Below are 56,910 nucleotides of genomic sequence, written 5' to 3' on the forward strand. Positions count from 1 at the left end.
GCCGGGTCGATGACCTGGAAGGAGTTTTCCTCCACCTGCCTCATCGTGAAATAGGCCGAAGCAGCGAAGCGCCCTCTCGGGCCTTCGCTTAATGTGTGAGCGAGATTAGATGCCCAGCTTGGCCTTCAGCACATCGTTGACGGCCTGAGGGTTGGCCTTGCCGCCGGTCGATTTCATGACTTGACCCACGAACCAGCCGAGCATCGTCGGCTTTGCCTGCACTTGGGCGACCTTGTCGGGATTTCCCGCAATGATCGCGTCGACCGCGGCCTCGATGGCTCCCGTGTCGGTGACCTGCCGCAGGCCGCGCCGCTCGACGATCTCACGCGGGGCATGGCCACGGTCCTCGCCGGCCATCAGGAGCAAGATGTCCTTGGCGATCTTGCCCGAGATCGTGCCGTCGGCAATCACGTCGACGAGTTCGGCGACCTGAGCGGCCGTGATGGCCGAAGCCGCCACGGAGGTTCCAGCCGCATTGGCCGAGGCTGCGACATCGCCGGTGATCCAATTCGCCACGAGCTTCGGGTCGCGGCCCTGCGGCTCATGCGCGACAGCCTGCTCATAATAATCGGCGAGTTCCCGCTCGGCCACTAAGACGCTGGCGTCGTAGGGCGACAAGCCATGCTGCTGCATGAAGCGCGCCTTCTTGGCATCCGGCAATTCCGGCAGATCGGCCGCAAGCGCCGCTACGAAAGCGTCGTCGAATTCAAGCGGCAGCAGATCGGGGTCGGGAAAATAGCGGTAGTCATGCGCTTCTTCTTTCGATCGCATCGAGCGGGTCTCGCCCTTGGCGGGATCGAACAGCCGCGTTTCCTGGTCGATGCTGCCGCCATCTTCTAGAATTGCGACCTGGCGCCGGGCTTCTGTATCGACAGCCTGCCCGATGAACCGGATCGAATTGACGTTTTTGATCTCGCAACGCGTGCCCAGCGGGTCGCCCGGACGGCGCACCGAGACATTGACGTCGGCACGCAGGCTGCCCTTCTCCATGTCACCATCGCAGGTGCCGAGATAGCGCAGGATGGTGCGGAGCTTCGTCACATAGGCTTTCGCCTCGTCGGCCGACCGCATGTCGGGCTTCGACACGATCTCCATGAGAGCGACGCCGGAACGATTGAGGTCGACGAAGCTCGCGGTGGGAGACTGATCGTGCAGCGATTTGCCGGCATCCTGCTCGAGATGCAGGCGTTCGATGCCGACATGGAACTGCTCGGTCGGGGTCAGATCGACCACGACCTCGCCCTCGCCGACGATCGGGCTCTTGAACTGCGAAATCTGATAGCCCTGCGGCAGGTCAGGATAAAAGTAGTTTTTGCGGTCGAAGCTCGACCGCTTGTTGATCTGCGCTTTGAGGCCGAGCCCGGTACGAACCGCCTGCGCGACGCAAGCCTGGTTGATAACCGGCAGCATGCCCGGCATCGCGGCATCGACGAGCGACACATGGGTGTTGGGCTCGGCCCCGAAGGCGGTCGAGGCGCCGGAAAACAGCTTGGAATTCGAGGTGACCTGGGCATGGATTTCCATGCCGACCACGATCTCCCAGTCGCCGGTCGCGCCGCGCAGCAGCTTGTCGGAAACGGACGTTGCCATGGGGCTCTCCTTATTTGGTCGGCTTGGTCGAGTGCGCCATATGCTGCTCCTCGAACGCGATGGTCCATTCGATCACGGTCCGCCAAACCGCTTCGGCGAGATCGGGCGGGCAGGTCTTGGCTTCGGCATGGGCGCGCACACGCGCCACGACCGCCTCGACGCGATCCGGCAACCGAGCCGGGATCTCGTGCTGTTCTTTGACGTCAATCACCTCGCGAACGATACGGACGCGCTCGGCGAAAAGATCGACGAGGGCGACATCGATCGCGTCGATACGCTCACGCAGCGGCGCCAGGATGGTTGTTTCGGCGCCCGGAATCACGCCGCCCACCACGCATCCGGCAGATGCACCTTCGGGGCGGCCTGCTCGATGACCTCGGCGAGGGAAAATAAAGTTTCCTCGTCGAAGGGGCGGCCGATCAACTGCAGGCCGAGCGGCAAGCCATCGGCGGATGATCCACCCGGCACCGCAATGCCGGGCAGGCCCGCCATATTGACCGTCACGGTGAACACGTCGTTCAGATACATCTCGACCGGATCGCCGCTGCCCTTTTCACCGACCGCGAAAGCGGCCGAGGGAGTCGCCGGGGTCAGCAGCGCGTCGACACCAGCGGCATAAACGGTCTCGAAGTCGCGCTTGATCAAGGTGCGGATCTTTTGCGCCTTGACATAATAAGCGTCGTAATAGCCGGCCGAGAGCACATAGGTCCCGATCATGATGCGGCGGCGGACTTCCTTGCCGAAACCGGCCGCGCGAGTCTGGCCGTACATGTCGCCGATATCGCGGCCAGGCACGCGGAGCCCATAGCGCACCCCGTCATAGCGCGCGAGATTGGACGATGCTTCGGCCGGCGCCACGATATAATAGGCCGGGAGCGCATATTTCGTATGCGGCAGCGACACGTCAACGATCGTGGCGCCCGCGTCGCGAAGCCATGCGATCCCCTGGTGCCAGAGCGCCTCGATCTCGGCCGGCATCCCGTCGATGCGGTATTCCTTTGGAATGCCGATCGTCTTGCCCTTGACCGACGAACCGACCGACGTCTCGTAATTCGGGACCGGAACATCGACCGAGGTCGCGTCCTTCGGGTCGTAGCCGGCCATCGACCGCATCAGAATCGCTGTATCGCGCACGTTGCGGGCGATCGGACCCGCCTGATCGAGCGAGGACGCGAACGCGACCACGCCGTAGCGCGAGCAACGGCCGTAGGTAGGCTTGATCCCGACCGTCCCCGTGAAAGCGGCCGGCTGCCGGATGGAGCCGCCCGTATCGGTCGCGGTTGCGCCGAGGCAGAGGCGCGCCGCAACCGCTGCCGCCGACCCGCCGGAGGAGCCACCCGGCACCAAGGCAGCGTTTTGGCCGGGCTTGCGCCAGGGCGAGGTCACCGGACCGAAATGGGAGGTCTCGTTCGACGATCCCATGGCGAATTCGTCGAGGTTGAGCTTGCCCAACATGACGGCACCGTCGCGCCACAACTGCGACGAGACCGTCGATTCGTAGGGCGGGACAAAGTCGCGCAGGATGCGGCTGCCGGCAGTCGTGGTGACGCCTTTGGTGCAGTAAAGATCCTTGATGCCGAGCGGGATGCCTTCGAGCGGACCACCCTCTCCGCGCGCCAAAGTCGCGTCCGATTTCGCCGCCATCTTGCGCGCGATCTCGGGCGTTTCAGTCACGAAGCCGTTGAGGCTGCGGGCCGCCTCGATGGCGCCGATATAAGCGTCGGTCAATTCAACGGCCGACAGCGACTTCGACACAAGAGCATCGCGCGCTTCGGCAAGCGTCAGCCGGGTAGGATCGGTCATATAGGTCGTCCATCGAAACGCTGCGGAATAATCGTCGGGATCGACCATCCGAGCCGGAAATAAAGATGCGTCGATGATCGATCGAGCATGGCGCGGCAGAAGGGCGGCTGCGGCGCTACTCGATCACCTTCGGCACGACGAAATAATGATCCTCGCTGACGGGAGCATTGGACAAAACCGCATCGACGATCTCGCCGTCGGTCACGACATCCGGGCGCCCGCGCATTTGCATCGGCATAACGGAGGTCATCGGTTCCACACCCTCCACGTCGACGGCATCGAGTTCGGCGACGAAGTTGAGGATCGCGTTAAGCTCGCCTTGCAGGTGCACGGCCTCGTCCTCGGGCAAGGCGATCCTGGCCAGGGTAGCGATGCGACGCACGGTGAGCAGATCGACCGACATGATCATCCTTCTTGGGCCAAAACGACTGCGATGGGGTCGTCTCGCGCCACGACCTCGACCGAACGGCCGGGTAACGGGGAACATGCGCGACGCGCATGTCAACGGAAACCGGCTATATCATCGCCATGTCGAGCGGAGCAATGGCGGAGACGAATCGCATCCGCGCCGAAGAGGATCATCATCATGGCGTCAGCCATTATTACGGTCGAGGACCTGCCAGCGTGCCTCGGCTTCAACCAGCGCGTGATCGGCATCGACCTCGGGACAACGACGATCGGACTCGCCCTGTCTGACGTCGAACGCAGCATCGCGACGCCGCTGGAAACGATTCGCCGCACCAAATTTACCAAGGATGTCGAGCGGCTCGCTGCGATCATCGCTCAATATGGCGTGGCCGCGATCGTGATCGGCTTGCCGCTCAATATGGATGGATCGGAAGGCCCGCGGGTTCAGTCCACGCGGAGTTTCGTGCGCCAGATCAACCCGATGATTCCGCTTCCGGTCTGCTTCTGGGACGAGCGGCTCTCGACAGCGGCCGTGACCCGAAGCCTGATCGACCAGGACGTGTCGCGCGCGAAACGTTGCGAGGTCGTCGATAAGATGGCGGCCGCCTACATCCTACAAGGCGTTCTCGATCGGCTGCGGCATCTCGCTCGGGCCGAGACTGCGCTCAAACGCGATTGAGCGACGGGGTCTTTGCAACCCGCACGAATGCGTTTAGATCAACAACCGCCGGTTGCAAATGTCGACGACTAGGCGCTGCGATGAGAGAGCTGCATGCCTTCGTCATCTCCTGCCTCTCGAACGCGTGTCGCGGTGTCTTACGACCCCGTTCAATCGGGCTTGCCGATGTCCGACTATCCTCGTGTGGTCGCCGAAACCTTGTTCGATCGCTGTTCCGACTTGATCGACCTTGCCGAGAAAGCCGATCTCAAAGTCATGGCGTGTCTGCTTCACATGGCGCGCGTGGAGGCCGAGTTGCTCCGTCACAAAGCCAAGGCGGCCGAGCGTCTCGTGGCCTGCACCAGCAACGCCACGCAGCACGTCATCGCATGAGCGTTACGCCGGGCTGACGAGCGACACGAGATTAGCGCCCTGTCGCTGGATCGTCCCTTCGATTTCGAGCTCCATGAGAACGGATTGCACCTGCCGGACCGGCAGCCCCGAGACACGCGCGACATCGTCAATCGACAGGGGAACACTGCCGAGAAGATCGAGCACGACGCTTTTGAGGTTCGGCGCGGACGTTGGGAGCCGTGCGGATCTCTCGTCGTCAGCCTCGGCGTTCAATAGCGTTTGAGACGTCTTTGGCGCCTGCCCGATCGATAGCGGCCATGCCGGTGCGGGGTCGTCAGCAGTGTGCACGTCTGGCGACAGCTCCAATCCGTCGAGTTCGTCCCACAGTGGATCGTTGTCGAAGCCCCAACGCCCCGTCTCGTTCATGCCAGGAGCGGATTGGCCAGCGACGGTCATGCCGACCAGCCCTTCGAGCACGTCCTCGGCGCTGGTGCAGAAGGTCGCGCCGTCCTTCAGAAGCGCATTCGGGCCCTCGGCGCGCGGGTCGAGCGGCGAGCCCGGCACCGCGAAGATTTCCCGCCCCTGCTCGTTAGCAAAGCGGGCGGTGATCAGCGAGCCGGACCGTCGCGCGGCTTCAACGACGATCAATCCCAAAGCCATGCCCGACACGATGCGGTTGCGGCGCGGAAAGTCGCGGGCGCGCGGTTCCCAGGTCAGCGGCATCTCGGACACGACGGCCCCATGCTCGGCGATGCGATCGACGGTGCCTGCATGTTCGCTCGGGTAGATGCGGGCATGTCCGCCCGCCAGGACCGCAACCGTCCCGGTCTCGAGGCTGGCCAGATGCGCCTTGATGTCGATGCCGCGTGCGAGACCCGAAACGACCACGTAGCCGGCCTCGCCGAGACCGCGCGCCAACCGTTCTGTCATGACGAGGCCCGTCGCCGACGCGTTCCGGGAGCCGACCATCGCGACCATCGGGCGCTGCAGGCTGGCGAGGTTGCCTTTGACCGCCAGCATCGGCGGCGCGGTGTCGATAGCGCGCAACGAAGCGGGATAGCTCGGCTCGCAGAGCGCCAGGAAATGAACGCCGGCACGGCGCGCGGCTTCCATTTCGGTCTCGATGTCACGGACGGGCGCGATTTTGACCGAGCGGCCCCCGAGGCCCGGCAGCGCTTCCAGCGCCTTGCCGGCCGTGCCGAACCTTGCCATCAGGCCGAGAAACGTGCGCGGGCCGATATTCTCGCTGCGGATCAGGCGCAGCCAATCGAACCGATCCTGATCCGATAGGATCTGGAGGTCGGGTGTCACGCCGTCTTGCCGATCTTGCCTTCTTGTCCAGCCACGAGCCGCGCAATGTTGGCGCGGTGCATGATCCAGAGCAGAATCGCGATCATGAGGAACACGCTCGCGGCCCGTTCCTGCCCCCAGATCCAGAGCGCCAGAGGCGCGATTGCGCTGGCCACGAGAGCCGATGCGGATGAGTAGCGCGTCGTCACGGCCACCAGCAGCCAGCAAGCGACGAAGACGAGGCCCACCGGCCAGAAGACCCCGAACAGACAGCCCAGGAAGGTCGCAACGCCCTTGCCTCCGCGAAAGCCGAGCCAGACCGGGAAGACGTGACCGAGAAATGCGCCGCAGGCTGCGGCAAGGCTCGCATCGAGGCTCCCCGTGGCGTAGCGCAGGATCAGCACCGCGACGGTTCCCTTCAGAGCGTCCAGCAGCAGCGTCGCAGCCGCCAGATCCTTGCGCCCCGTCCGCAGCACATTGGTGGCGCCGATATTGCCCGACCCGATGGTACGGATGTCCGAGGTACCGGCAAGCCGCGTGAGCAGCAGGCCGAACGGGATCGCGCCAAGCAGGTAGCCGACCACGAGAGCGATCAGCAGCGTCAACGGAGCGGCGTCAAGCGACGGCATCGTGGCTCCGCACATCGGCGGAATGAACGATCCGCCCGGCCAGCACGGTGGTCTTGACGCGACCTTCCATCCGAGCGTCCTCGAAGGGGGTGTTGCGGCACCGCGAGTGCAGCTTGTCGCGATCGACCACGTAAGGTTCCTCGGGATCGAACCGGATGAGGTCGGCCGGTGCGCCGACCGCGAGACGACCCTGCGGCAAGCCAAGCAGCTTGGCGGGGCCGATGGTCATGCGGGCCAGCAGATCGGGCAGATCGATCGCCTCGGCATGGACGAGCCGAAGCCCGGCCGACAGCAGCGTCTCGAGCCCGATCGCACCCGGCTCCGCTTCGGCGAAAGGCAACCGCTTGGTCTCGACATCCTGCGGATTGTGATCGGACACCACCACATCGATCAGCCCGGACGCCACAGCTTCGACGAGCGCCAACCGTTCGTCCTCGCTTCGCAGCGGAGGCGACAAGCGCAGGAACGTGCGATATCCGCCGATGTCGTTTTCGTTCAGGGTGAGGTGGTTGATGGTCGTGCCGCAGGTCACGCGGAGACCATCCTGTTTCGCGGCCGCGATGATGTCGAGCGATTGCCGACAACTCACGATGGCGGCGTGATATCGCCCGCCGGTCAGCGCGACGAGGCGAATGTCGCGCGCCAGCACGATGCTTTCGGCTTCTTGCGGTATGCCGGGTAAGCCGAGACGACTGGCGAACTCGCCTTCGTTCATGACACCACCAGCCGCGAGATCGATGTCCTCGCAATGGTGCATGATCAGGGCATCGAAATCGCGCGCATAGGTCAGGGCGCGCCGCATCAAGCGGGCGCTCGCGATCGAGCGTGCCCCATCCGAAAACGCGATGGCACCGGCGGCCTTGAGGAGCCCGATCTCGGCAAGTTCAGATCCGTCTCGTCCGCGCGTGAGTGCCGCGACCGGTAAGACGCGCACCCGACCCGTATCGCGGGCTCGGCGTTGCAGAAAATCCACGACGGCCGGATCGTCGACGGCCGGATGCGTTTCCGACGTGGCAATGATGGTCGTCACACCACCGGATGCCGCTGCCGCCGTCGCGCTCGCGATGGTCTCGCGGTGCTCCGCACCCGGTTCGCCGACAAAGGCGCGGCAATCGATCAAACCCGGCGACACGACGTCGCCGTTACAGTCGACCACGACGCAATCCGTCGGCAAGTCGCTGCCCGTCACGGCCCCGATCGCGACGATAGCGCCATCGCGAACCAGCACCCCGCCGCGCATCTCGCGCCGCGACTCGGGATCGATCAGCCGGCCATTGATGAATGCTAGCGGTCGCTCGGCGGCATGAGGTTGCGTCACGCGGCGCCTCCCGGCAGATGCTGAGCCAGGGCTTCAAGCACCGCCATGCGAACCGCGACCCCCATCTCGACCTGCTCGCGGATCAGCGATTGAGGTCCGTCGGCCACCAGCGTGTCGATCTCGACACCGCGATTCATCGGACCCGGATGCAGCACGAGAGCATCGGGCTTGGCCCATTTCAGCCGTTCTTCGGTCAGGCCAAAGAAGCGGAAATATTCGCGGGCCGAAGGCACGAAGCCGCCATTCATCCGCTCACGCTGCAGGCGCAGCATCATCACGACATCGGCGCCGTCGAGGGCGCGATCCATATCGGGGACGACCTCGACGCCCATCCGTTCGATGCCGACCGGCATCAGGGTCGAGGGACCGGAGACGCGCAAGCGAGCCCCGAGAGCCGCGAGCAGAAGGATGTTGGAGCGAGCGACTCGCGAATGCAGGATGTCGCCGCAGATCGTCACGATCAGTCCGGCGATGCGGCCTTTGTTGCGACGGATCGTTAGTGCGTCGAGCAGCGCCTGCGTCGGATGTTCATGCGCGCCGTCCCCGGCATTGACGACCGAGCAATCGACCTTGCGGGCGAGCAGATGGACGGCGCCGGCTTGGTGATGACGCACCACGATGATGTCGGGCCGCATCGCATTCAGCGTGATTGCCGTATCGATCAGCGTTTCGCCCTTCTTGATCGAGGAGGCCGCCACCGCCATGTTCATGACATCGGCACCAAGCCGCTTGCCCGCGATTTCGAACGACGATTGCGTCCGGGTGGACGCCTCGAAGAACAAGTTGATCTGGGTGCGTCCGCGAAGTGTGCTGCGCTTCTTTTCAACCTGCCGGGACACATCGACGGCGCGGTCGGCAAGGTCCAGCAGCGCTTCCAGCGCCAAGGGCGAAAGCCCCTGGATGCCGAGAAGATGGCGATGCGGAAAAACTGGGGCTGGGGCTGCGTCCGTCATTGAAGGCTTGTCTAAAGAGGGACGATGACGGCCGCAAGGATTCTGGTCGAGGCGCGTGTCGTGAAACACGGGTTCGGTCATTTGACTTGCACCCGACCTGCCCCCATCTTCCGCCGCGCTCGCTCGTTATTTCGTTCTCGGGCTATCGCTTTCCGTTACAGCGTCTCCGCCAGGGGACAAAAGGACCGGTCCTCTAATGAACCTCGTCATCGTCGAGTCGCCGGCGAAAGCGAAGACCATCAACGAATATCTTGGCCGCGACTATCAGGTTCTGGCCTCGTTCGGCCACGTCCGCGATCTTCCGGCCAAGGATGGTTCCGTCGATCCGGAGCAGGATTTCGCGATGCTGTGGGAGGTCGACGGCAAAGCCTCAAAACGTCTCTCCGACATCGCTCGTGCCACGAAGGATGCCGACAAGGTCATCCTCGCGACCGATCCGGATCGCGAGGGCGAGGCCATCTCCTGGCACGTTCTGGAGGTGCTCAAAGCCAAGAAGCTGCTGAAGGGCAAGACGGTCGAGCGCGTTACCTTCAATGCCATTACGAAGAACGCGGTGCGGGACGCGATGGCGCATCCGCGTGAGATCGACCAAGCGTTGGTCGATGCCTATCTGGCGCGGCGGGCGCTCGATTATCTCGTCGGCTTCAATCTCTCGCCGGTCCTGTGGCGCAAGCTCCCCGGGGCCCGCTCGGCGGGCCGCGTGCAATCGGTGTCGCTGCGGCTGGTCTGCGACCGTGAGAGCGAGATCGAGCGCTTCGTCACGCGCGAATATTGGTCGCTGGTGGCGCATCTCCGCACCGCGCAAAACGTCGCTTTCGAGGCCCGTCTGACGGGCGCCGACGGCAAAAAGATCACGCGGCTCGATATCGGCACCGGGGCCGAAGCCGCTGCCTTCAAGGCTGCGCTCGACACGGCGGACTTCAAGGTCTCGTCGGTGGAGGCGAAACCCGCCAAGCGGCACCCCTTCCCGCCGTTCCGCACCTCGACGCTGCAACAGGATGCCTCGCGCAAGCTCGGGTTCTCTCCGGCTCGCGCGATGCAGATCGCGCAGAAGCTGTACGAGGGCGTCGCGATCGATGGGGAGACCGCCGGTCTCATCACCTATATGCGGACGGACGGCATCGACATGGCGCCGGAGGCGATCGCCAGCGCCCGGAAGGTCATCGGCGACCTGCATGGCGCGCGCTATGTGCCTGCCGCGCCGCGCAAATATACGGTCAAGGCAAAGAACGCACAGGAAGCCCACGAGGCGATCCGCCCGACCGACATGAGCCGCCTGCCGCGCGATGTCGCGCGCTACCTCGAACCCGAACAGGCGCGCCTCTACGAACTGATCTGGAAGCGCACCATCGCGAGCCAGATGGAATCTGCCGAACTCGAACGCACTACGGTCGATATCGCGGCCGTGGCGGCCGGACGCACGATCGAATTGCGAGCGACCGGTCAGGTCGTCAAGTTCGACGGCTTTCTGGCGCTCTACCAGGAGAATGACGAGGACGACGGTGAGGATGCGGGACGGCTTCCGGCCATGCAGACCGGCGAGACGCTTGCCAAAGACCAGATCATCTCGACCCAGCATTTCACCGAGCCGCCGCCGCGGTTCACGGAAGAAGCTTTGATCAAACGCATGGAAGAGCTCGGCATTGGCCGTCCGTCGACCTATGCGTCAACGCTCGCGGTGCTGAAGGACCGCGAATATGTCCGGCTCGACAAGAAGCGGTTGATTCCCGAGGACAAGGGGCGACTTGTCACGGCGTTTCTCGAATCCTTCTTCAATCGCTGGGTCGATTACGAATTCACGGCCAATCTCGAGGAACAGCTCGACAGAGTGTCGAGCTCGGACATCGAATTCAAGCAGGTGCTGCGCGACTTCTGGCAGGACTTCAACGCCGCGATCGGCGAGACGAAAGACCTGCGGACTACGCAGGTGCTCGACAATCTCAACGAATTGCTCGGCCCCATGGTATTTCCGGCCAAGCCGGATGGTAGCGACCCCCGCGCCTGCCCGCATTGTGGCACGGGACAATTGTCGTTGAAGCTCGGCAAGTTCGGCTCGTTCATCGGTTGCTCCAACTACCCCGAGTGCAAGTTTACCCGCACGTTGACGCAGACGGGCGGCGAGGCGGCCGGTGCCCCGGGCGACAAGCCCGGTCAGCGTCTGCTCGGCACCGATCCGCAAACCGGGCTCGAGGTGACGATGCGCGACGGGCGATTCGGCCCCTATCTGCAACTCGGCGACGGTGAAAAGCCGAAACGATCGTCGCTACCCAAGGGCGTCGGCCCGGCCGACGTCGATCTCGACAAGGCGCTCATGTTGCTGTCCTTGCCGCGCGAGATCGCCAAACACCCAACGAGCGGAGAACCGATCCTGGCCGGGATCGGCCGCTTCGGTCCCTATGTCCAGCATGGCAAAACCTACGCGAATCTCGGCCAGGACGACGACGTTCTCGAGATCGGCGGCAACCGCGCCATCGATCTGATCGTCGCCAAAGAGAGCGGTGTCGGGGGCGGGCGATTTGGACGGGCCGCGCCCGCCGGACGTGTGCTTGGCGACCATCCCAGTGGTGGCCCGGTGACGGCGCGAGCCGGTCGGTATGGTCCTTACGTTAATTGGGGCAAGGTCAACGCGACGCTGCCGAAAGACATGACCGAGGCGAGCGTGACGCTCGAAGATGCGTTGCGCTTCATCGAAGAAAAGGGTGGCGCTGCTCCGGCAAAGGCCAAGACGGCCCGGAAGCCCGCTGCGAAGCCGAAATCCGCAAGCGCCAAGACTGCAGCGAAAAAACCCGCGACCGGGGCGGCTGCGCCGAAGACCGCCACGGCCGCCAAGGCAGCTGCGGCCAAACCGAAAGCCACCGCGGCCAAAAAACCCGCCGCGAAGGCTCCGGCCCGTAAAACGGCCTGACACGAGGCTGAGGCGACATCACGCGGGTCGCGTTTTGCGTCTGCTCCATTCCGTGGGACAGTCGCAATGCCCGGTCGCGTTGCTATCTCTGGCTGCAGGACGACCATGTGGCCTCATGCCAAAGCAGAAGATCGTGACCGAACAAGCGCCGCCCGGACCCACCAAGGACGACATTCTCGCCTTCATCAAACGCGAAAAAGTCGCTGCCGCTTCGGCGGGCCGCAGCGCACCCTTGGCGATCGGCAAGCGTGAGATCGCCCGCGCATTCGGGATCAAGGGCGACGCGGCGCGAATCGAATTGAAGCAACTCTTGAAAGAGATGGAGCAGGACGGCGTCGTCGAGCGTCGCCATGCCCGCTTCGAACGAGCCGGAGCACTGCCCACAGTGCTCGCAGTCGACATCGTGGGCCGCGACAGCGACGGCGATCTGGTGGCCAAACCCGTCGATTGGGACAGCGCAACCCACGGGGTTGCGCCTCGCATTCTGTTGCATGTTCCGCGCAAGTCCCGCCCCGGCCTGCCGGCGCCAGGGGTCGGGGATCGGGCTCTGGTCCGCATCGAGACAACGACTGAGGCCCCATCGAAGACCCCCGTTGTGATCGGTCGCATCATCAAACTGCTGGCCAAGGCGCGGTCGCGCATCATCGGCGTGTTTCGAGATCGCGCGGATGTCGGCCTGCGGGTTTTGCCGACCGACAAGAAGAATTCCCAAACCGAATATGTGGTGCCTGCCGAATTCCGCGCCGACGCTGAGGACGGCGACCTCGTGTCGGTCGAGCTTCTCGGGCGCGGCAATAGCTTCGGGCTGCCGATCGTCAAAGTCGTCGAGCGGCTCGGCTCGATCAACAGCGAGAAGGCCATCAGCCTGATCGCGATCCAGACCCATCACATCCCGAACGTGTTCCGCCCCGCCGCGCTGACCGAAGCCGAGGCGGTGCGTCCGCCAACGCTGGCGGGGCGCGAGGATTGGCGCGACCTGCCGCTCGTCACCATCGATCCGCCCGACGCGAAAGATCACGACGACGCGGTCTATGCGGTGCCGGATGACGCCCCCGACAATGAAGGCGGTCAGATCGTCACCGTCGCGATCGCGGATGTCGCCTCGGTGGTCCACCCCGGTTCGGCACTCGACCGGGAAGCGCTCGATCGCGGCAATTCGGTTTATTTCCCGGACCGTGTCGTGCCGATGCTTCCCGAACGGATTTCCAGCGATCTCGGCTCGCTCAGGCCGCTCGAAGATCGGCCGGCGCTTGCGGTCAGGATGGTGCTTGGTCCCGACGGGCGGAAGATCCGGCATACGTTTCATCGCGTGATGATGCGGTCGCACGCCAAGCTCAACTATGCTCAGGCGCAAGCCGCGATCGATGGTCGTCTGGACGACATCACGACCCCGATCCTCGACACGATCCTGCGTCCGCTCTGGGCGGCTTATGCGACCGCCAAACGCGCACGGGACGATCGGTCTCCGCTCGATCTCGATCTGCCCGAACGCAAGATCGTGCTGAAGCCGGACGGCACGGTGGACCGCGTCATGGTTCCGGAACGGCTCGATGCCCATAAGCTGATCGAGGAGTTCATGATCCTCGCCAATGTCGCGGCTGCCGAAACGCTCGAAGCCAAGCGGCAGGTACTGATCTACCGGGTGCATGACGAACCATCGATTGAGAAGCTGAATGCGCTAGCGGAGTTTCTCGGCTCGATCGGCATCAAGCTCGCGAAGGGCCAGGTTTTACGGCCGATCCAGTTCAACGGGATTCTTGGGCGTGTGAAGGGCAGCGATAACGAACATCTCGTCAATGAGGTCGTGCTCCGCTCGCAGGCGCAGGCCGAATATTCGGCTGAAAATTATGGACACTTTGGCCTCAACCTGCGGCGTTACGCTCATTTCACCTCGCCGATCCGCCGCTACGCCGACCTGATCGTCCATCGCGCCCTCATCAAAGCGCTCGACCTCGGGGCGGACGGGTTGCCGGAGATGGGCCTCGGCGAATTGGCCGAGATCGCAACCAAGATTTCGGCGGCCGAGCGACGGGCGATGGCGGCCGAGCGCGAGACGATCGATCGACTGATCGCCACCTATTTGGCCGATCGGATCGGTGCGACCTTCGCGGGCCGGATTTCAGGCGTGACCCGCGCTGGGCTTTTCATCAAGCTGAGCGAAACGGGCGCGGACGGCTTCGTGCCGGCGAGCCAACTCGGCGACGAATATTTTCGCTTCGACGAGGCGATGCGGAGCATGGTCGGCACGCAGACCGGCACGACATATCGGCTTGGCGACATCGTCGAGGTCAAGTTGGTCGAAGCCGCGCCACTGGCCGGAGCGCTCCGGTTCGAGATCGTCAGCGAAGGCCGTCGCCGCAAATTATTGGGTAAAAGCAAACATCCCTCGGGAATGACGATCAAGAGTGGTCGGCTCGAGGCGAAGAAACGCGCCAAAGCCGCTCAGCGCAATCTCGGCAAGGGCCGTTCGTGATGACGATACTGAACCTTCGCGACGAGACCCGCGACACCATGACGTCGCTGAAACGCGGCGTCGTCGGTCGCTGCCCGCGTTGCGGCAAAGGCCACATCTTCCGCGCCTATCTCAAGGTGCAAGACCAGTGCGAGGTTTGCGGCGAGGACCTGCATCACCATCGAGCCGACGATGCACCACCCTACATCACCATCCTGATCGTCGCTCACATCATGGGGTTCATCATGCTGGTCGTGCTGACGGCCTATGAGGACATCCCGTTCTGGATCCAGATGACGCTTTGGCCCGGGCTCGTGCTGGCCTTGTGTTTGACACTGCTGCCTCGCATCAAGGGAGCGTTGATCGGTCTGCAATGGGCCCAGCGCATGCATGGATTTGGCGGAGAAACGGATCCGATCGGATGAGTCGCCCGTCCGATCGCCACGACCGCCGATGACCGAACTCGCACAACCGAACATCGGACAGCCGCCGCTGTCGCGAACCGCGACGCTTGTGGCCGCCATCGCGACCATTACGCTCGTGGGTATCGGCCTTTCGCTCTCTGTCGCCCTTCTTGCGATCCGCATGGAGGAGGCCGGATATTCGTCGGCCGCGATTGGACTCAGCACCTCGGTGTCGGGGCTCGCCAATGTGATCGGCGCTCCAGTCGTGCCGCGCCTCGCACGCATGTTCGGCGTGCAGGGCTTGCTCTATATCGCCATCGGCGTCGGTGCCATCACGCTGCTGACCTTTTCGGCAACGCCGATCGGCCTGTGGATCGCCCTGCGTTTCGTCTTCGGCGCGGCGCTGGCGATCCTCTTCGTGATGAGCGAATTCTGGATCGTGTCGGCTTCACCCGCGCAGAGACGGGGCCTGATCACCGGCATCTACGCCACCTGTCTGGCGCTAGGCTTTGCGGCCGGTCCCGCCATTCTGGGCCTGACCGGAACCTCCGGCAGCCTGCCGTTTTGGACCGGCGCCGCCCTGATGCTCCTCGGTTTGGTCCCGGTCGCGGTCGCTGGGCGATCTACGCCTGCGGTCGAAAAATCCGCGAAGCTCTCGCTTCTCGTTCTCATCCGCACCGTGCCGCTGGCGACGGCAGCCGCTTTCGTGTTCGGGGTGTTTGAGACCGCGTCCATGAGCCTGTTTCCGGTCTATGCCTTGCGGCTTGATCTCTCGGCTGGTGTCGGGGCAGCCTTGATCAGTTGCGCGGCGCTCGGCAACGTCGTGTTCCAGATCCCGCTGGGGCTGGCTGGCGATCGCCTATCGCGCAGGGTCGTCCTGCTGTTTTGCGGTCTCAGTGGCGTTCTCGGCGCGCTCGGCATGATGCTGGTCGGCTCAAACGTTGTCGGGCTCTGTCTCGTGGTGTTCCTATGGGGCGGGCTCACGGCCGGTCTTTACACCGTCGGCCTTGCCTTGATCGGCGATCGATTCAAAGGCGCCGAACTGGCCGCAGCCAGCGGCGCTGTCGTGATGCTCTACTCGGTGGGCCTCGTGGTGGGGCCTCCGGTGCTCGGACAGTTGATGGATTGGCGCCTCAGTGGTCTGCCGCTCGGCTTGTTGACGCTCTTCGCGCTCTACGTGGTGCTGGCATCGTACAAGCTTCTCAAAACGCGCTGGAGTGGCCGCGAGACTTGACTTTGAGCCGTTCAGATTTATGGTCCGGCCACATAACGGCGCGGGTATGTCATCCGCGCCGGTTTGCGTATTATCGGGTTTGGCCGCGTCACGCCGCCCAGTTGCATTCGGGATAGAGTCATGGCTAAGGCCGCAACCATCAAGATCAAGCTTCTCTCGACCGCCGACACCGGCTTTTTCTACGTGACTGAAAAGAACGCACGGACCAAGACCGATAAGTTTTCGTTCAAGAAGTATGACCCGGTCGCTCGCAAGCACGTCGAATTCAAAGAAACGAAAATCAAGTAAGTCACACAGGCCCGCTCTGCGGGTCGATAACGATCGACGGCCCCGCAAAGTCGGGGTCGCAGGCTCTTCAAGCCGATCGACTTCATACGAATCCGTCGCGACTGGCTAAGGCTTATGTCGCGAAGCACGCTGGGTTCGCTTGGCGTAAGCGCTCGCATTCATCCGTCCGACGCTTAAAGGCTGCGCGCTGCCAATCCCGCTTTGAGGCGAAGCGCCACCGATTTTCAGGTCTGCGCGTCGAGATCATGAAGAAGGAGGCCGGCCGGAAGTGACGACGAGGAGGCCACTCCTGTCACTTCCGAACCGGCCAACCCCACGGACCCAGGAGATGCGGCGGACCTGAGCACCCCGTAGGGTATTTGAAGACGATTTCCATCGTCTTGTATCTCGTGCGGCGGGGCAAACGGTCGGCAAGCGATCGACGCTCCCGTCCCAGTTCCCGCTCGAAAATAACCTGTGCCTCGAGATTTGCAATCAGAGTCCGACGCTAAGGTCAAACTCATCGATCATTTGAGTTAATGCTGAGGCAATGCGCCTCCAGGCTCCCTTCGGCTGAAAGCCTTTGCGCCACGCCCGTTACGCCGCATGCGCCGACACCATATTGCGGCCGCCGCGCTTCGACCGGTAGAGCGCCAAGTCGGCCCGCTTGAACAACGTCCCGGGATCCGAATCACCACCACGATCGGCGATACCGATCGACACCGTGATCGACAGCGTTCGGGTCCCCCGTTCGACAGGAAAAGCCGAATGGCCGACCGCGCTTCTGACCCGTTCGGCGACGAGTTCGGCAATTTCGATATTGGTCTCAGGGAGAACGATGATGAACTCCTCACCGCCAAGGCGACACATGACATCGCCCGCTCGGATCACCTTCTTGACGCGCGACGCGAAGCCCCGCAGCACCTCGTCGCCGACATCATGTCCGAACGTGTCATTGACGCTCTTGAAGTGATCGAGGTCGACGATCATCATCGAGAGAGGCTTGCCTCGACTGGCCGCATTAGTCATCAGCGCTTTCAGGTGACTTTCGAGATAGCGCCGATTGTTGAGACCGGTGAGCGAATCCACCACGGCCATTTCGATCGAAGTTCTCAATTGCTCGCGCAAGCTGTCGGAATATCGTTTCCGTCGAACCTGCGTCGCGACCCGCGTGAGCAGTTCGGTACGGTCGATCGGGCGATTGACATAATCATTCACGCCGATATCCAGCCCGCGCAGGATCCGGGCCTTGTCGTCATGGCCCGCGATGAGCAGGATCGGCAGCTGACGGGTTCGTTCGAGAGAGCGCAATTGGCCGCAAAGGCGGAGCGCATCATAATCCTGCAGCCCAAGACTGACGATCACCAGGTCATAATCATCTCTGACCGTGCGAAGCAGCGCGTCTTCAGGCCGACGTTCGATCGTAAGATAATGAGCGCTCGCGAGCGTGATCGCGAGTCGCTCGACCGAGTCGAGCTTGTCATCAACGAGCAGCACGCGTCCGCCAAGCCCGATGTCATCGGCCACGTTCGGCAGCGCGCCGGCAACCCCAAGAACCGCGACGGCACTCGCCCGGCTGCGTAATTCGTCGAGCACCACCTTCAGCCGTGTCAGCGAGCGCACGCGGGCCAGGAGTGCGACCTCATCGATCGGCTTGGTGAGGAAATCATCAGCCCCGGCCTCAAGACCTTTGATCCGGTCGGCGGCCTCGTCGAGCGCCGTGACCATCATCACAGGAATATGAGCCGTTGCCGGATTGGCTTTGAGCCGTCGACAGGTTTCAAAGCCGTCCATGTCGGGCATCATGACGTCGAGCAGCACGAGATCGCAGTGATCGTGCTCGCAAAGGCGCAGTGCTTCTGCGCCGCTGGTTGCGGTCAGGACGTCGAAGTATTCCGCCGAGAGGCGAGCCTCGAGCAGTTTAACGTTCGGGAGAAGATCGTCGACGACAAGAATACGCGCGGTCATCGGACAGCCTTCACCGATCCTCGAGATAATTGCGGACAGTTTCGAGGAACTTGACCACCGAAATCGGCTTGGACAGATAGGCCTCGCAGCCGCCCTGGCGGATCTTCTCCTCGTCCCCCTTCATGGCAAAAGCCGTGATGGCGATGACGGGAATCGACCGTAACTCGTCATCATCCTTGAGCCATTGGGTCACCTGCAGGCCAGAGACCTCGGGGAGCTGAATGTCCATCAGAATGAGATCAGGCTTGTGTTTCCGCGCAAGGCCAACGGCCTCCACGCCATTCCGGGTCTGAACAGTGTTGTAGCCGTTCGCCTCGAGGAGGTCACTGAACAGCTTCATGTTCAGCTCGTTGTCTTCTACGATCAGAACTGTCTTTGCCATCACGCCCAAGCCTTTGTTTCCCCGGATTGGACAAGGGCGGGCCCCTCTCTCAAACCGTGTCGATCGTTCTCGACAAGCCTGAGCTTCACTCAGTCGGCGCAACGATCATGATGTCTTCGCGACGCGAATTCATCGACATCGACGCTGCCTTGAGGCGCTTCCAACCACACGAATAGGTTAGATTGAAGACATTGACGAAAGGAAAATCCAAGTGACGAAAAGACCGGATATGCGGCCGTTCGCGACCCGATCGACATCCGGTCCCGCCGCCCTCCGGCTCGATGCCGAGGCTCTGGCTGCCACCACTTTAACGTTCCTGGCAGCGGATCCGGACCGGCTCGGCGATTTTTTAGCCACCAGCGGCATTACGGTCGATAGCATCCGCGATGCGGCGGGCCAGCCCGGATTCGCGACCGAGATCCTCACCTTTCTGGCCAGCCGTGACGATCTCATCGTCGAACTCGCGGCTCAGGAGCGCTGGCGGCCAGAGGATCTTGGCGCCGCCCTCGTCAAGCTCGAGGGTGATCGCGGGTGGGATGGCGCCTGACAAGACCGTTCAATTCTTGCACGGTGTGTCGGGCATCAATTTCAGATCCGTCAAATCGCCGGCCAGAACGAAATCGCCGTAATCGAGGCGAAGCGCCCGCGAGATGCCGTTCTCGTAGAGATCGAACGACAGGACGTAGTCGGGGGCAGAATCCGTCTTCGACGCATCAAAGTAGCTGATCGCCACCGGCCACCGGTGGACCGTCTTCAAGGCGTCGATCTGCGCTGCCTTCTCGGCTGGCGGGACATCGGTTTGGGTGCCGATCACCGTCAACGTATTGAAAACCTTCTTGCCGGTATCGGACCCATCGAACACCGCCGCCGTGAGGATCTTGCCGCCCGCCTTGGCGGTCGCCACGACTTTCTTGAGATGCTCGGTCGGAAATAAAACTCCAGACGCAAGGTCGATCTTCTCGGGTTTCGGCTGCTGCAACGCGACCGAGACATCGCCATCGGCAGATTTATGCGCTGTTCCGTTGATGTCGCCTGGACCGGACGAATCGCCCTTGGTCGCGACCCGGAACCGATAGTCGTGAGAATCCCCGCCCTCGAAGCTGGCGGTCTGCATCTCCGAAACCCGCGACTCGCCTTCCTGCGGCTGTAACGCCGTCATTTGGCGAAGCGTCATCGCATAACCATCGCAGGCGGAGCCGGTGAAGTCGTAGGACAACAGCCCGTCGACCGCCTCCGGTGCCTTCGCGCCAGACGCCTTCAACAAGCTGAGCTTGTACACCGCATGATGAGCCGCGAGCGGCATGATGGATTGAACCTCGGCGGCGGAGGCCGGACCACTCGCGACCGCTTGAACGAAGGCGCCCAAAGCGAGAATGCGCGCCGCATGGCCGAAAGCGGAAGGATGTCTCACCGGGTTACTCCAGAACTGCGGGGTCGGAACACAAGTTTAGCGTTGCAAAAAAGGCGGATATGCAGCGAAAAGGGTCGGACGATGGCGGGTGAAGCACGTTATCAGCCTCGCCGACGTCCGATTTCATTTCAGAGGGCCACATGAGCGTCATCGACCAGAAACTCGCAAGCCTCGGCATCGTCTTGCCGGTTCCCGTCGCGCCCATCGCCAATTATGTGCCTTTCGTTCTGATCGGCCGTTCGCTGTACATTTCGGGTCAACTTGCGATCGGGCAAGATGGCAAATTGTCGGACGCCCATAAGGGCAAGCTCGGCGGAACGGTTGATAAGCTCGCCGGTCAGGCTGCGGCTCGGCTCTGCGTCATCAATTTGCTGGCTCAAGCGAAGGCGGCCCTCGGGAATCTCGACCGTATCGCGCGCGTCGTTCGTCTCGGTGGCTTCATCAATGTCGAGCCCGACTATATCGACGTTCCCTTCGTGATGAACGGCGCCTCCGACCTCGCAGTCGAAATTTTCGGCGACAAGGGTCGCCACGCACGCTCGACCGTGGGGGTCGCGTCGCTTCCGCTCGGCTGCGCCGTCGAGGTCGAGGCGCTGTTCGACATCGACGCGTGACAGCTCAACCGACCAGCTCCTCTGCGCCTGACTGGTTGACCGCACGGCCGATCGCTCATCGAGGCCTGCATGACATCGCGGTTGGGATCGTCGAAAATTCCCCCTCGGCCGCCGATGCCGCGGTCGAGGCCGGATATGCGATCGAGTGCGATGTTCAATTGACCCTCGATGAGGATGCGGTCGTGTTCCACGATTTCGACCTCGACCGGCTGACGTCGGAAACCGGGACCATCGCGTCGCGCACGTCCAAAGACGTACAGTCGATCGCGTATCGAACGGGCAGCGACACCATCATGTCGCTCTCCACCCTCCTGGCTAGGTTAGCTGGGCGCACGCCGCTGATCTGCGAGATCAAGAGCCGCTTTGACGGCGACGTTCGCCTCGCTGATCGTGTCATGTCCCTCGTGCGGCGTTACAACGGCCCCGTCGCGATCAAGAGCTTCGACCCGGCCGTCATCGCGCATCTTCGCGGTCAGTCCCCTGCCCCGCTCGGGATTGTGGCGGAGGCGCGCTACGATGATCCGGAATGGAGCGGACTTTCGGACGGCCTCAAACTCGAACTCGAACAGATGCTTCACTTCGGCGAGACCCGGCCGGACTTTCTCTCCTATCGCGTGGGCGATCTGCCGCATGCGGTGCCCTATCTCTGTCGAACGGCGCTCGGTATGCCGGTCATGACCTGGACGGTTCGCAGGCCGGACCAGCATCTTCTGTCCCGCCTCTGGGCGGATCAGATCGTGTTCGAGGGCTTTCGGCCCTGACGACCGGCCATAGCGGCGCCTCAGACACGACAAATGTTCCTGGTGTGAGGTTGTCATGATCGATCCCTCTGGCGAAGACGTTGCCGACCTCAGCGTCCGCGTCGTTTCGACGATTGCGGCGGTCGCGGCAGAGACGTGGGATCGCTGCGCCAATCCGGTCTCGCTCGAGCCATCCGACCCCTCGGAGCCCCGCGGCGAACGGCATAACCCCTTCTTGTCGCATGCGTTCCTGTCGGCCCTCGAAGAAGCGGGCTGTACGGGGCCTCGCGCCGGATGGCAGCCCGTTCATGTCGTGGTCGAAACGGCGAATGGCGACGTCGTCGGGGTGGCGCCCACCTACATCAAATCGCATTCGCAAGGCGAATATGTATTCGACCAGGGCTGGGCCGATGCCTATGAACGCGCCGGTGGCCATTACTACCCGAAAATCCAGGTCGCGGTTCCGTTCACGCCTGTCACCGGCCGTCGTCTGCTGGTGGCTGAGGGCCCGTTTGGCGACGCCGCCGCGACCGCTCTCTGTGCGGGGCTCGATGCGCTTCGCACGCAGGTGAAGGCGTCCTCGATCCACCTCACGTTTCTGACCAAACCCGAGTGGGACATGCTGGGCGAGCGCGATTACCTCCAGCGCACGGATCAGCAATTTCACTTTATTAACGACGGCTATGCCGACTTCGAGACGTTTCTCGCGGCGCTGGCATCGCGCAAGCGCAAAATGATCCGTCGCGAGCGGAAGGATGCGTTGGCGAATGGCATCACGATCGAACACGTGACCGGCCGCGACCTGACCGAAGCGCATTGGGACGCCTTTTATCGGTTCTACATGGATACCGGTGCGCGCAAGTGGGGCAGGCCCTATCTCAATCGCAAGTTCTTCTCGCTGATCGGCCAATCGATGCCGGAACGCGTGCTGCTGGTCCTCGCCAAACGCGAGAACCGCTATATCGCGGGCGCCATCAATTTTATCGGCGACGACGCGCTGTATGGGCGAAATTGGGGTGCGGTCGAGGAGCATCCCTTTCTGCATTTCGAAGTCTGTTACTATCAGGCGATCGATTTTGCCTTGTCGCGCGGGTTGGCTCGCGTCGAAGCGGGCGCACAGGGCGAGCACAAACTGGCACGCGGCTATCGCGCGGTGCCAACCTATTCGGCTCACCACATCGCCGATCGTCGTCTGGCGCAAGCGGTCTCAGATTATCTCGAACGCGAGCGCGCTTACGCGGCGGATGCGCTCGAAGCCTACGCCGAACATGCGCCGTTTCGACGGCCGGAGCCGGAGCAGGAGTAACCGTCGACACAGTGGTCGTGCCTTCGACAGGATGAGCGCCGTCGGAACCGATTGCTTAAACTTTTATAGATGTGTCTCGACCATGGTTCCGGTGGTCCCGATCGGGGGCCAAGCGCTTCGCTTGATACCGGGTGATCGATGTTTCTTCCCGCGCGCCGCCTCCTTGGTTCGGCTTCTCTCTCGCTGATCGCCCTCGCGGCGCTATCGACCTTCCTGCTCTCCGGCGCGGTTGCGCCCGCCTATGCGGCCGAGCCGCTGTCGTTCACGGTTCCGGCAGAAGATGGCTACGGCATCGGCGACTGTATGCACGCGGGTAGCGAATGCGGGCGGGTTATGGCGAATTCCTGGTGCGAGGCGCACGGCCACGCGAAGGCCGTCGCCTACGGGTCGGCCGAGGACGTGACCGGCAGTGTCCCCACGTCCGACCGCATCGTTCAGGTTGCGGCCGGAGATGTCGTCATTCGCTGCGGCGACTGACCTCAGCGCCGATCGGGGTTTAGCGCCGATCAGGATTTAACGAAGTCGCCGCATTTCGGAACGTCGCCTGATGCGCCCCAAGGTTGGACCGGGACGGCCGAGGTCGAGTTCTTCGGAGATCCTTCGACCAGCTTGTCCGAATAGGCCATGTAGACGAGCGTGTTGCGCTTGGCATCGCAGCCCCGCACGATCTGCATCTTCTTAAAAAACAGCGAGCGCTTTTCGGTGAAGGCGACGTCGCCCTGGTGGCTCTGCTGCGTGAACTTGATCGGCCCGATCTGGCGGCAGGCGAGCGACACGTCAGAGGTCTCCTCGGCCACCCCGAACGCGCCTGAGAGGCCGCCACGTTCCGGAACCGTGAAGAAACAGGCGACGCCCTGCACTTCGGGATCGTCGACCGCATAGGTGGCGAGCTTGTCGTTTGGCGTCATCATGTGGAACACGGTTGACTTGCGGAAGATGAGGTCCGGGTCGTCGGCGAGAGCGGGCCCGCAAAGTGCCGCGAAAATCGGAGCCACAGCGAGGATGCATGCGACTGGGCGGCTGAAAATGAACATAGGTCTTCATCCCGAAACGGTGGCGGCCAAACGGGAGCCCAAGATCAGGACCCACCCGTTGCGCTTCAGGTAGGAAATCCCGGGCCATTGATCCACCCCTGAGATGGCCACGACCGCAGACCATCATTACGACATCAAATCCACTATCGTCCCGGCCTGGTTCCGCGGGTCGATCCCGGGTGTCGAATGCGCCATCGGCGCCGCTTCGGAGTTGATGTTGCTTCTAGACAATAAACGCACGCCCCACGCGCCAGTGTTCCGCATCAGGCCGCGCCGCTCGACGACAGTCATCGCGTCGCTCTTGCTGATCGCGCTTGCGGTCTCGTCCGAGTCGCTTGGGGCGTCGGCACAAGACCTCGATTGCAACCGCCTTCAGGCCGCCATCAACGCAAGCCGGCAAAATGCCGACGACGCCGGGCGTGGCACCTTCGACAGGGCGGCGCAACGGCAACGTTACGAGATCGAGCGCACCCGCAATTATGCGGCCTCGATCGGGTGCGACAACCAGCAGCGCGGGTTCTTCGACGATGGCCCGCCTCCGCAATGCGACGCCATCAATGCTCAGATCGAGCGCATGCAGGGCAATCTGTCACGCATCACGCAGAGCGGGCGTGACGCTCACCCCTCCGACGAGGAAGACGGTCAACGGGCCGCTCTCGTGGCGCGCTACAACGCCTCGTGCTCGACAAGCGGCAACCCGGCCGATCTCGCCCAGCAGCATGACTCGGGGTTCTACGGCAACGAGGGCCACAACCCCGCAGATCTGCAATCGACCTCGGTGAATCCTGATGATCTCTCGGGTCTTCCGCTCGGAGGCGACAGCTCCGAGGTCACGCAGCAGAGAAGTGCCGGCAAGGCGATCTGCGTCCGAACCTGCGATGGCGGCTTTTTCCCGCTGACCGCAAGCGCCTCGCAGGACCAACTCAGCAGCCTCGATGAACTTTGCAAGGCGTCCTGCCCTAATGCCGAGGCCAAGCTCTATACGACCGGTTCAAGCGACAATCTCGCATCGGCCACGGGACTCGACGGAACGCCTTACACGTCGCTTCCCTCCGCTTTCAAATTCGAGAAGACTTTCGATCCCACCTGCAGTTGCAAGCCGCCCAAGCAAAGCTGGGTGGAGGCGCTGGCTAATGCGGAACGGCTTCTCGGCAATGACCATCACGGTGACGTGACGGTGACGCCGCAGATGTCCGATCAGATGTCAAAAGCGGCCCCTGCCCCGCAACCCAAAGGCAAGGCGGCACGCAAGCAGAAACGCGAGGCGGCCGCCACGACCGACGATACGAAAGTCGTCATCGAGGGCCAGCGCGCCTCGCAAGCTCCGACGGCCACCAACGCCTCCGCCGGCATTGCAGCGAGCCCGACGCAAGCCGCCAAGGTGTTCAAGGAAGGCGACGGCGCGACCCGGACCGAGAAGGGGCCCGACGGCGTTATGCGGAATGTGCGGATAATCTCGCCGTAGCGCGGGCCCGGCCGATCAGCGGCAGCAGGGCCGCTAGTTCGGGGCCGGTCTCTCGCCCGGTCAGCGCAAGACGGAGCGGATGAAACAAGGCTTTGCCCTTGCGTCCGCTGCTGGCTTTGAGCGCGGTCGTCCACGCCGGCCATGTGGTGTTATCCCACGGTTCCGCCGGGAGCGCGTCCCGCGCTTGCGCCAGAAAGACGGCGTCCTCGATGACCGGCTCGATCGAACCGGTCGCGACCGACCACCAGAGGTCGACATCGTCGAAGCGCTCGAGATTGCCGCGGACGGTGTCCCAAAAGGCTTCGGAGACATCGCCCGTGATCCCGCGATCGGCCAAACGCAACGCGACATCAGCGATCGGCATGGCATGCAGGGTCTTGGCCGACAGAGCCCAGAGTTCGGCCTCGTCGAACCGGGCTGGCGCGCGTGATAAATGCGCGAGATCGACCAGATCCTGCAACTGCTCGAGGCTCTGGACGGGCTGCACTGACGTCGCCGAGCCCGTCAACACCGCCATGCTGGCAATCGCGAGTGCTTCGACGCCGGCTTCGCGCAGGCCGGTGAGCGACAGAGCGCCGGACCGTTTCGACAAACCTTCGCCTTGCTGGTTCATCAGAAGGTTGTGGTGGCCGAACGCCGGAACATCGCCGCCAAGTGCCCGGAAGACCTGGATCTGCACGGCCGTATTGGTGACGTGATCCTCGCCTCGAATCACATGCGTAATCCCGAGGTCGATATCATCGACGACTGAGGGCAAGGTATACAGATAGGTACCGTCTTCACGCATCAGCACAGGGTCGGACAAGGACGCGCTATCGATGTGGCTCTCACCGCGCACGAGGTCGGTCCAGGTTTCGGTACCGGGCTCGAGCAGGAAGCGCCAGTGCGGCGTGCGGCCCTCGGCTTCCAGCGCCTGTCGATCGGCTTCGGTCAGGTTGAGGGCTGCCCGATCGTAAACGGGCGGCAAACCCCTTGCCTGCATCCGCTTGCGCCGTCGATCGAGTTCGTCGGCCGTCTCATAGCAGGGATAGAGCCGGCCGAGGGCCTTGAGCTTCTCGGACGCAGCAACATAGAGGGCCACCCGGTCCGATTGCCGGACTTTCAGCGATGGAAGGGCGCCCAGCCACGCAAGATCGACCTCGATCGAATCGGCATATTCGGCGCGCGACCGCTCGACGTCCGTATCGTCGAAGCGGAGGATGAACTGCCCCCCTGCCGCTTTGGCAAAGAGATAGTTCAACATCGCGGTCCGGGCATTGCCTATATGGATGCGTCCCGTCGGGGACGGTGCGAAGCGGACGATAGGAGGCGTGGAGGAATGGCTCATCGGATCTTCTTGCCGCAAGCCACCATCAGGCGCAACGCGACCGTTCAGCGATCAAACGCCTGAGCATCGTCCTCAAAGCTACGGCATCTCGACGATGATGCCGTCCCGCAAAGTGACGCGCCGATCCATACGGTTAGCGAGATCCATATTGTGGGTCGCGATCAAGGCCGCGAGGCCGGTCGCCTTGACCAGACCGGTCAGGGTCGAAAACACGTGCTCGGCGGTTTTCGGATCGAGGTTGCCGGTCGGCTCGTCGGCTAGCAGGATGCCCGGCGCATTGGCGACCGCCCGCGCGATGGCGACACGCTGCTGCTCGCCGCCAGAGAGTTCCGCAGGTCGATGCGTCAGGCGTTCTGCAAGCCCGAGATAAGCCAGGAGTTCGGTCGAGCGCGCCACCGCCTTCGACCGGGCCAAGCCTCGAATGAGTTGCGGCAGCATGACGTTTTCAAGCGCGCTGAACTCGGCCAGGAGATGATGAGCCTGATAGACAAAGCCGATCCGGGTGCGGCGTAAGGCGGTGCGGGCCGAATCGGCCATGAAAGCGGTCCGGTCGTCGCCGACAAAAACCTCGCCACCATCCGGCTTTTCGAGCAGTCCGGCCACATGCAACAGCGTCGATTTGCCAGCGCCCGAGGGAGCCACGAGCGCGACGGATTGGCCGGGCCAGAGCGAAAGATCGGCGCCTCGCAGAATGTCGAGCGTCGACTGGCCCTGGACGTAGCGGCGGTCGACCTTGGCGAGCGTGAGGGAAGGATGTGCCATCACTCGTACCGCAACGCCTCGACCGGATCGAGCGTCGCGGCTCGCCAGGACGGATAGAGGGTCGCGAGAATCGACAGCAAGATCGTCATGACCACGACCGCGATCACGTCGCCCGGTTCGACCCGCGAGGGAAGATGCGACAGGAAATAGAGTTCGGAGGGAAACAGGTTCGAGTGGAACGCCCAATTCAAGAAGGTGCGAATGCCCTCGATATTGCGCGCCACCAACACGCCGAGCACGAGTCCCGCAAAAGTGCCGGCGACCCCGATCGCCGTTCCGGTGATGAGGAAGATGCGAAGAATCGCGCCGCGTGTCGCGCCCATGGTGCGGAGGATGGCGATATCCGGGCTTTTGTCCTTCACCAGCATGATGAGGCCCGAGATGATGTTGAGCGCCGCGACGAGCACGATGAGCGCCAGGATGATGAACATGACATTGCGCTCGACGTTCAACGCATCGAAGAACGTCTTATTGCGCTGACGCCAGTCGGTCATGATCATCGGTCGGCCGACGACAGCATCGAGCTTGGCCCGCACCTCATCCATGTGGTCGGGATCGTCCACAAAGGCTTCGATGACGGTCGCCTCGCCATCCTTGCCGAAGAAAGCCTGAGCTTCTGTGAGTGGCATGTAGACGAAGCTCGAATCGAACTCCGACATGCCGATCTGGAAGATCGCGGTGATCGGATAGCTCTTGATCCGAGGTGCGACCCCGAACGGGGTCTGCGGTCCCTTCGCGGTCAGCACCGAGATCGTATCGCCGATCCGCAACGCCAACGACTCGGCCAGCCGTTGGCCGATTGCAACGCCGCCGGTCGCGTCGAAATTATCCAACGTCCCGAGCGTGATGTGCCCCGCGATCCCGGGCAGACGCTTGATGTCGGCTTCCTTGATGCCGCGGATCAGCGCGCCGGCCTGATTATACGGCGACGACACGGCCGCCGCGCCTTCGATCATCGGGATGACCAGTTTGACGCCCGGCACTTTCGCCAAGCGCTCGTCGACCGCGTCGTAATCGGTCAGCGGCGTCTCGACCCCTTGCAGGAACACATGCCCGTTGATGCCGACGATCTTGTCGAGCAACTCGTGCCGAAACCCGTTCATGACCGACATGACGACGATGAGGGTCGCGACCCCGACGCCGATCCCGAGGAACGAGAAGCCCGCGATCTCCGACACGAAGGCCTTGGATCGACGGCCCCGCAAGTAGCGGAGCGCAACCAGCCATTCGAACACCGAAAAGGGTTTCGAGCCAGCTTCCGACGGAGCGGCCCGCGTCGCGACAGCCACGGCATCTGTCATTGTGCGACGCGATCCTTCTTGGCTTTCAACCGGGCGACCGCCTCATCGAGGGTCACAAGATCTCGCGTCCCGCTGCGGCGATTCTTCAATTCGACCTTGCCTTCGGCGAGGCTCTTCGGCCCAACGATGATCTGCTCGGGCAGGCCGATCAAGTCCATGGCGGCGAATTTCGCACCGGGCCGTTCGTCGCGGTCATCGTATAAGATGTCGAAGCCGAGCGCCGACAATCGGCGGTCGAGATCGTGACAGGCCGCATCCGTCGCTGCGTCGCCGACCTTCAGATTGGCGATCCCGACATCGAAGGGAGCGACGGCATCCGGCCAGATAATGCCATTGTCATCATGGCTCGCCTCGATCAAGGCTGCGACGAGCCGAGAAGGACCAATGCCGTAAGACCCCATGTGGACCGGCGTCTCTTTGCCATCCGGCCCGGCGACAGTCGCCTTCATGGCTTTCGAATATTTCGTGCCGAAATAGAAGATATGTCCGACCTCGATGCCGCGCGCCGAGACTTTGGCGTCCTCGGGCAAGGCGTCGTAGGCCGCAACATCGTGCTTCTCGGACGTCGCCGCATAAAGTGACGTCCACTTATCGACGATGCCCTGCAGTTCGGCCGCGTCATCGAAATCGACGCTCGCGGGCGGCGGCGTGAACGACAGATAGTCCTTGTGACAGAAAACTTCGCTCTCGCCGGTCGACGCCAAGATGATGAATTCATGGCTGAGGTCGCCGCCGATTGGTCCCGTGTCGGCCATCATCGGAATGGCGGTGACGCCGAGCCGTGCGAAGGTCCGCAGATAGGCCGTGAACATCTTGTTGTAGGAATGCCGCGCGCCGTCCGCATCGAGGTCGAACGAATAGGCATCCTTCATCAGGAACTCGCGCGAGCGCATCACGCCGAAACGCGGCCGCACCTCGTCCCGAAACTTGAGTTGGATGTGATAGAGGTTGAGCGGCAAGTCCTTGTAGGATCGCACGGAACCGCGGAAGATCTCCGTCACCATCTCTTCGTTGGTGGGACCGTAGAGCATGTCCCGCTCGTGCCGATCGGTAATGCGGAGCATCTCCTTACCGTAATCGTCGTAGCGACCCGACTCACGCCACAGATCGGCCGATTGAATCGTCGGCATCATGATCTCGATGGCGCCCGAGCGGTCTTGCTCTTCACGGATGATCGCATTGATCTTCGATAACACCCGGAGGCCAAGCGGCAGCCAGGCGTAGATACCGGCGGCCTCCTGCCGGATCATACCGGCCCGCAGCATCAAGCGATGCGAAACGATCTCCGCCTCTTTTGGATTCTCACGAAGCAGAGGCAGAAAATACCGGCTCAGGCGCATGCACATTCTCGATCGGCGGCGCCGCGATGGCACCGAATTCAGGGGCGGAGCGCCAAACAACCGTAAGCACAGTCAAAACACAAGCCACGGTGACGGTTTACCTGCGTCGACCAAAGCTCAGGATGACAGCAGGCGTGATCGACACCTTTATCGGATGCCAAGCGGGTCGTTAAGATTTTATGAATCCACGCACGATCGATCGTCAAGTTTTTCTGCTCGCAGATCGCATGAAGCTTAACTTTGCATTCAGCCTGAAACCGCTATGACTTGCCCAACTTCAGCGCAGGCTTAACCCCGAACCGGCGCAAATTCAGGCAATACAATGCTCCAGTCCGCAATCTTCTCCGACCTTCATGCCGCCGACCTCGACACCGGTCGCAATAGTCTTTCGAAGCTCTTTCAGGTGAGGAGCCGAAAGAATAGTTTTTCTCGCCTCGCCCACTGGGGCCGCACGCTGTTCTCGCGTGACGATCTCGCCGGGCTCAACGGTCATTTGCTGCGTGACATCGGCCTCTCGGACCACGCGGTCGATTGACGATCGTCCGGCGGCGCTCAGGCGTCGCCGCGTTCCCAGTCGGCTTTCGTCTCGGCTGCGAAATCAGCGAAGCGGTCGAGACGGATCGCCTCCCGCATACCGCCCATAAGCGCCTGATAATACGCGAGATTGTTCCACGTCAGCAGCATCATGCCGAGGATCTCGCCGGATTTCACGAGATGGTGCAGATAGGCGCGCGAATAGGTGCGGGTCGCCTCGCAGGGTGATGCCTCGTCGAGCGGACGCGGGTCATCCGCGTGTTTCGCATTCCGCAAATTCACCTTCCCGAAGCGGGTATAGGCGAGCCCGTGCCGCCCTGCCCTCGTCGGCATGACGCAATCGAACATATCGATCCCGCGGCGCACCGACTCGAGAAGATCATCTGGCGTACCGACGCCCATGAGGTAGCGCGGTTTGTAGGTCGGGAGATGCGGCGCGACCGTCTCGATCATGGCCAGCATCACGTCCTGCGGCTCACCGACAGCGAGGCCGCCGACCGCATACCCTGGAAAGTCCATTCCGGCCAAAGCCGTCGCGCTCTCAATTCGGAGATCGGGGACGTCGCCGCCCTGCACGATGGCAAAGATCGCGCGCCCCGGCTTGCCGCCGAACGCCTTGCGGGAGCGCTCGGCCCAGCGCAGCGACAGCAGCATGGCCCGCTCGATATCCTCCCGCGACGCCGGCAGCCGCACGCATTCATCCAGCTGCATCTGAATGTCGGACCCGAGCAGATCCTGGATCTCCATCGAGCGCTCCGGCGTCAGCACGTGTCTGCTGCCATCGAGATGGGATTGGAACGTCACGCCATGTTCGTCGAGCTTCCGCAGCTTGGCCAGCGACATGACCTGGAAGCCGCCCGAATCGGTGAGGATCGGATGCGGCCAGTTCATCATCGTGTGGAGGCCGCCGAGGGAGGCGACCCGCTCCGCCCCGGGCCGCAGCATCAGGTGATAGGTGTTGCCGAGCACGATATCGGCCCCGAGGTCGCGGACCTGCCCAGGATACATCGCCTTGACGGTCCCGGCCGTCCCGACCGGCATGAAAGCCGGCGTGCGGATGCTGCCGCGCGGCGTAGCGATCTCGCCAAGACGAGCCTCGCCTGAGGTCGCTTTGAGCGTGAACGTGAAGCTGTCGCTCATGCCGTGCCCTCGTCTAGGCTCGCATCGGCGCGGAACAGCAGGCTGGCATCGCCGTAGGAGTAGAAGCGATATCCCGCCTCGATCGCGTGACGGTAGGCGTCGTGCATGGTCGAAAGGCCCGAAAAAGCGGCGACCAGCATAAACAGGGTCGACCGTGGGAGGTGAAAATTGGTCATCAACACATCGACGGCGCGAAACCGATAGCCCGGTGTGATGAAAATCGAGGTGTCGCCCGAAAAAGGCTGGATGGTTCCAGCCTCGTCTGTGGCGGTCTCGAGGATCCGGAGCGATGTCGTGCCAACCGATACTATTCGCCGTCCCTCGGCATGGGCGGCGTTCAAAGCCTTTGCGGTCTCAACATCGATCTCGCCCCACTCGGCATGCATATGATGATCGAGCGTGTCGTCCACCTTCACGGGCAGAAACGTTCCGGCGCCGACATGCAGGGTGACGCGATGAACCGCAATGTCACGCGCCATGAGCGCCGCGATGAGGTTGGGGGTGAAGTGGAGACCGGCCGTCGGGGCCGCCACGGCGCCAGGATCGCTCGCGAACATGGTCTGATAGCTATCGCGATCGGTCGCGTCCTGCGGCCGCTTGGCCGCGATATATGGGGGCAGCGGCATCGACCCGACCGCCTCGATCGCTGCATCGAGGGCCGCGCCACTAACCGCGAAGCGCAGCAAAACCTCGCCACCCTCCTGCTTGTCGATCACGTCGGCGACGAGCGCCTCGCCCTGCCCGCCATCGGCCATAAAGGTGACCTGCTCGCCGATCGCCAGCTTCTTGGCTGGACGGACGAAAGCGCGCCACAGGTCCAAGCCCTCGCGTTTGTGGAGCGTGGCATCGATATGGGCGACCGCGTCACCCCGTCGTCGCTGTCCTGACAGGCGCGCCGGAATAACCTTTGTGTCGTTGACGACGAGAACGTCGCCGGCGCGGAGCAGATCCGGAAGATCGAACACACGCCGATCGTCGAACGAGGGGGCGTGTTCACGCGGCTCGACAACGAGCAACCGCGCTGCATCGCGCGGTTGACTCGGGTGCAGCGCGATCGACTCGGCCGGGAGGTCGAAGTCGAACGCTTCGATACGCATGGAACGTGGTCCGCTCTTAGCTCGGGTCGCTTACGAAACGCGAGCGGTCGTGATCCGGTCCGGATCGCGAACGGGCTCGCCGCGCTTCAGCTTGTCGACATTTTCCATGCCGGACGTGACTTCGCCCCATACCGTATATTGCTTGTCGAGGAAGCCGGCATCACCGAAGCAGATGAAGAACTGTGAATTCGCCGAATTCGGACTCTGGGCGCGCGCCATCGAGCAGGTGCCGCGCACGTGCTTCTCGTTGTTGAATTCGGCCGGCAGGTTGGGATAGCTCGACCCACCCGTTCCGGTCCCGTGCGGGCAACCGGTCTGAGCCATGAAGCCATCGAGGACACGATGGAACGCGACATTGTCGTAGAAATGCTCGTTGGCGAGTTGCGTGATCCGCTCGACATGCTTCGGCGCGAGATCGGGACGCAGCTTGATGACGACGGGGCCTTGCGTCGTCTCCAACGTCAGGGTCGTGTTCTGTTCGCTCATGGTCATTGTCCTTGCTGTACGAAACTGATTGCGAAAATCTGCCCGGCGATCGCATTGCCGAGCGAGGGTGAAATATGCAGCGGCGCGCAATGCGAAAGCGCCGAAAGCAGCGACGATTTCAGGTCCGATCCCGTGCTGCGACCGGAAGGTGGCGCTGCCGCGATCAACCGCGGAATACCATTGACCGATCCGTCGCGTTTGAAACTGACCCGCAACGTGATTTGACCCCATCGACTGTCTTGTGCCGATGGCGCGACCCAACATGCTCCCAAGGCCGACGCGACGTCGACATAGCGGTTGAGCGTGGTCGGAGCAGCGGCCAGCTTCGAATGTCCGTCCGGCCCGACAGGCACCGTCAGCACGAAACCCTGCGGGAGCGGCGGGTTGTCCGAAGCAGGCCGGCCATCATCCCATTGGAACGGGATATTCTCATAAGGACGACCGGGGAACAGGAGATCAGGATCGCCGTAACCATCGTCGTTTGGAACGTCGATACAATCGACGCACCGGCGATACCGGGCGGTGGCCTCAGGCGGCGCGCATAAGCCAAGCGTTACGGCAAAGCCGACAACGCCGCCGAGAAGCCATTGACCCGATGTCGCCAATCATCGCCTCACTTGGTGTCGGATGCCAGCCGCATCGTCACGATTTTGTCGGGCGCATCGACCGCACCGTTGTTGTCGCTCGATCCCTTCTTGATCTTGTCGACGACGTCCATGCCGGCCGTCACCTCGCCGAACACAGTATATTTGCCGTTGAGGAAAGGCGCGTCAGCCAAGCAGATGAAGAACTGCGAATTCGCCGAATCCGGGCTCTGCGATCGCGCCATGCCAAGAGTGCCGCGCTTGAACGGGGTGGCGTTGAATTCGGCCTTCAAGTCGGGAAGCTTCGAACCGCCTGTTCCGGTTCCGGTCGGGTCACCCGTCTGGGCCATAAAGCCATCGATCACGCGATGGAACACAATCCCGTCGTAGAAATGTTGAGACGTCAACTTCTTGATCTGCGCGACATGCTTGGGTGCGAGATCTGGCCGCAGCTCGATGGTGATCCGGCCATCTTTGGTGTCGAGATAGACCGTGTTGGCATCTGCCGCAAAAGCGGTTCCGCTTGCGACCGCAAGCACGAACGGAATGGCGAGCATCAGATCGCGGCGTCTGAGTGTCATGACGTCTCCTCGAATTCAGAGCTGCCGTTCACGCTTGGCTGAGAGGCACAATGCGAAAAGACGGCAACATTGGTATGAGCGGGACACGACGTCCCAAGGCGGCCTCTGCTTACCACCGCAGGATGTGGTGGCAAGCCTCGCGACCCACAAGGCTCGACTGGACGTGCGACGCTGCCTATCGACAACAACTCGCCCAACCCTTCTGCACTGTCCGGCTGTCCTGAACGCCAGACACGCTGCCGGAGGACGTGTCAAACGGCGCCGGAGATCAACAGCTTGTAGGTTACGCTGTCGACCAAGGCCTGAAATGACGCATCGATGATGTTGGCCGAGACCCCCACCGTGGTCCAACGCAAGCCGTCCCGATCGCCGCATTCGATCAGAACACGCGTCACCGCATCCGAGCCGCCCTGGAAGATGCGAACGCGATAGTCCAGCAGCTTCAGGTCGGCGATGTAGCGTTGATACTTGCCGAGATCCTTGCGGAACGCGAGATCGAGCGCGTTGACCGGGCCATTGCCTTCGGCGGCCGAAATCAGCGACTCGCCGTCGACCGAGACCTTCACGATGGCCTCCGACACGGTGACGTGTCGCCCCGCGGCGTCGAAGCGCCGCTCGACGTTCACACTGAACCGTTCCACATCGAAATAATGTGGAACGTCCCCCAGCACGCGACGGGCCAACAGCAGAAACGAGGCGTCGGCCCCTTCATAGGCATAGCCAAGCGCTTCTTTCTCCTTCACCTCGTCGAGCAGGCGCTGGAGGCGCGGATCGTCGCGATTGACCGCGATTCCGAGCCGCTCCAGTTCCGCAAGGATGTTCGATCGCCCACCCTGGACCGAAACCAGAACCTTGCGGCTGTTGCCGACGCTCGCGGGGACGATATGCTCGTAGGTGCGCGGGTCTTTCGCGACCGCCGAGGCGTGAATGCCGGCCTTTGTCGCGAAAGCACTGGACCCGACATAGGGCGCGTGGACGTCGGGCGCGCGGTTCAGAAGTTCGTCGAACGCATGCGACAGCTTGGTGAGACCCGCCAATTTGTCGACCGTGACGCCGATCGTGAAGCGGTCGGCATAGTCGGGCTTCTGCAGCAGCGTCGGGATCAGCGACACGAGATTGGCATTGCCGCACCGCTCGCCAATGCCGTTCAGCGTTCCCTGAATTTGCCTGACGCCGGCCCGAACCGCCGCGAGCGAATTGGCCACCGCATGTTCGGTATCGTTATGCGTGTGGATGCCAAGGTGGCTTCCAGGAATCTCTCTCGCGACCTCGGCCACGATCGCCTCGATCTCGTTCGGCAAGCTGCCGCCATTGGTGTCGCATAGCACGATCCAGCGCGCACCAGCCTCGAAAGCCGCCTTGGCACAGGATAGTGCATAGGTCGGGTTGGCTTTGTAGCCATCGAAAAAATGCTCGCAATCCAGCATTGCTTCGCGACCCCGTGCCACGACAGCCTGGATCGACTCGACGATCCCCTCGAGGTTCTCGTCCAGCGTCGCGCCCAGCGCGACCCTCACCTGATAGTCCCACGCTTTGGCCACGAACACGACGGCATCGCAATCGGCTTCGAGCAGGGCCGCGAGGCCCGGATCGTTCGAGGCCGACCGACCAGGCCGCTTGGTCATTCCGAACGCGGCGAAGCGAGCCTTGAGGTCCGGCTTAATGGCGAACAACGCCGTATCGAGCGGATTGGCACCGGGGTACCCCCCCTCGATATAGTCGATGCCAAGCTCGTCGAGCAGGTGTGCCACACGACGCTTGTCGGCGAGCGAGAAATCGACGCCGGTGGTCTGCGCCCCATCCCGCAACGTCGTATCGAAGAGAAAGAGCCGCTCCCGATTCACGGTCACGACGCTTCGTCGGCGGGCTTGTTCAGGCCGGCTGCGACGAGATCGAATTCCATCGTCGTATTGCCCAACCACTCACCGCCGACCGACACCATGTTGCGGACCATCGGCACGAAGCCGCGCACCATGAAAAAGTCTCGCGCCGTATCGCTGGCATCGACGATCAGTTTGGCGGTTCCACGCCCGGCCGCGATCCGCTGCAAGGCGTCGCAGAGCATCGTCGCAACGCCCTGACGGGCGAGATCCGGCGCGACATAGAGCATACCGATCTTGTCTTTGCCCTCGAGCACCGCAAAGCCGACCGGCTCGCCGGCGAGGCTGGCCACGAGAGTCAGGCCCCCGGTCAGCCGCTTGGCAAAGTCCGGCGTGTCGGCCAAGGCCGCCCAGGCCTCCCGCTGATCGTCGCTGTAATCTTCTTCGGTCAGGGTCTCGACGCTGGCTTGGAAGATTGAGGCCAGCATCGGCCCGTCGGTCGGCAGCATCGGCCGCAGGGTTGCGCCGCTCATGCGGTCAGCCATCAGACGGAACTCCTTGTGGCGGCATCCCAAGTGGTGGTGCCGTCCTTGTTGTCCTTCAAGGCGACGCCGAGCGCCAGCAGCACGTCGCGCAAGCGATCGGACTCGGCCCAGTCGCGGGCGGCACGCGCCGCAAGGCGCTGCTCGATCAAGGTTTGCACCTCGGCGGCATCGACCGACAAACCATCGCGACGGCGCGCGGCCCAGGCGGCTGGCGTGTCCTGCAACAGGCCGAGCACGCGAGCCACGCCAATCCCCGTCATCGGATCGTCGCCGAATAACCGATGCAGATCCCCCAGCATCGCGGGCGTGTTCACATCATCGAGAAGCGGCGCCAAAGCCCCGTCGAGCGAGCGACCCACGCTCTCGTCTCGTATCGGCTGGTCGGCCGCGATCGCGTACCAGCGATCGAGCGTCTTCTCGGCTTCCTCAAGGGCCTGCACGGTCCAGTCGATCGGCTTTTGATAGTGGGTCCGCAGCATGGCAAGGCGTAAGACCTCGCCGGGCCACGACCGGCCGCCGAACGTTTTGGTGGTGAGCAGATCGTGGATCGTGATGAAGTTGCCCAGCGACTTGGACATCTTCTCTCCCTCGACTTGCAAGAAGCCGTTGTGCATCCAGAAGTTCGCCATGGTGGCGTGTCCGAAGGCGCATCGTGTCTGCGCCACCTCGTTCTCGTGATGCGGGAAGATGAGGTCGATGCCGCCGCCATGGATGTCGAACACTTCGCCGAGATGTTTCCAACTCATGGCCGAGCATTCGATATGCCATCCGGGGCGGCCGCGTCCCCACGGGCTGTCCCATCCGGGCGCTGCCGGAGCGGCCGGTTTCCACAGCACGAAATCGCCGTCGTTGCGCTTATATGGAGCCACTTCGACGCGGGCGCCCGCGATCAACTCGTCGAGCGGTCGGCGCGAGAGCTGGCCGTAATCGGGCATCGAGGGCGTATCGAACAGCACATGACCGTCCGCCGCATAGGCATGGCCGGACGCGATCAGCCGTTCGATGATGGCGAGCATCTCGGCGATATGCTGCGTGGCGCGGGGCTCGACGGTCGGGACCAAGCAGCCGATCGAGGCAGCGTCCTCCTGGAAACCGCGTGCCGTGGTCTCGGTCAATTCACCGATCGTGATGCCGCGCTCGGCCGCGCGTGCGTTGATCTTGTCATCGACGTCAGTGATGTTCCGCACGTAGCGAACGTGGTCGACCCCGTAGAGATGCCGCAACAGGCGATAGACGACATCGAAGACGATCAGCGGGCGGGCGTTGCCGATATGCGCGCGATCGTAGACCGTCGGCCCGCACACATAGAGGCGCACATCGTCAGCATCGATCGGCGCAAAGTCTTCCTTGCGCCGCGTCAGGCCGTTGTAGAGGCGCAAAACCATCGCGTTGTCCCGGCGTGGAGCTTGGCCGAAGCGCGATCAAGTCATGATGATGGACAAGACAGGTCGCGGGCCAGCGAATGTGCTAGCCAATCCTTGCAAACATGCAGGTCTCGACGTCGAAGCTGTCCATAGGTGGTGACTAGGCCAAGCAGCCCTGCCGCGTCAACGGCCAAGCACGCGACGCCTCATTGGTTGCCCAAACCAATGTTCAGGCTGACGCGTAGCTGTCGGATGCATCGCAGGCGGCCGAAGGCTTGGTCGGTCTTGGAATGCGAGCCCCGCTGCGTGGCTCGGGAATACGACGCTCGAGGATCACCTGAAGACCATGCAGCAGCGGGAAATCCTGCCCCCGCAAGGCATCGACAAGGTCGCGCCAATCCCGTTCGCCTGCTCGACGAGCGAAGCTGCGGACATGACTTGCTGTCAAAGCGCCGACACCGACGCCTGCATGCACAGCCTCGGCTTCGATTTCGGCCGCGAATGAGCCGCCGATGGACGCCACCGCAGCCTCGGCAACGCCTTCGTTGGCGCATGAGTGCAAAAGATCAGACACCAGCATCAAGACCTCCCCGTCGACCGATGGGATCCATGACTTCGAGACACCCGCCCCCGCGGTTTTGCCGCCAGCGACGTCTCCAGCCCGGTCTGCTGCCTAGAAACCCATCGAGCCCTAATAATGGCGCGTCGACCGATATGGTGCCATATATTTATTTATCTTGACTGTTACTTTGTCGACGCAACCAAGCGGCCTGCAGCGCGTTTCTGCCCTCAACGTTTGACGGGCTGAGGCGCATGGTCGGCCTTGGCGGTCCGCATCGCGACGTTGACGGGACTGAAGGGCTGGCGCGCGATAAAGCGCCCGCGTCCTGCATCGGCCGTCACCACGCCATTCTCGTAGACGATCTGACCGCGCGAGAGAGTGATGCGCGGAAGTCCCTTGCACGCAAACCCCTCGAAGACGTTGTAATCGATCGCTGAAAACTGTTTTGCTGCGGTGATGGTCTTCGTGGCTTCAGGGTCCCAGATGACCAGATCGGCGTCGGCACCGGGCTCGATCGCCCCCTTCTTTGGATAGATGTTCAGGATCTTGGCAATGTTGGTCGAGGTGACGGCCACGAACTCGTTCATGGTCAGCCGTCCGGTCACAACCCCATGGGTCCAAAGCAGCGGCATGCGATCCTCCAAGCCGCCGGTCCCATTCGGGATCTTCGTGAAATCATCCTTACCGAAGCGTTTCTGCTCGGTCATGAAAGCGCAGTGATCGGTGGCGACCACTTGTAGCGAGCCGGCCCGGAGACCGTTCCACAGATCGTCCTGGTGCGACTTGTCGCGAAACGGCGGCGACATCACCCGCCGGGCCGCGTGATCCCAATCAGCGTTTTGATACTCGCCATCGTCGAGCAAAAGATGCTGGATCAGCGGTTCGCCATAAACGCGCTGGCCGAGGCTACGGGCCCGCCGAATGGCTTCATGGGCTGGAATGCACGACGTATGCACGATGTAGAGCGGCACACCCGCCTGATCGGCCAACATGATGGCGCGATTGGCGGCCTCGCCTTCGACCTCCGGCGGCCTCGAATAGGAATGCGCCTCCGGGCCGGTGATGCCGGCGTCGAGATAATGCTTTTGCAGCGCGGCGACGACCTCGCCATTCTCGGCGTGAACGAGGGGCAGCGCGCCCAGTTCGGCGCAACGCTGGAAGGACGCGAACATCTCGCCGTCGTCCACCATCAAGGCGCCTTTGTAGGCCATGAAATATTTGAACGTGGTGACGCCGCGCTCGACGACCTTGGCCATGTCGGCGCTAACTTGCGGCGTCCAATACGGGATGGCCATGTGGAACGAATAATCGGCACAGGCCCGCGTGCCGCGTCGGTCCCAATCGGCCAACGCCTCCATCAAAGGCTGACCATGGTTGGGGATGCAGAAATCCACCACCATCGTCGTGCCGCCCGACAACGCGGCTTTGGTGCCGATCTCGTAATCGTCCGTCGTGGTGGTTCCCATGAACGGCATTTCGAGATGCGTATGCGGGTCGATCCCGCCCGGCATCACGAAACAACCGGTCGCGTCGATCGTGGTTTCGCCCGTGAGATCGAGACCGATGGCCGCGATCGTCTCACCCTCGATCAGGATATCGGCCTTCACGGTGCGATCGGCCGTCACAAGGGTCCCGTTCTTGATCACCACCGACATCTCGACCACTCCTCCGTCTTGTCGTCTTCGTTTTGTCGTCGTCCGACACCTGAAACCAAAGTCGCCGCGCTCAGGCGACGATTTCAGCCTTTTCCAACACGGCATGCATCAGCACCTGCGCGCCCGCGCTGGCCCATTCCGGCTTGATATTCTCGGCCTCGTTATGGCTGATCCCATCGACGCAAGGCGTGAAGATCATCGAGGTCGGCGCGACGCGCGCGAGATAGCAGGCGTCATGACCAGCGCCCGACACGATGTCGCGATGGCTATAGCCATAAGCCTCGGCTCCGCGCCGCACAGCCGCGATACAGGTTTCATCGAAGGGAACCGGAGCATAGGAGAACACGCATTTCAGGTCAGCTTCGAGACCGCTCTCGGCGACGATGCGGGCGACACCCTCGCGCAGCGCCGCATCCATCAGATCGAGTTCAGCGTCTTGCGGGTGGCGAAATTCGCAGGTCATGAAAACCGAGCCTGGGATGACGTTCCGCGATCCAGGATAGGGCGTCAGCATGCCGACCGTCGAGACCGCCAGCGGCGGGTGTGCAAGTCCGATCGCGTTGACCAGACCGACGATGCGGGCTGCCCCAACCAGAGCGTCGCGCCGGCGCGCCATTGGGGTCGAGCCGGCGTGGCTCTCGAAGCCCGTCAGGTTGATTTCGTACCAGCGCTGGCCCTGCCCGTGCGTCACAACCCCGATATCGATCGCCTCGTCTTCGAGGATCGGCCCCTGTTCGATATGGAGCTCGAAAAAGGCATGGACCGGCTTGCCGACCGGCTCGCTGCCCTTGAAGCCGATCCGCTCGAGTTCATCGCCGAATGTCAGGCCGTCGCGATCGGTCAGGCTGTAAGCATGCTCCTGCGTGTAGGCGCCCGCAAACACGCCCGACGCGATCATGGCAGGCGCGTAACGCGAGCCTTCCTCATTAGTCCAATTGGCAATCTCGACCGGGTGGCGCGTCTTCACCTTCATGTCGTTCATCGAGCGCATGACCTCGAGAGCCCCGAGCACGCCGAGCACGCCGTCGAACTTACCCCCGGTCGGCTGCGTGTCGAGATGGCTTCCCATCAACACGGGCGGCAGGCTTTGGTCCTCGCCGGCTCGCCGCGCAAACATGTTGCCCATCTGGTCGACCGTGACCGTCAGACCTGCCGCTTCGCACCACGTCGTGAACAAGTGGCGCGATTGCTTGTCGAGGTCGGTCAGGGTCAAGCGATTGCACCCGCCTTTCGGGGTTCCGCCGATCTTGCCCATCTCCATGAGGCTGTCCCATAGCCGAACGGGATCGACGCGAAGATTGGAGAGATCGGACATGCTGGCTTCGAGGCTCCATGGATCCGGTTTGCGGTCGGACTTTGCCGGAGGCTAGTCTAAGTTCGACCAGACGGTCAAACTGTCCCGTAAACTCAGATCGAAAAGCCGATATGCTGATTTCATGAGCGAAATTCATTCTTTGATGCGAAAAAAGTCGTCAGGTCGAGCCGAAACCGAGGCGCTTCTTCTGGCGGCTGCGGAATCAGTCTTTGCGGAACAGGGGTTCGGGGGTGCCACCACGGCTGCGATCGCCAAACGCGCGGGTCTGCCGAAATCCAACCTCCACTATTATTTTCCAACCAAGGAAGCGCTGTATCGCGCCGTGCTGGCCAACGTGCTCGAAGCCTGGCTTGCAGCGGCGGCATCGTTCGATCGCGCGGCGAGCGCCGAACAAGCCCTGACCGCCTATATCGAGGCCAAAATGGATCTCGCCCGGCAGTTTCCGCTCGCCTCCCGCATCTTCGCCAGCGAGATCATGCGTGGCGCACCGCTGGTACAGGACTTCCTCGAGACAACCCTGAAGGCATGGCTGGCGCAGCGCGAGCCGATCATCGATGGCTGGATCGCGGCCGGTCAACTCCGCCCCCTCTCGGCCAAGACGCTGATCTATATGATCTGGGCGACGACGCAGCACTATGCCGATTTTGCCCATCAGATCAAAACGCTGAACGGCGGGCACGATCTCTCGACACGCGAGTTCGACGCCGCCAAGCGGCAGGTCGTCGAGACGATTCTCGGCGGCATCCTGATCGAGCGTCCGTGACTTAAAGCCATCCCCATGCCACAAGGCAGCCTCGTCTCGGGGACAGGACCGCAGCCATGAAACTCAGCTCGCGCAATCAGTTAAAGGGCAAAATCGTCGAGGTCGTTAAAGGCCAGACGACCGCCCATGTCCGCCTCGACGTCAATGGGACGATCGTGACCGCATCGATCACCAACGAAGCGGTCGATGATCTCGGCCTGAAAGCCGGCATGGATGCCTATGCGGTGGTGAAATCCTCCGACGTCATGTTTGCGATCGATTGATGCAAATCCGCTTCCTCGGTCTTGCGGCCCTATCGCTGCTGGCAACGTCGACAAGCGCTTTCGCACAAGGCTCTGACGCTTGCACGTCTTTCAAATGGCCGATTACACGCGAGCAAAAGGCCTTTGCGGCCTCTCCGCTGAAGGCCATTCCGCAGGGCGCCAACGGGCCGGGGTTGTCCGAAGCCGCAGCCGTTCAACTCGTGCCACAAGCCGGGGTCACCTATCCGGTTCCGCCGGCGCGCGCGGCGAAAGCGAACCCGGCCTATGGAGCCGTGCTGACCATGCCACCGATCATCGCGGCGGGGATTTATCAGGCGACACTGTCTGACGAAGCCTGGATCGATCTCGTTCAGGACGGCGCCAAGCTGCGGTTCGACTCGTTTTCGGGAAAAGCCGGCTGCCCGGGCGTCCGCAAGAGCGTTCGCTTCAAGCTCGCTCCTGGTCCGGTGACTGTGGAGATCAGCGATTCAGCGAAGTCAACCGTCAATCTCATCCTGTTGCCGGCTGAGTAAGTCGGCGGCCCGAGCCCGCCTGCACACGGAACAGGCCTGAGACGATCGCTCAGGCCGCTTTCTTCTCGGCAATCCCGACCAGCGCACGCAGGATCACGCGCGTGCCTTCCAGTCGATCGTCGGGCGTATCGAAGTCGCGCATGAACGCGACGCGCATGTCCGGCCGCACCTTGGCGCGCGGGCCTTCCTTCTGCACGAAGCGCACAAGCCCGGCCGGATCCACAAATGAATTGTCGCGGAAGCCGATGACGACGCCCTTCGGGCCGGCATCCACTTTCTCGACATGGGCACGACGGCACAACGCCTTTACTTGCATCAATTTCAGCAGCTGTCGCACCTCGTCCGGCTGCGGGCCGAAACGGTCGATGAGTTCGGCCCCGAAATTCTCGATGTCTTCATCCGTATCCAAGGCCGACAAGCGACGATACAGACTCATGCGGAGCGTGAGATCCGGAACGTAAACCTCTGGAATCGTGACCGGAACGCCAACCGTAATCGATGGCGACCAGGCTTCTTCCGCGATATCTTCCGTGGCGCCGGCTTGAAGCGCATCGATCGCGTCGCGCAGCATCTGCTGGTAAAGCTCGAATCCGACTTCCTTGATGTGCCCCGATTGCTCGTCGCCCACGAGATTGCCGGCGCCGCGAATATCGAGATCGTGGCTCGCAAGTTCGAAGCCCGCGCCGAGCGTGTCGAGCGATTGCAGAACCTTCAGGCGCTTTTCGGCCTGCGTCGTCAGCGGCTTGTTGGTCGGATAGGTGAACAGCGCATAGGCGCGCGTTTTCGATCGACCAACGCGGCCGCGCAGCTGATATAGCGCCGCGAGCCCGAACATGTCGGCCCGGTTGACGATCAGTGTATTGGCCTGCGGAATGTCGAGGCCGGATTCGACGATCGCGGTGGCCAGCAGCACGTCATATTGACCCTCGTAGAAAGCCGTCATCTTGGCCTCCAGCTCGGTCGCGGCCATCTGGCCATGCGCCATGACGAATTTCACCTCCGGCACGCTCTGCCGCAGGAAGGCGGACGCCTCCTCCAGATCCTCGATACGCGGGCACACGAAGAAGGACTGTCCCCCGCGATAGCGCTCACGGAGCAGCGCCTCGCGCACCATCAATTCGTCGAATGGCGTGATCGTGGTCCTGACCGCGAGACGATCGACCGGCGGCGTCGCAATGATGGAGAGATCGCGGACGCCTGTCATGGCAAGTTGCAGCGTGCGCGGAATCGGCGTCGCCGACAGCGTCAACACATGCACTTCGGCGCGCATGTCCTTCAGCCGCTCCTTGTGGGTCACGCCGAAATGCTGCTCCTCGTCGATGATGACGAGGCCAAGATCTCGGAACGACACCGTCTTGCCGAGCAGCGCGTGAGTGCCCACCACGATATCGATCGTGCCATCCGCAACCCCGGCCTTGGTCTGCTTGAGTTCGGCCGCCGTCACCATGCGGGACATCTGAGCGACCCGGAGCGGCAGACCGGCGAAACGCTGCGAAAACGTCTTGAAATGCTGGCGCGCCAGAAGCGTCGTCGGCACGACGACCGCGACCTGCCCGCCGTTGATGGCGGCCGTGAAGGCGGCCCTCAGCGCCACCTCGGTCTTGCCGAAGCCGACGTCGCCGCAGATCAACCGATCCATCGGGTGTCCGGAGCCGAGATCGTCCAGGACCGCGTCGATGCTGGAGGCTTGATCCTCGGTCTCGTCATAGGGGAACCGTGCGCAGAATTCGTCGTAGAGGCCGTCGGGCGGCAGCATCTTCGGTGCCACCCGCACCGCCCGCTCGGCCGCGATCTTGATGAGCGCATGCGCGATCTCGCGGATGCGGTTCTTCATCTTGGCCTTGCGGGTCTGCCAGCCTGCGCCGCCCAACCGATCAAGCGCCGCGTCATTATCCTCGTTGCCGTAACGCGACAGCAGTTCGAGGTTCTCGACCGGCAGGAAGAGTTTGTCGCCGGCCGCATAATGCAATTCGAGGCAGTCGTGCGGCGCGCCGCCGACCGCGATGGTCTGCAGGCCCACGAAACGGCCGATGCCGTGGTCGACATGGACCACGAGATCGCCGGCCGATAGCGCCGAGACGTCCTGCAGGAAATCCTGCGCGCGGCGGGATTTCTTGCGGTTGCGGATCAGCCGATCGCCGAGAATGTCTTGTTCGCTGACGACCACGAGACTGCCGGCCTCAAAGCCTTGTTCGAGACCGACGACCGCGAAGGCCACGCTGGCTTTGGGCAGACCCAACGCCTGACTGAGCGAGGACACCGGCTCAGTCTTCTTCAGGCCATGCTCGGCCAGCACCGTCCGCAGCCGTTCACGCGAGCCGTCGCTAAGCCCGGCCATAATGATGGTCTTGTCGTCGGCCTGAAGCGCGCGCACATGCGCCAACGCCGCATCGAAGACGTTGGCGCTCTCGTCGGCCCGCTCCGGCGCGAAATTCCTGCCAGCCCGTCCGCCGCAATCGATCGTCGGGGTCTTGGCATCGTCCGGCGCGTCGAACGGCGTCACGCGCAAAACGGGAACATCGGCGAGGCGCTTCTTCCACTCCGGCTCGGACAAGTAGAGCGCATCGGCCGGCAACGGCTTGTAGATGGTCGCCATCGGCTTGCTTTGAGCCGAGTCCCGCGCCCCGTGGTGATCGATGATGATCTTGAACCGTTCGCTCGCGGCATCCTCGGCGAGCGGGTCGAGCAGCACAGGGCAGCCGTCGACGTAATCCAGCAGCGTATCCATGCTGTCGTAGAAGAGCGGAAGCCAATGCTCCATGCCCTGGTGGCGGCGCCCCTCGCTGACAGCCTCGTAGAGCTGGTCGCCCCGTGTCTGCGCGCCAAAGGCCGTGACATAGGCTTGGCGGAACCGCCGCATCGAATCGGTGGTGAGTTGCACTTCGCTCATCGGAACGAGATCGAGAGCCCGCAATTGCCCGGTCGAGCGCTGCGTTTCCGGATCGAAGGAGCGGATCGATTCCAGCGTATGGCCGAAGAAGTCGAGCCGCACCGGTTGCGTCATGCCAGGCGCGAAGAGGTCGAGAATGCCGCCCCGCACCGCATATTCGCCCGTATCATGCACCGTTCCCGACCGCAGGAAACCATTGGTCTCGAGCCACGCCACGAGGTCGTCGGTCGCGACCGAATTGCCCGGTGCCGCCGAAAAGCTCTCGGCCGCCACCGACTTGCGGGGCGGCACACGCTGGAGCAAGGCGCTGATGGTGGTCGACAGAATACGCGGCCGCTCCGGGGCGGATTTTGTTCGCGACAGCCGCGACAGGACGGTCATGCGACGCGCTTCGATCGCGCTTTGCGGCGAGACACGATCGTAGGGCTGGCAGTCCCAGGCGGGAAAATCGAGAATCTCGACATCGGGCGCCGCAAAGGCCAACGCCTCGCGAAACGCCAGTGCCCGCTGCCCTTCACGCGCCACGTGCATCAGCACGACCGGGCGCTCCTTGCCGCCCCGCGCGAGCGCCCGAATGAGGTCGGCGGCCACAAAGGCATCGAACCCGTCGGGAACGTGCGACAGCATGACGTCACCGCCTTTGTCGATCTGCTTGATGATCCGCGCGACATCGAGAAGCGAGGACGGCGCAGCCGCGTTTGGGCGCGTCGCCAACCGTGTGGCATTAGCCATGGATTGGACCTGTAGAGACATGAAAGGCGCGAATGCGGTGCAACAGCGCGGTGTCGTAATTGCCGGGTGTCTCGACCGATCCCGTGATCCAATGAAAGATTTCGCCGTCCGGCGCATCCATCAACGCTTCGAAGGTATCGATTTCCTCGAGCGATAGCGTCGCCGCATGGGCATCGGCGAACCGACCCATGATGAGATCCATTTCAAGCGTCCCGCGATGCCAAGCCCGAAAAACGAGGCGCCGCCGCCGAACGCTCTCATCGGCGTCCGTCGGGTCCAAAGCCGACATGTCCATATTCCTTCGTGCCACGACGGTTGAGCGTCGCCCGTAGGGCGTATATAGCCGAAAGGGTCCGGGTTGCCAGCGGGCGTTCCCACGGGACAACGACCTCGGTGCATGCGACCAGCTGATCTCAACCCTTTGTTTGCCGCCGCGTCGGCTCTGCGTGGCATCGGACCGAAGACCGGCGCGCTGCTCGACAGACTGCTGGGACGCAAGGGCCAGCCCGCCCGCGTGATCGATCTGCTGCTGCATCTGCCGCACGCGACGATCGACCGGCGTGCCCGACCCAAGATTCGGGATGCAGCGCGGGACGCGGTCGTCGTGATCGAAGGCCGTGTCACGGCCCATCACCCTCCAGGCAATACGCGCGGGAGAGCGCCGTATAAGGTGCTGATCGAGGACGATACCGGCGACGTGACGCTGGTGTTCTTCCTGAACAATTTCGCCTGGGTCGAAAAAGCATTGCCGATCGGCACGACCCGCTGGGTCTCCGGCAAGCTCGAATCCTGGGACGGTCACCTGCAGATGGTGCATCCCGATCGGGTGATGGACGAGGAAGGTCTGAAGGCGCTTCCGGCGGTGGAACCCATCTATGGCCTGACCGACGGTCTTTATCCGCGCATCCTCACGAAAGCCGTCGAGGCGGCGGTCGGCCGCATGCCGGATCTGCCCGAATGGTTGGAGCCCAATCGCGCTATTCTCCTGGGCTGGCCGAGCTTTGCCGATGCGCTGCTGGCGGTGCATTACCCGACCTCACCATCGGTGCTCGACCCGCAGTCGCAGCCGATGCAGCGGCTCGCCTATGACGAATTGCTGGCGAGCCAATTCGCGCTGGCAACCGTGCGCGGGCGCATGCGCGACAACAACGGCCGCCCGACGATCGGCACGGGGGTCGCGTCCGATCGCATCCTGGCTGCGCTGCCGTTCCGCCTGACCGCCGGCCAAGAGGAGGCTCTCGCCGAGATCCGCGCCGACATGGCGGGGCCCAAGCGGATGCTCCGCCTGCTGCAGGGCGATGTGGGATCTGGCAAGACGATCGTAGCACTGTTGGCGATGGCGACCGCGATCGAGGCCGGACATCAGACTGCGCTGATGGTCCCGACCGAAATCTTGGCACGGCAGCATTTCGAGCGGTTGACGACCCTCGGGGCTCATGCCGGAATCACGGTGGCGCTGCTGACGGGACGCGACAAGGCTTCCGAGCGGGCCAAAACGCTCGAAGGCCTGGCGAATGGCGCCATCGCGCTCGTGATCGGCACGCATGCGCTGTTTCAGGACAGCGTGGTGTTTCAGGATCTCGGCCTGATCGTCGTGGACGAGCAGCATCGGTTCGGGGTCGCTCAGCGGCTTGCCCTCACCGAAAAGGGTCGCTCCGCCGACATGCTCCTGATGACCGCGACGCCCATTCCGCGCACGCTCGTCATGACGGTGTTCGGCGACATGGATGTTTCGGCCGTGCGGGAAAAGCCGGCCGGCCGGCAACCGATCGAGACCCGCGCCGCCCCGATCGAACGGTTGAGCGAGGTCGTGACCGCCATGCAGCGCTCGATCGAGGAGGGCGCGCGCGTCTATTGGGTCTGTCCGCTCGTGACCGAAAGCGAGGAGGTCGATCTCGTGGCGGCCGAGGAGCGCTTCGAGACGCTGTGTCAGGTTTTCGGCGACAAGGTGAGGCTGGTCCATGGTCAGATGAAACCGGCCGAGCGGGATGCAGCCGTGGCAGACTTCGCCAGCGGCGAGGCCCGTATTTTGGTCGCCACGACCGTCATCGAGGTCGGCATCGACGTGCCCGAAGCTTCGATCATGGTGATCGAACATGCCGAGCGGTTCGGTCTGGCTCAATTGCATCAGCTTCGGGGGCGTGTCGGGCGCGGGCAGGCGCGATCCTCCTGTCTGCTGCTTTACAAAGCGCCGCTCGGTGAAACGTCGGGCGCCCGGATCATGACGATGCGCGAAACGGAGGACGGCTTCCGCATCGCCGAGGAAGATCTGCGATTGCGCGGCGAAGGGGAGTTGATCGGCACCCGTCAATCCGGCCTGCCCTCCTTCCGGGTCGCCAACCTTGACCATCACGCCAAGCTGCTGACCGAGGCGCGGCAGGATGCGGCCGATCTCTATGCGACCGACCCAAGCTTGAAAACGCCGCGCGGCGAAGCGATGCGACGTTTGCTCTATCTGTTCGAGCGTGACGCGGCCGTGCGATTGATCGAAGCCGGATAAAGTCGCTGGATCATTCGGCCGCGTCGCGTTCCACCTGCGGCATGGCTGGCCCGTTGCTGTCGCCCGGGCGGGTCTCCCAACCGAGGTCGGGGAGCACGGCGGATCGTTGGCCACTCATGTCGGTCCGCATGACGACGAGATCGCGCTTTTCGAGGTGACCGATGCGGCTTCGCGCCCGGCCTGCCGAATGATGGCCGCAGCGGCGCGAGATTTCGAGATCCGAGGGGCAAGCGTCGCCCAGCAAAGCAGCGCCGGCGAGGATCAGAAACGACGCCTGTAGATCGTCTGGGATCTGTCTCGCCACAGCGATCGCCCGGCTCCACTCGCTGAGGTCCACAGCCGTCGGATCGACCCCGGCCCGCGCGACGTTCAGATGCAGCTTGAACTCGGGCAGCGGCATCGGGCCGCCGCCGATCTTCTTGATGCGGCACCGAACGACGAAATCTTGATACAGCACCGCCTCTGGGCGGAACGAAGCGTCGGGATCGCCCAGGATGTCGTAGGCGATCACCCGGCAGGCCTGCTCGCGCTCCTCGGTCGAGAGGGCAAGCGACGCTTCATCCTCGACAGGTTCAGGCGGCCGGTCGCGGACGATCTGTTCCAGGATCTGGTTCATCGAGGGCGGAGGCGGAGCCGACACGCGGCGTTCGGCCACCGCGCGGCCGGGTTCGGTCCGCACGGGCGCCAGAATAAGGTCGCGCGCGTCCTCGGTGCTCTGACCGGGCAATGGCGTCAGCAGCGGCGTCCCGGCCCGTGCCTGCGTTTCGACGGACCCGACGCGGATCGACAGCGGGCGACGCGACAGGGCCGGGCCGAGCGCCACGAAATGGCCGCGCTGCAATTCCCGAAAGACCTCAGCCTGCCTCCGCTCGAGCCCGAGCAGATCGGCGGCGCGCGCCATGTCGATATCGAGAAAGGTGCGTCCCATCAGAAAGTTCGTGGCTTCAGCCGCGACGTTCTTGGCGAGCTTGGCGAGCCGCTGCGTCGCGATTACCCCGGCCAGCCCGCGTTTGCGGCCGCGGCACATGAGATTGGTCATCGCGCCTAGGGACGCCTTTCGAGCATCCTCCGCCACGTCGCCCGAAACTGCCGGCGCGAATAATTGCGCCTCGTCGACCACGACCAGCATCGGAAACCAATAGTCCCGCTCGGCATCGAACAACGCGTTGAGAAACACGGCGGCGGCCCGCATCTGGTTCTCGGCATCGAGGCTCTCGAGGTTCAGCACGGCGGAGACGCGATGCTGACGCACCCGCGCCGCAATACATTCGAGGTCGGAGACGCTGCGGTTGCCGTCCACAACCACATGGCCGAACCGGTCTGCGAGGCCGACGAAATCACCCTCGGGATCGACGATCAGCTGCTGCACATGCGGCGCGCTTTGTTCGAGCAACCGCCGCAGAAGGTGAGACTTGCCCGACCCAGAATTACCCTGGACCAACAGACGGGTCGCCAGAAGCTCCTCGAGATCGAGCGTCGCGGGGCCGCCTGCGCCCTGCCCCGATGTCATGCCGAGATCGATGTCGATCCTCATGGCCGGGTTTCCCCATCAGGGCGCAAGGTCAACGGCAGGTCGATGGTTGGGTCGCTGGTCCGCACGACCGCAGGGTTAACCGCACCGCTTGCGCCACGCTAGCGCCGGCATAGCCGAACGCTCCGCTATCCACGGATTTCACAGTCGCCATCTCAGGATGCGCGTGGCGGCACGGTGCAGACGCCCGCCGCTGCAGCCCCGAACATGTAGCGCCCGTTGCAGACCCCGACTTGCGGCGGTGTCTTGGTGGCCTCGAAGAGGTCGCTCCCGGTCTTCAGATTGAGCCAGAAGGGCAGGTTCGGGTCGGTGGCGTGGCGTTGCAGGTTCGCGGCCGTCATGTGGAACGGATAGGCCTGGATCTGGAACTCCATTTGGCCACCGGCAAACGCCTCATAGGCGAGGCCGTAGATTTCCTCGATCTGCTCGTTGGTCATCGCGTAGCAGCCGACCGATCGGCAGCCGCCATGCACCATCAGCGAGTCGCCCGTGCGGCCGAGCGACTGATCGAAGGCGTTGGGATAGCCGATGTTGAACGACAAATATTCGCGCGACTTGGGGTTCATCTGCCCCGGCGCGACGGCATAGAAACCCTCCGGCGCCTGATGATCGCCTTCCTGCTTCTTCGGGCCGAGCACGCCGGAGTAGCGGCAGACCTCATAGGATTTCAGCGGACGATACCGCCCCGAGCGGTCCTGCTTCCAGACCTCCAGAACTTTCTCTTCCTTGAAAATGCGGACCAGGATCGGGGCGCGGCGATCCATGTTTAGCTGATTCATGGTCTCGAGTGTCGCGGGCGAAACTGTGCCGGTGCGGACGGTTTCGAGTTGCCCGGCGCAGCCGGCCAAAGCCAAAAACACCAGCAGCGCCGCCAGAAGCTTGGCTGGACCGCGCCGGTGCGGCAGCGGAATTGGAAAACTCATACGCTTACAACCCGTATTTCGGCGCGCCATCGCGTCGCGACAGGCCCCGCTTTCGTTTCTTTCGATCGGCCTAAGCGCCGATCACGGACACATCGTGGCGGGTAAACCCGAACTCTGTCTTAAAAGCCGACCGAATAGGATCAGAGATAAGAAACCCTAAAGCTCGGCGGCCCGCTCGGGCGTGACGCGACCACGGAGAATGTCGGCAAGCCCGACGAGATTGCCGCGCAGCCGCCCTGCCCGGTCGATCCAGGGTTCCGGCGCCAAGGATTTCAGCGCGTTGGCCACAATGTTCTTAGTCATAAGCTTGGCTGCAAAGCCGCTCGGCACAGTGCCTTTGCGGGCCAGATAGATGGGGTTGACGATCTGCGAATAGCCGAGCCGCTTGCCGGAGACGCGGCCGGGCTTGTGACCGAGGTGAATGCCCCACAAGTCCTCGGCTCGCGCCACCATGCCGCGCTGTGCCGCAAGCGCGCCGAAATCGGCATCTTCCAGCCAGCCATAGAGCGGCAGACGTTCATCGAACCGCAGCCCCGCGATCGCGCTGGCGCGGAAGGCCATGTTGCAGCCATAGGGGCCGATACCGTCCTGCAGCGCGCTCGTTTCGAGCGTCGATCCGTCACGTTTCGCCAGCATCGCAAGGCCGGCCTCCGGCGTGATGCCGGCCGACTTGATGCCATCGGCCAGCACCGCGCCGGTCAGCACCACGAGAGTGGGATGGGACGCAAAGGCCGCCAAGACGCGCTCGACCCAAAACCGGGATGGGAGAAAGTCGTCGTCGAAAAAAATCAGGAGATCGACGCCGGCCGCCGTCGCCATAGCCCGGTTGCGTTGCCGGGTCAGACCCGCCGGTCCGAACGTCACCGTCACGCCGGACGCGAGATCGAGACCGACGACGTCAGCCTCCTCGGTTGCGGCGACGACGATGCGATCCGGCACGCGGGTTTGCGCGGCGACCAGCGCCAGGACCGTCTTGAGGATGGCCGGGCGTCCCCGCGTCGCGATCAGAACCGCGACGGTGTGCGGCAGCGGCGCGTCGATCATGCGGTCGGCCCAACTTGCGGCTTTGAGCGTGCGCGAAACACCCACCGTATCATGAGGTGTGACAGATCGCGGAAGCCGGCCACGTCGGCGAGGTAGAGGGTGAGAAGATAGATCGACGTGCCACCGATCATGGCAGCCGCAAGTGCGACAACGGGCTCGCCGATCGATCGGGTTGGCCAGATCACCACCGCCGCGAGCGCTGCCGCGAGCCCGATGGCGGCAAGATCCCGCAAAGGCGGCCGGCAGGAGGGATGCCGCAACGCGAAGATGGCGGCGAGCACGAAGCCAACCAGCAGGCTGACGGCATGCACGATCGCATAGGAGAGAACGCCGCTGTGAGGCGACAGGAGCGCAAGGCCGCCGAGGTCGACCGCGAGCGCCGCCGCAGCCGCGACGACGACGAGCCGGGTCTGCCCCTCGATTTGAAAGACCGGGTTGAGAGCGAAATTGACCAGGCAAAACGCCAGGATACCCGGGGTTAAAACGAGGCTCACGGGGCCGAAGTCGGCGCGGAAGCGGGGCGGCACGACAAGCACCTCGAACGCCGGCATAGCCATCACATAGCCGACCGCGAGCAGCACGAGAACGGCGGTCACGATCAGCATGTTGCGGACGATCTGCTCATGCGCGGCGGCTCGCCCGTCGGTCGCATCGCGCCGCACGACGAGTTGAAACAGATAGACGTCGAGCGCCGCCCCCACCGCGAGCAGAAGGCGGATGCTCATATCGGTTGCGAGCGACAACTGGCCCGCATCGGCGAACCCCAAATGCGCGGCGGCCGCGCCGCGGTTCACCAACACGATGACCTGATAGATCACGTTGGCGGTCACGATCGGAAAGCCATAATGCGCGAAAGCCACGACCCTCGATCGTGTGGCGCCCCGCAAGCCGACGCCGTGATCCAACAGGATTGATCGTGCCGGGAGGATCGCTAGAGCGCCGCTGAGCGCTAGCGCCGCCATTACGGCTGCGGCATTTTTAAACCAGAAGGCGGCCCCGATCATCAGCCCGAAGGACGCCACGTTCTTGGTGACGACCAGCACGGAATAGGTCCGGTCGAGAAACCGCGCGCGGGCCAGCGCCGCCGTATAATCGAACCGCGTGTTGCAGATGGCCGCCGCGACCGTGGCGGCCAGCATGGCGGCCGATAAACCGATGTCGACCTGAAGAGCGATCACTAAGGCGGCAGCGACCAGCAGCGCGAAGCCGAGGCCCGCATACGCGACTTCGAGGCTCGCCCGAAGCTCGGGGTCGGCGGCGCGGGCCGCCTCCGTGTAAAAGCGCGTCGCCGACAAGCGGAGCCAATCGAACGCCGCCGTGCCGATCACGATCGCGACCATCGCGGCCACGGCGAAGCGTCCGTATTGCTCGGGGCCGAGGACCGCAGCCACCGCCAGCCCGAGCAGGAAGTTCAGGCCGGCGTTCAGCATGAAGGTCAGGACGATGATCAAAGGGCCGCCTCGAAGGAACGCGATCCTGAGTTTATCGGTCGAGGCGTGAAGCCGACGTTACACCAGCCGCGCGCCGGCTATTCGACCGTGACGGATTTGGCGAGGTTGCGGGGCTGATCGGCATCCTTCCCCATGAAGACGGCGGTATGATAGGCAATCAGCTGCACCGGCACCGCGTAGACGATCGGTGTGAACGTCGCATCCATGGCCGGCATTGCGATGGCGGCCTCGACCGCCACCGAAGCGGCGCGCGTCGCCTCGCGATCGCCGATCAGAATAATCCGTCCGCCCCGTGCCGCGACCTCCTGCATGTTCGAGACGGTCTTCTCGAAGACCGGATCCGGCGGGGCGATCACGATGACCGGCATCGTCTCATCGATCAGCGCGATGGGGCCGTGTTTCAACTCGCCCGCCGCATAGCCCTCGGCGTGGATGTAGGAGAGTTCCTTGAGCTTCAGCGCGCCTTCGAGCGCCAGCGGGTAGCTGGTGCCACGGCCAACATAGAGCACATCCCTGGCGCGGGACAGATCGCGCGCGATGGCCTCGATCTGCGGCTCGCATTTCATCGTTTCGGCGATCAGCCCGGGCACGGCGATCAAAGCGTTGACCAAGCGGCGCTCCTCCGCCCGATCGAGCGTGCCGCGCGCCTTGCCGATCGCCAGAGCCAGGCAGGCCAGCACGGCGAGCTGGCACGTGAATGCCTTGGTGGACGCCACGCCGATCTCGGGACCCGCCAGCGTTTGCGCCACCACGTCGCTCTCACGCGCCATGCTCGATGTCGCGACATTAACGACGCCGATGATCCGCTGGCCGTTCTGCTTGGCGTAGCGGAGCGAGGCGAGCGTGTCGGCGGTTTCGCCCGATTGCGACACGACGATCATGACGCCGCGCGGCGGGAGAGGTGCCTCGCGATACCGGAACTCGGACGCGACATCGATATCGACCGACACGCGCGCGATCCGCTCGAACCAGTATTTCGCGACCAGACCGGCCATATAGGCGGTGCCGCAAGCCGAGATGGTGATGCGTTCGACGCTGCCGAGATCGAATGGAAGCTCGAACGGCAGGTTGACCGACGCGTCCGACATATCGAGGTAATGGGCCAGCGTGCGGCCGACGACCTCGGCTTGCTCGTGGATCTCCTTCGCCATGAAGTGCCGATAGTTGCCCTTGTCGATCAGAAAGGCGCTGGCGAGGCTTCTCTGGCGCTGGCGGACCACGCGCGCGCCGGACACGTCCCAAAACGTCGCCGACATATGAGACAGCACGACGCAGTCGCCCTCCTCGAGATAGGCCACCTCCTCGGTGAAGGGTGCGAGTGCCAAAGCGTCGGAGCCGAGATACATCTCGCCGTCGCCATATCCGACCGCCAGAGGAGCGCCCTGCCGCGCGCCGATCAGCAGATCGGCCTCGCCGTTGAACAGGAACGCGAGCGCGAACGCGCCCTTGAGGCGCGGCAGAGCCGCAAGGACGGCATCGGTCGGTTGAAGACCACCATCCATCAGGTCCGTCACGAGATGGGCCACCACCTCGCTGTCGGTCTCGGTTGCGAAGACGTGGCCTTTGGCCGACAATTCGGCGCGAAGTTCGCGGAAATTCTCGATGATGCCGTTATGAACGACGGCGAGCCGGTCGCTAGCATGTGGATGCGCGTTGGTCTCAGTCGGCCGGCCATGGGTCGCCCAGCGTGTATGGCCAATGCCGATCGCGCCGCGTAACGGCGCTTCGGACAGGCGCAGTTCGAGGTTCTTCAACTTGCCCTGCGCCCGGCGGCGCGTCAGCACACCATCCTCCAGCGTCGCGATCCCGGCCGAATCGTAGCCGCGATATTCGAGCCGCTTCAACGCGTCGACGAGTTGCGGAGCGACCGGACCCGTTCCGAGAATTCCGACGATGCCGCACATCTGAGACCCACTCCACTGCTCTCGCGGCCGAAGCCCGCGGCTCAAGCCTTCATACAAGTCCGCTGCGCTTGATGAACCCTTAAGGTCTTGGCTTCGCTTTACGGGCTTTTTGCTCAGCCCGAAACGTTTCGGCCCATCCGGCTTTGGCGATCTGCCGACCGCGTCCGATCGCCAGAGCATCGGGCGCGACATCGTCGGTAATGACCGACCCGGAGCCGATAAAGGCTCCCTCGCCGATCGTAACAGGCGCCACCAATGCGGAGTTGGACCCGACGAATGCCCCTGCGCCGATGATCGTCCGCGCCTTGTTGAAGCCATCGTAATTGCAGGTGATGGTTCCGGCGCCGATATTGGCCCCGGACCCGACCGTGGCGTCCCCGATATAGCTCAAGTGGCTGACCTTCGCGCCACGCTCGATCTCAGCATTTTTGATCTCGACGAAATTGCCGACCTTGGCGTTCTCGCCGATCGCCGCGCCCGGTCGCAGGCGGGCATAGGGACCCACGGAGGCGCCGGACGCGATCGTGGCGCCCTCAAGGTAGGAGAAGGCATGGATGGCGGCGCCGTCGCCCACCGACACACCGGGTCCGAACCAGCATTGCGGCTCAACCACGACATCCCGGCCGAGGACGGTGTCGTACGACAGAAAGACGGTATCGGGCGCAACCAGCGTCGCGCCGCCCCGCATGGCCGCCTCACGCAGCCGCGCCTGCATCGAGCGCTCGGCCGCCGCCAGTTGCACCCGATCGTTGACGCCCTGCACTTCCGCTTCGTCCGTGATCGTCACGGCGCAGTGTCG

At 63.2% G+C, this 56,910-nt stretch carries 54 protein-coding genes (2 of these 54 cut by a window edge); 19 read left to right on the forward strand and 35 right to left on the reverse strand.

The window, feature by feature from the left end; genetic code table 11:
- Positions 1-54 carry the 3' portion of a hypothetical protein gene (locus tag EY713_RS17545; RefSeq protein WP_131117336.1) on the forward strand. Its footprint begins 240 nt before the window's first position, so 54 of the gene's 294 nt are visible here — the last part of the coding sequence; the start codon falls outside the window, past its left edge; it ends in the stop codon at positions 52-54.
- A gap of 51 nt (positions 55-105) precedes the next feature.
- Here the strand turns inward: EY713_RS17545 and gatB are convergent, their stop codons facing one another.
- From gatB to gatC, 4 genes are all read right to left on the reverse strand, one after another.
- Positions 106-1,590, reverse strand: a complete 1,485-nt coding sequence (gatB, locus tag EY713_RS17550) for an Asp-tRNA(Asn)/Glu-tRNA(Gln) amidotransferase subunit GatB (protein ID WP_131117339.1) — start codon at positions 1,588-1,590, stop codon at positions 106-108.
- Between the two features lie 10 nt (positions 1,591-1,600).
- Complete coding sequence (locus EY713_RS17555) at positions 1,601-1,921, reverse strand: chorismate mutase (protein WP_245572770.1); 321 nt, start codon at positions 1,919-1,921, stop codon at positions 1,601-1,603.
- Complete coding sequence (gatA, locus tag EY713_RS17560; protein WP_131117341.1) at positions 1,909-3,393, reverse strand: Asp-tRNA(Asn)/Glu-tRNA(Gln) amidotransferase subunit GatA; 1,485 nt, start codon at positions 3,391-3,393, stop codon at positions 1,909-1,911. The genes EY713_RS17555 and gatA overlap by 13 nt, the downstream gene beginning before the upstream one ends.
- A gap of 115 nt (positions 3,394-3,508) precedes the next feature.
- Positions 3,509-3,796, reverse strand: coding sequence for an Asp-tRNA(Asn)/Glu-tRNA(Gln) amidotransferase subunit GatC (gene gatC / locus EY713_RS17565; RefSeq protein ID WP_131117344.1), 288 nt, complete (start codon positions 3,794-3,796; stop codon positions 3,509-3,511).
- 183 nt (positions 3,797-3,979) lie between these two features.
- On the opposite strand from gatC, the gene ruvX reads away from it, so the two are divergent.
- Positions 3,980-4,480, forward strand: a complete 501-nt coding sequence (gene ruvX, locus EY713_RS17570; protein WP_131117347.1) for a Holliday junction resolvase RuvX — start codon at positions 3,980-3,982, stop codon at positions 4,478-4,480.
- A gap of 93 nt (positions 4,481-4,573) precedes the next feature.
- A complete protein-coding gene (locus tag EY713_RS17575; RefSeq protein ID WP_131117350.1) occupies positions 4,574-4,852 on the forward strand; it encodes a hypothetical protein in 279 nt (92 codons plus the stop codon).
- A 3-nt stretch (positions 4,853-4,855) separates the two neighbouring features.
- On the opposite strand, the gene dprA is transcribed toward EY713_RS17575, so the two are convergent.
- From dprA to EY713_RS17595, 4 genes are all read right to left on the reverse strand, one after another.
- Positions 4,856-6,124 (reverse strand): DNA-processing protein DprA, encoded by a 1,269-nt coding sequence (gene dprA / locus EY713_RS17580; protein WP_245572771.1) that lies wholly within the window; start codon positions 6,122-6,124, stop codon positions 4,856-4,858.
- Entirely contained in the window at positions 6,121-6,732 is a 612-nt protein-coding gene (gene plsY / locus EY713_RS17585) for a glycerol-3-phosphate 1-O-acyltransferase PlsY (protein WP_131117353.1), read from the reverse strand. The genes dprA and plsY overlap by 4 nt, the downstream gene beginning before the upstream one ends.
- Positions 6,719-7,972, reverse strand: a complete 1,254-nt coding sequence (pyrC, locus tag EY713_RS17590; protein WP_131119905.1) for a dihydroorotase — start codon at positions 7,970-7,972, stop codon at positions 6,719-6,721. The genes plsY and pyrC overlap by 14 nt, the downstream gene beginning before the upstream one ends.
- Before the next feature lie 74 nt (positions 7,973-8,046).
- Positions 8,047-9,003 (reverse strand): aspartate carbamoyltransferase catalytic subunit, encoded by a 957-nt coding sequence (locus tag EY713_RS17595; protein WP_131117356.1) that lies wholly within the window; start codon positions 9,001-9,003, stop codon positions 8,047-8,049.
- A 196-nt stretch (positions 9,004-9,199) separates the two neighbouring features.
- Here EY713_RS17595 and topA point away from each other — a divergent pair, with 196 nt between their 5' ends.
- The 5 genes from topA (at position 9,200) to rpmG (ending at position 16,286) form a co-directional block, all read left to right on the forward strand.
- The gene (gene topA, locus EY713_RS17600; protein WP_131117359.1) at positions 9,200-11,908 is read left to right on the forward strand and encodes a type I DNA topoisomerase; all 2,709 of its coding nucleotides are present in this window, start codon (positions 9,200-9,202) and stop codon (positions 11,906-11,908) included.
- Positions 11,909-12,023: 115 nt separating this feature from the next.
- A complete protein-coding gene (gene rnr / locus EY713_RS17605; RefSeq protein WP_131117361.1) occupies positions 12,024-14,381 on the forward strand; it encodes a ribonuclease R in 2,358 nt (785 codons plus the stop codon).
- Positions 14,381-14,785, forward strand: coding sequence for a DUF983 domain-containing protein (locus EY713_RS17610; protein ID WP_131117364.1), 405 nt, complete (start codon positions 14,381-14,383; stop codon positions 14,783-14,785). The genes rnr and EY713_RS17610 overlap by 1 nt, the downstream gene beginning before the upstream one ends.
- Positions 14,786-14,813: 28 nt before the next feature.
- Positions 14,814-15,998 carry an MFS transporter gene (locus EY713_RS17615; protein WP_165491180.1) on the forward strand — a complete coding sequence of 395 codons (1,185 nt, stop codon included), beginning with the start codon at positions 14,814-14,816 and terminating at the stop codon, positions 15,996-15,998.
- A 120-nt stretch (positions 15,999-16,118) separates the two neighbouring features.
- Complete coding sequence (gene rpmG / locus EY713_RS17620; protein WP_131117370.1) at positions 16,119-16,286, forward strand: 50S ribosomal protein L33; 168 nt, start codon at positions 16,119-16,121, stop codon at positions 16,284-16,286.
- A 576-nt stretch (positions 16,287-16,862) separates the two neighbouring features.
- On the opposite strand, the gene EY713_RS17625 is transcribed toward rpmG, so the two are convergent.
- Both EY713_RS17625 and EY713_RS17630 read right to left on the reverse strand, forming a co-directional pair.
- The gene (locus tag EY713_RS17625) at positions 16,863-18,233 is read right to left on the reverse strand and encodes a PleD family two-component system response regulator (protein ID WP_131117373.1); all 1,371 of its coding nucleotides are present in this window, start codon (positions 18,231-18,233) and stop codon (positions 16,863-16,865) included.
- Positions 18,234-18,243: 10 nt separating this feature from the next.
- On the reverse strand, positions 18,244-18,615 hold the full coding sequence (locus EY713_RS17630; RefSeq protein WP_131117376.1) for a response regulator: 372 nt from the start codon (positions 18,613-18,615) through the stop codon (positions 18,244-18,246).
- Between the two features lie 211 nt (positions 18,616-18,826).
- Between EY713_RS17630 and EY713_RS17635 the strand changes: the two genes are divergently transcribed.
- Positions 18,827-19,162: a DUF3572 family protein gene (locus EY713_RS17635; protein WP_131117379.1), complete on the forward strand. Its 336-nt coding sequence runs from the start codon at positions 18,827-18,829 to the stop codon at positions 19,160-19,162.
- Between the two features lie 9 nt (positions 19,163-19,171).
- Here EY713_RS17635 and EY713_RS17640 read toward each other — a convergent pair whose 3' ends face one another.
- Entirely contained in the window at positions 19,172-20,026 is an 855-nt protein-coding gene (locus tag EY713_RS17640; RefSeq protein ID WP_245572772.1) for a cell envelope integrity EipB family protein, read from the reverse strand.
- A 140-nt stretch (positions 20,027-20,166) separates the two neighbouring features.
- Here EY713_RS17640 and EY713_RS17645 point away from each other — a divergent pair, with 140 nt between their 5' ends.
- The 4 genes from EY713_RS17645 to EY713_RS17660 all read left to right on the forward strand — a co-directional run bounded on the left by EY713_RS17645 (position 20,167) and on the right by EY713_RS17660 (position 23,163).
- Positions 20,167-20,640 (forward strand): RidA family protein, encoded by a 474-nt coding sequence (locus EY713_RS17645; RefSeq protein WP_131117382.1) that lies wholly within the window; start codon positions 20,167-20,169, stop codon positions 20,638-20,640.
- Positions 20,637-21,401, forward strand: a complete 765-nt coding sequence (locus tag EY713_RS17650) for a glycerophosphodiester phosphodiesterase family protein (RefSeq protein WP_131117384.1) — start codon at positions 20,637-20,639, stop codon at positions 21,399-21,401. The genes EY713_RS17645 and EY713_RS17650 overlap by 4 nt, the downstream gene beginning before the upstream one ends.
- A 55-nt stretch (positions 21,402-21,456) precedes the next feature.
- Positions 21,457-22,686 carry a GNAT family N-acetyltransferase gene (locus EY713_RS17655; protein ID WP_131117387.1) on the forward strand — a complete coding sequence of 410 codons (1,230 nt, stop codon included), beginning with the start codon at positions 21,457-21,459 and terminating at the stop codon, positions 22,684-22,686.
- Between the two features lie 138 nt (positions 22,687-22,824).
- On the forward strand, positions 22,825-23,163 hold the full coding sequence (locus tag EY713_RS17660; RefSeq protein ID WP_131117390.1) for a hypothetical protein: 339 nt from the start codon (positions 22,825-22,827) through the stop codon (positions 23,161-23,163).
- Between the two features lie 29 nt (positions 23,164-23,192).
- On the opposite strand, the gene EY713_RS17665 is transcribed toward EY713_RS17660, so the two are convergent.
- Positions 23,193-23,720 carry a CreA family protein gene (locus tag EY713_RS17665; protein ID WP_131117393.1) on the reverse strand — a complete coding sequence of 176 codons (528 nt, stop codon included), beginning with the start codon at positions 23,718-23,720 and terminating at the stop codon, positions 23,193-23,195.
- A 103-nt stretch (positions 23,721-23,823) separates the two neighbouring features.
- Between EY713_RS17665 and EY713_RS17670 the strand changes: the two genes are divergently transcribed.
- Entirely contained in the window at positions 23,824-25,185 is a 1,362-nt protein-coding gene (locus tag EY713_RS17670) for a DUF2865 domain-containing protein (RefSeq protein ID WP_131117396.1), read from the forward strand.
- On the opposite strand, the gene EY713_RS17675 is transcribed toward EY713_RS17670, so the two are convergent.
- The 4 genes from EY713_RS17675 to proS form a co-directional block, all read right to left on the reverse strand.
- Entirely contained in the window at positions 25,154-26,512 is a 1,359-nt protein-coding gene (locus tag EY713_RS17675) for a glutamate--tRNA ligase (protein ID WP_131117399.1), read from the reverse strand. The genes EY713_RS17670 and EY713_RS17675 overlap by 32 nt on opposite strands.
- A 78-nt stretch (positions 26,513-26,590) precedes the next feature.
- A complete protein-coding gene (locus tag EY713_RS17680) occupies positions 26,591-27,274 on the reverse strand; it encodes an ABC transporter ATP-binding protein (protein ID WP_131117401.1) in 684 nt (227 codons plus the stop codon).
- On the reverse strand, positions 27,274-28,575 hold the full coding sequence (locus EY713_RS17685; RefSeq protein ID WP_131117404.1) for a lipoprotein-releasing ABC transporter permease subunit: 1,302 nt from the start codon (positions 28,573-28,575) through the stop codon (positions 27,274-27,276). The genes EY713_RS17680 and EY713_RS17685 overlap by 1 nt, the downstream gene beginning before the upstream one ends.
- The gene (gene proS, locus EY713_RS17690) at positions 28,572-29,915 is read right to left on the reverse strand and encodes a proline--tRNA ligase (RefSeq protein WP_131117407.1); all 1,344 of its coding nucleotides are present in this window, start codon (positions 29,913-29,915) and stop codon (positions 28,572-28,574) included. The genes EY713_RS17685 and proS overlap by 4 nt, the downstream gene beginning before the upstream one ends.
- A gap of 322 nt (positions 29,916-30,237) precedes the next feature.
- Between proS and EY713_RS17695 the strand changes: the two genes are divergently transcribed.
- A complete protein-coding gene (locus EY713_RS17695; protein WP_131117410.1) occupies positions 30,238-30,450 on the forward strand; it encodes a hypothetical protein in 213 nt (70 codons plus the stop codon).
- Positions 30,451-30,467: 17 nt separating this feature from the next.
- Here the strand turns inward: EY713_RS17695 and tgt are convergent, their stop codons facing one another.
- The 11 genes from tgt to EY713_RS17750 all read right to left on the reverse strand — a co-directional run bounded on the left by tgt (position 30,468) and on the right by EY713_RS17750 (position 41,598).
- Positions 30,468-31,589, reverse strand: coding sequence for a tRNA guanosine(34) transglycosylase Tgt (gene tgt, locus EY713_RS17700; protein ID WP_131117413.1), 1,122 nt, complete (start codon positions 31,587-31,589; stop codon positions 30,468-30,470).
- Entirely contained in the window at positions 31,586-32,686 is a 1,101-nt protein-coding gene (gene queA, locus EY713_RS17705) for a tRNA preQ1(34) S-adenosylmethionine ribosyltransferase-isomerase QueA (protein WP_131117416.1), read from the reverse strand. Before queA ends, tgt begins: the two co-directional genes overlap by 4 nt.
- A 30-nt stretch (positions 32,687-32,716) precedes the next feature.
- Positions 32,717-33,172 (reverse strand): peptidylprolyl isomerase, encoded by a 456-nt coding sequence (locus EY713_RS17710; protein WP_131117419.1) that lies wholly within the window; start codon positions 33,170-33,172, stop codon positions 32,717-32,719.
- A gap of 2 nt (positions 33,173-33,174) precedes the next feature.
- The gene (locus EY713_RS17715; RefSeq protein ID WP_131117422.1) at positions 33,175-33,777 is read right to left on the reverse strand and encodes a hypothetical protein; all 603 of its coding nucleotides are present in this window, start codon (positions 33,775-33,777) and stop codon (positions 33,175-33,177) included.
- 8 nt (positions 33,778-33,785) lie between these two features.
- Positions 33,786-34,337 carry a peptidylprolyl isomerase gene (locus tag EY713_RS17720; protein ID WP_131117425.1) on the reverse strand — a complete coding sequence of 184 codons (552 nt, stop codon included), beginning with the start codon at positions 34,335-34,337 and terminating at the stop codon, positions 33,786-33,788.
- Between the two features lie 251 nt (positions 34,338-34,588).
- Positions 34,589-36,181 (reverse strand): citramalate synthase, encoded by a 1,593-nt coding sequence (gene cimA / locus EY713_RS17725; RefSeq protein WP_131119909.1) that lies wholly within the window; start codon positions 36,179-36,181, stop codon positions 34,589-34,591.
- A gap of 2 nt (positions 36,182-36,183) precedes the next feature.
- Positions 36,184-36,702: a GNAT family N-acetyltransferase gene (locus EY713_RS17730; RefSeq protein WP_245572773.1), complete on the reverse strand. Its 519-nt coding sequence runs from the start codon at positions 36,700-36,702 to the stop codon at positions 36,184-36,186.
- The gene (gene cysS, locus EY713_RS17735; protein WP_131117428.1) at positions 36,702-38,087 is read right to left on the reverse strand and encodes a cysteine--tRNA ligase; all 1,386 of its coding nucleotides are present in this window, start codon (positions 38,085-38,087) and stop codon (positions 36,702-36,704) included. Before cysS ends, EY713_RS17730 begins: the two co-directional genes overlap by 1 nt.
- Positions 38,088-38,295: 208 nt before the next feature.
- Positions 38,296-38,646: a hypothetical protein gene (locus tag EY713_RS17740; protein ID WP_131117431.1), complete on the reverse strand. Its 351-nt coding sequence runs from the start codon at positions 38,644-38,646 to the stop codon at positions 38,296-38,298.
- Positions 38,647-38,855: 209 nt separating this feature from the next.
- Entirely contained in the window at positions 38,856-40,283 is a 1,428-nt protein-coding gene (gene hydA / locus EY713_RS17745; RefSeq protein WP_131117434.1) for a dihydropyrimidinase, read from the reverse strand.
- Positions 40,284-40,353: 70 nt separating this feature from the next.
- Positions 40,354-41,598 carry a Zn-dependent hydrolase gene (locus EY713_RS17750; protein ID WP_131117437.1) on the reverse strand — a complete coding sequence of 415 codons (1,245 nt, stop codon included), beginning with the start codon at positions 41,596-41,598 and terminating at the stop codon, positions 40,354-40,356.
- Between the two features lie 121 nt (positions 41,599-41,719).
- Here EY713_RS17750 and EY713_RS17755 point away from each other — a divergent pair, with 121 nt between their 5' ends.
- Genes EY713_RS17755 through EY713_RS17765 form a run of 3 tightly spaced genes read left to right on the forward strand, consistent with a single transcriptional unit; the run spans position 41,720 to position 43,136 of the window.
- Positions 41,720-42,361 carry a TetR family transcriptional regulator C-terminal domain-containing protein gene (locus tag EY713_RS17755; RefSeq protein ID WP_131117440.1) on the forward strand — a complete coding sequence of 214 codons (642 nt, stop codon included), beginning with the start codon at positions 41,720-41,722 and terminating at the stop codon, positions 42,359-42,361.
- Positions 42,362-42,417: 56 nt separating this feature from the next.
- Positions 42,418-42,624 carry a TOBE domain-containing protein gene (locus tag EY713_RS17760; protein ID WP_131117443.1) on the forward strand — a complete coding sequence of 69 codons (207 nt, stop codon included), beginning with the start codon at positions 42,418-42,420 and terminating at the stop codon, positions 42,622-42,624.
- Complete coding sequence (locus tag EY713_RS17765; RefSeq protein WP_131117446.1) at positions 42,624-43,136, forward strand: hypothetical protein; 513 nt, start codon at positions 42,624-42,626, stop codon at positions 43,134-43,136. Before EY713_RS17760 ends, EY713_RS17765 begins: the two co-directional genes overlap by 1 nt.
- A gap of 49 nt (positions 43,137-43,185) precedes the next feature.
- Here the strand turns inward: EY713_RS17765 and mfd are convergent, their stop codons facing one another.
- Together mfd and EY713_RS17775 are read right to left on the reverse strand one after the other, a co-directional pair.
- A complete protein-coding gene (mfd, locus tag EY713_RS17770) occupies positions 43,186-46,758 on the reverse strand; it encodes a transcription-repair coupling factor (RefSeq protein WP_131117449.1) in 3,573 nt (1,190 codons plus the stop codon).
- Complete coding sequence (locus tag EY713_RS17775) at positions 46,751-47,047, reverse strand: FAD assembly factor SdhE (protein WP_131117452.1); 297 nt, start codon at positions 47,045-47,047, stop codon at positions 46,751-46,753. Before EY713_RS17775 ends, mfd begins: the two co-directional genes overlap by 8 nt.
- 108 nt (positions 47,048-47,155) lie before the next feature.
- On the opposite strand from EY713_RS17775, the gene recG reads away from it, so the two are divergent.
- A complete protein-coding gene (gene recG / locus EY713_RS17780) occupies positions 47,156-49,258 on the forward strand; it encodes an ATP-dependent DNA helicase RecG (protein ID WP_131117454.1) in 2,103 nt (700 codons plus the stop codon).
- Positions 49,259-49,268: 10 nt separating this feature from the next.
- On the opposite strand, the gene EY713_RS17785 is transcribed toward recG, so the two are convergent.
- From EY713_RS17785 to glmU, 6 genes are all read right to left on the reverse strand, one after another.
- Entirely contained in the window at positions 49,269-50,792 is a 1,524-nt protein-coding gene (locus tag EY713_RS17785) for a helicase HerA domain-containing protein (protein ID WP_131117457.1), read from the reverse strand.
- A 152-nt stretch (positions 50,793-50,944) separates the two neighbouring features.
- Positions 50,945-51,712: a L,D-transpeptidase family protein gene (locus EY713_RS17790; protein WP_131117460.1), complete on the reverse strand. Its 768-nt coding sequence runs from the start codon at positions 51,710-51,712 to the stop codon at positions 50,945-50,947.
- A gap of 156 nt (positions 51,713-51,868) precedes the next feature.
- Positions 51,869-52,756, reverse strand: a complete 888-nt coding sequence (locus EY713_RS17795; protein WP_131117462.1) for a glycosyltransferase family 2 protein — start codon at positions 52,754-52,756, stop codon at positions 51,869-51,871.
- Positions 52,753-54,207 (reverse strand): lipopolysaccharide biosynthesis protein, encoded by a 1,455-nt coding sequence (locus tag EY713_RS17800; protein ID WP_131117465.1) that lies wholly within the window; start codon positions 54,205-54,207, stop codon positions 52,753-52,755. The genes EY713_RS17795 and EY713_RS17800 overlap by 4 nt, the downstream gene beginning before the upstream one ends.
- A 77-nt stretch (positions 54,208-54,284) precedes the next feature.
- A complete protein-coding gene (gene glmS / locus EY713_RS17805) occupies positions 54,285-56,111 on the reverse strand; it encodes a glutamine--fructose-6-phosphate transaminase (isomerizing) (protein WP_131117469.1) in 1,827 nt (608 codons plus the stop codon).
- Positions 56,112-56,190: 79 nt separating this feature from the next.
- On the reverse strand, positions 56,191-56,910 hold the 3' portion of the coding sequence (gene glmU / locus EY713_RS17810; RefSeq protein ID WP_245572774.1) for a bifunctional UDP-N-acetylglucosamine diphosphorylase/glucosamine-1-phosphate N-acetyltransferase GlmU. 588 nt of this gene lie beyond the right edge of the window; the window shows 720 of its 1,308 coding nt (coding positions 589-1,308); its start codon lies off the right edge, out of view — the gene reads right to left on this strand; the stop codon is at positions 56,191-56,193.

This window comes from Lichenihabitans psoromatis, assembly GCF_004323635.1.
Lineage (GTDB): Bacteria > Pseudomonadota > Alphaproteobacteria > Rhizobiales > Beijerinckiaceae > Lichenihabitans > Lichenihabitans psoromatis.

What these genes read in the sequence shown, in the direction of transcription:
- EY713_RS17695 (WP_131117410.1), top strand. Translation starts at nt 30,238, where the DNA reads ATGCTCCAGTCCGCAATCTTCTCCGACCTTCATGCCGCCGACCTCGAC.
- proS (WP_131117407.1), bottom strand. Translation starts at nt 29,915, where the DNA reads ATGCGCCTGAGCCGGTATTTTCTGCCTCTGCTTCGTGAGAATCCAAAA.
- queA (WP_131117416.1), bottom strand. Translation starts at nt 32,686, where the DNA reads ATGCGTATCGAAGCGTTCGACTTCGACCTCCCGGCCGAGTCGATCGCG.
- EY713_RS17765 (WP_131117446.1), top strand. Translation starts at nt 42,624, where the DNA reads ATGCAAATCCGCTTCCTCGGTCTTGCGGCCCTATCGCTGCTGGCAACG.
- topA (WP_131117359.1), top strand. Translation starts at nt 9,200, where the DNA reads ATGAACCTCGTCATCGTCGAGTCGCCGGCGAAAGCGAAGACCATCAAC.
- EY713_RS17755 (WP_131117440.1), top strand. Translation starts at nt 41,720, where the DNA reads ATGAGCGAAATTCATTCTTTGATGCGAAAAAAGTCGTCAGGTCGAGCC.
- EY713_RS17785 (WP_131117457.1), bottom strand. Translation starts at nt 50,792, where the DNA reads ATGAGGATCGACATCGATCTCGGCATGACATCGGGGCAGGGCGCAGGC.
- EY713_RS17790 (WP_131117460.1), bottom strand. Translation starts at nt 51,712, where the DNA reads ATGAGTTTTCCAATTCCGCTGCCGCACCGGCGCGGTCCAGCCAAGCTT.
- EY713_RS17795 (WP_131117462.1), bottom strand. Translation starts at nt 52,756, where the DNA reads ATGATCGACGCGCCGCTGCCGCACACCGTCGCGGTTCTGATCGCGACG.
- EY713_RS17665 (WP_131117393.1), bottom strand. Translation starts at nt 23,720, where the DNA reads ATGTTCATTTTCAGCCGCCCAGTCGCATGCATCCTCGCTGTGGCTCCG.
- hydA (WP_131117434.1), bottom strand. Translation starts at nt 40,283, where the DNA reads ATGTCGGTGGTGATCAAGAACGGGACCCTTGTGACGGCCGATCGCACC.
- EY713_RS17610 (WP_131117364.1), top strand. Translation starts at nt 14,381, where the DNA reads ATGACGATACTGAACCTTCGCGACGAGACCCGCGACACCATGACGTCG.
- cysS (WP_131117428.1), bottom strand. Translation starts at nt 38,087, where the DNA reads ATGGTTTTGCGCCTCTACAACGGCCTGACGCGGCGCAAGGAAGACTTT.
- glmS (WP_131117469.1), bottom strand. Translation starts at nt 56,111, where the DNA reads ATGTGCGGCATCGTCGGAATTCTCGGAACGGGTCCGGTCGCTCCGCAA.
- mfd (WP_131117449.1), bottom strand. Translation starts at nt 46,758, where the DNA reads ATGGCTAATGCCACACGGTTGGCGACGCGCCCAAACGCGGCTGCGCCG.
- ruvX (WP_131117347.1), top strand. Translation starts at nt 3,980, where the DNA reads ATGGCGTCAGCCATTATTACGGTCGAGGACCTGCCAGCGTGCCTCGGC.
- EY713_RS17670 (WP_131117396.1), top strand. Translation starts at nt 23,824, where the DNA reads ATGGCCACGACCGCAGACCATCATTACGACATCAAATCCACTATCGTC.
- EY713_RS17730 (WP_245572773.1), bottom strand. Translation starts at nt 36,702, where the DNA reads ATGGCTGACCGCATGAGCGGCGCAACCCTGCGGCCGATGCTGCCGACC.
- EY713_RS17630 (WP_131117376.1), bottom strand. Translation starts at nt 18,615, where the DNA reads ATGGCAAAGACAGTTCTGATCGTAGAAGACAACGAGCTGAACATGAAG.
- recG (WP_131117454.1), top strand. Translation starts at nt 47,156, where the DNA reads ATGCGACCAGCTGATCTCAACCCTTTGTTTGCCGCCGCGTCGGCTCTG.
- EY713_RS17655 (WP_131117387.1), top strand. Translation starts at nt 21,457, where the DNA reads ATGATCGATCCCTCTGGCGAAGACGTTGCCGACCTCAGCGTCCGCGTC.
- rnr (WP_131117361.1), top strand. Translation starts at nt 12,024, where the DNA reads ATGCCAAAGCAGAAGATCGTGACCGAACAAGCGCCGCCCGGACCCACC.
- EY713_RS17575 (WP_131117350.1), top strand. Translation starts at nt 4,574, where the DNA reads ATGCCTTCGTCATCTCCTGCCTCTCGAACGCGTGTCGCGGTGTCTTAC.
- EY713_RS17740 (WP_131117431.1), bottom strand. Translation starts at nt 38,646, where the DNA reads ATGCTGGTGTCTGATCTTTTGCACTCATGCGCCAACGAAGGCGTTGCC.
- gatC (WP_131117344.1), bottom strand. Translation starts at nt 3,796, where the DNA reads ATGTCGGTCGATCTGCTCACCGTGCGTCGCATCGCTACCCTGGCCAGG.
- EY713_RS17675 (WP_131117399.1), bottom strand. Translation starts at nt 26,512, where the DNA reads ATGAGCCATTCCTCCACGCCTCCTATCGTCCGCTTCGCACCGTCCCCG.
- plsY (WP_131117353.1), bottom strand. Translation starts at nt 6,732, where the DNA reads ATGCCGTCGCTTGACGCCGCTCCGTTGACGCTGCTGATCGCTCTCGTG.
- EY713_RS17685 (WP_131117404.1), bottom strand. Translation starts at nt 28,575, where the DNA reads ATGACAGATGCCGTGGCTGTCGCGACGCGGGCCGCTCCGTCGGAAGCT.
- gatB (WP_131117339.1), bottom strand. Translation starts at nt 1,590, where the DNA reads ATGGCAACGTCCGTTTCCGACAAGCTGCTGCGCGGCGCGACCGGCGAC.
- EY713_RS17775 (WP_131117452.1), bottom strand. Translation starts at nt 47,047, where the DNA reads ATGTCGGCTTTGGACCCGACGGACGCCGATGAGAGCGTTCGGCGGCGG.
- EY713_RS17680 (WP_131117401.1), bottom strand. Translation starts at nt 27,274, where the DNA reads ATGGCACATCCTTCCCTCACGCTCGCCAAGGTCGACCGCCGCTACGTC.
- EY713_RS17710 (WP_131117419.1), bottom strand. Translation starts at nt 33,172, where the DNA reads ATGAGCGAACAGAACACGACCCTGACGTTGGAGACGACGCAAGGCCCC.
- tgt (WP_131117413.1), bottom strand. Translation starts at nt 31,589, where the DNA reads ATGAGCGACAGCTTCACGTTCACGCTCAAAGCGACCTCAGGCGAGGCT.
- EY713_RS17645 (WP_131117382.1), top strand. Translation starts at nt 20,167, where the DNA reads ATGAGCGTCATCGACCAGAAACTCGCAAGCCTCGGCATCGTCTTGCCG.
- EY713_RS17750 (WP_131117437.1), bottom strand. Translation starts at nt 41,598, where the DNA reads ATGTCCGATCTCTCCAATCTTCGCGTCGATCCCGTTCGGCTATGGGAC.
- gatA (WP_131117341.1), bottom strand. Translation starts at nt 3,393, where the DNA reads ATGACCGATCCTACCCGGCTGACGCTTGCCGAAGCGCGCGATGCTCTT.
- EY713_RS17760 (WP_131117443.1), top strand. Translation starts at nt 42,418, where the DNA reads ATGAAACTCAGCTCGCGCAATCAGTTAAAGGGCAAAATCGTCGAGGTC.
- pyrC (WP_131119905.1), bottom strand. Translation starts at nt 7,972, where the DNA reads ATGCGCGGCGGGGTGCTGGTTCGCGATGGCGCTATCGTCGCGATCGGG.
- EY713_RS17595 (WP_131117356.1), bottom strand. Translation starts at nt 9,003, where the DNA reads ATGACGGACGCAGCCCCAGCCCCAGTTTTTCCGCATCGCCATCTTCTC.
- rpmG (WP_131117370.1), top strand. Translation starts at nt 16,119, where the DNA reads ATGGCTAAGGCCGCAACCATCAAGATCAAGCTTCTCTCGACCGCCGAC.
- EY713_RS17615 (WP_165491180.1), top strand. Translation starts at nt 14,814, where the DNA reads ATGACCGAACTCGCACAACCGAACATCGGACAGCCGCCGCTGTCGCGA.
- EY713_RS17660 (WP_131117390.1), top strand. Translation starts at nt 22,825, where the DNA reads ATGTTTCTTCCCGCGCGCCGCCTCCTTGGTTCGGCTTCTCTCTCGCTG.
- EY713_RS17720 (WP_131117425.1), bottom strand. Translation starts at nt 34,337, where the DNA reads ATGACACTCAGACGCCGCGATCTGATGCTCGCCATTCCGTTCGTGCTT.
- EY713_RS17625 (WP_131117373.1), bottom strand. Translation starts at nt 18,233, where the DNA reads ATGACCGCGCGTATTCTTGTCGTCGACGATCTTCTCCCGAACGTTAAA.